Source organism: Telluria sp. RT2P19, from assembly GCF_059685725.1.
Genome location: NZ_JCASIL010000016.1, coordinates 56,688 through 114,358 on the forward strand (window position 1 = coordinate 56,688; position 57,671 = coordinate 114,358).

Below are 57,671 nucleotides of genomic sequence, written 5' to 3' on the forward strand. Positions count from 1 at the left end.
AACCTGGCTTCGCGCCTGCGCCGGAACGACGGTCAGTAACCGCAACCTGGGTTCGCGCCTGCGTGAAGAACGCGCAGTAACGTGGGGTGGACGGCTTGTCCGTCCACGCGTTCAAATGACGGCAGCGTCGCGACAGCGCTTGCCTGGATTTACGGCAGTGTCGCGACAGCGCCCGCCTGGATTGAACGCGTGGGCGGGAGACCCGCCCACCCCACATACAGGCTGACCTGGCTCTCTACTGTCACGTCCTCCGGCCCCAGCTTCTTCGCTGCCACTACGGTCGAACACGGCCACTACGCACGCGAACTGGGTTCGCGCCTGCGCCGGAAACGACGGTCGGTAACCGCAACCTGGCTTCGCGCCTGCGCCGGAACGACGGTCAGTAACCGCAACCTGGGTTCGCGCCTGCGTGAAGAACGCGCAGTAAGGTGGGGTGGACGGCTTGTCCGTCCACGCGTTCAAATGACGGCAGCGTCGCGACAGCGCTTGCCTGGATTTACGGCAGTGTCGCGACAACGCCTGCCTGGATTGAACGCGTGGGCGGGAGACCCGCCCACCCCACATACAGGCTGACCTGGCTCTCTACTGTCACGTCCTCCGGCCCCAGCTTCTTCGCTGCCACTACGGTCGAACACGGCCACTACGCACGCGAACTGGGTTCGCGCCTGCGCCGGAAACGACGGTCAGTAGCCGCAACCTGGGTTCGCGCCTGCGCCGGAACGACGGTCAGTAACCGCAACCTGGGTTCGCGCCTGCGTGAAGAACGCGCAGTAACGTGGGGTGGACGGCTTGTCCGTCCACGCGTTCAAATGACGGCAGCGTCGCGATAGCGCTTGCCTGGATTTACGGCAGTGTCGCGACAATGCCCACCGGGATTGAACGCGTGGGCGGGAGACCCGCCCACCCCACCCCACCCCACCCCACCCCAAGCACCTCACCCCAAGCACCTCACCCCAAGCACCTCACCCCAAGCACCCCACCCCAAGTACCCCACCCCACCCCACACACAGGTAACCTAGTACTCTACTGCCACATCCTTCGCCCCCAGCGTCAGTTCCAGCGCCTGCTTGAGCGTATCCGACGGCGCCACGCGCCAGTCGTCGCCCAGCTGCATGATGTGCGGAATCCCGTTGGTCACCAGGCGCAGGCTGACCGGCATCCCGTCCTGCACCCGGTAAGGCTGCAGCACCTCGGCGATCTTCGCCGGATCGACCGTCGTGGCCAGGTCCATCTCGAGCTTGTGTCCGTACTGGATGCGCGAGGCCGCGATGTCGAACACCTTCTCGGCCGTGATGCGCAGGCCGCCGTTGAAGCGGTCCTCGGACACCTTGCCGACCACCAGCAGGAATTCATCTTCCTTGAGCGCGTGCTTGTTGGCCTCGGCCACCTCGCTGTAGATGGTCACTTCGTGCACGGCGGTCTTGTCGTCCAGCGCCACGATCAGGATCTTGCCGCGCTGGGTCATCTGGGTGCGCACGCCGGTGATCACGCCGCACATCATGCGCGGGTCGCGCGACGGTTCCAGGTCTTTCAGCTTGGTCTTGGCGAAGCGCCGCACCTCTTGCGCGTACGAGTCGAACATATGGCCCGACAAGTAGTAGCCGAGCGCGGTCTTTTCTTCGGACAGCTTCTGGCGGTCGGTCCAGGGCGTGGCTTTCACGTAGTCGGGCGGCGCCACGAGATCCGAATCGTCGCCGCCGAACAGGCTGACCTGGTTGGCGGCGGCGGCCGCCTGGCCGGCCGCTTCCATCGCGAACGCCACCGACGCCAGCAGCACCGCGCGGTCGACGCCGAAGGCATCCATCGCGCCGGCGCGGATCAAGGATTCGATCGTGCGGCGGTTGATCTGCTTGCGGTCGACCCGCTTGCAGAAGTCGAACAGGTCCTTGAACCTGCCGCCCTCGGTGCGGGCGGCGATGATGGCCTCGATCGCGCCCTGGCCCGCCCCCTTCACGCCGCCCAGGCCGTAGCGGATATTGGTCACTTGCTTGCCGGTCTTCGACCTGGCCTCGCCTTCCGGCGTGAAGCGGAACTGCGATTCGTTGACGTCCGGCGGCAGGATCGTGAGCTTGCAGACTTCTTTCGCGTCCTCGACCAGGATCTTGATCTTCTCGGTGTCTTCCATCGCCAGCGACATATTGGCTGCCATGAACGCGGCGGTGTGGTGCACCTTCAAATACGCCGTGTGGTACGACAGCAGCGCATACGCGGCCGCGTGCGACTTGTTGAAGCCGTAGCCCGCGAACTTTTCCATCAAGTCGAAGATCTCGTCGGCCTTTTCGGTCGACAGGCCATCCTTGGCGGCGCCGGCGCGGAAGATCTCGCGGTGCTCGGCCATCTCTTCGGCCTTCTTCTTGCCCATCGCGCGGCGCAGCATGTCGGCGCCGCCAAGCGAGTAGCCGCCCACGATCTGCGCCATCTGCATGACCTGCTCCTGGTAGACCATGATGCCGTAGGTCTCGGACAGGATGGACTCGGTGCGCGGATCGGGATAGTCGAACTTCTCGCCGTGCTTGCGCTTGCAGAAGTCGGGAATCAGGTCCATCGGGCCCGGACGGTACAGGGCGACGAGCGCGATGATGTCCTCGAAGCGGTCGGGGCGCGCATCCTTGAGCATGCCCTGCATGCCGCGCGATTCGAGCTGGAAGATGGCGACCGTCTTGGCGTCGCTCAGCAACTTGTACGAGGCGCGGTCGTCCAGCGGCAGCTTGGCCAGGTCGAATTCGGATTCCGCCGGGTCGAGGTCCTTGATGTAGTTGACGGCGCGGTCGAGGATGGTGAGGGTGGTCAGGCCCAGGAAGTCGAACTTGACCAGGCCCACGGCCTCCACGTCGTCCTTGTCGTACTGCGACACCACGCCGGCGTCGCCACCCTGGGTGTACAGCGGGCAGAAATCGGTGAGCTTGCCCGGCGCGATCAGCACGCCCCCGGCGTGCATGCCGATGCCGCGCGTGATGCCCTCGACCTGCTGCGCGAGGTCGAGCAGCTGCTTGACCTCTTCTTCGTTCTCGAGGCGCTCCTTGAGCAGCGGTTCTTCTTCGATCGCCTCGGCGATCGAGACCGGCTTACCCGGCTTGAACGGGATCAGCTTGGAGATGCCGTCGCAGAAGTTGTAGCCGAAATCGAGCACGCGGCCGACGTCGCGGATCGCGCCCTTGGCCGCCATGGTGCCGAAGGTGGCGATCTGCGACACCGCGTCGCGGCCGTACAGGTCCTTCACGTGCTGGATCACCAGTTCGCGCTTTTCCTGGCAGAAGTCGATGTCGAAGTCGGGCATCGAGACGCGCTCGGGGTTCAGGAAACGCTCGAACAGCAGGTTGTACTTGAGCGGATCGAGGTCGGTGATCTTGAGGGCGTAGGCCACGAGCGAGCCCGCGCCCGAACCGCGGCCCGGGCCGATCGGCACGCCGTTGTTCTTGCCCCACTGGATGAACTCCGCCACGATCAGGAAGTAGCCCGGGAACTTCATGTTGATGATCGTCTTGTTCTCGAACTCGAGGCGCGCCTCGTAGCGCGGACGCTCCTGCTCGCGTTTGACGGGATCGGGATACAGCTGCACCAGGCGCTCCTCGAGGCCCTTCTTGGTCTCGGCGACCAGGAATTCGTCGATCGTCATGCCCGGAGTCGGGAAGTTCGGCAGCTGGGGCTTGCCCAGGGTGAGGGTGACGTTGCAGCGCTTGGCGATTTCGACCGAGTTGGCGAGCGCGCCCGGGAAGTCCTTGAACAATTCGGCCATCTCGGCCTGCGACTTGAAGCACATGTTCTCGTTGAAGCGGCGCACGCGCTTGGCGTTGGCCAGCATCTCGCCCTCGGCGATACAGACGCGCGCCTCGTGAGCGATGAATTCGCTCTTGTCCAGGAACTGCACCGGATGGGTCGCGACCACCGGCAGGCCCAGGCGGCCGGCCAGCGCCACCGAATGGCGCACCTGCTGCTCCTGGTTGGCCTGGCCGGCGCGCTGGATCTCGATATAGAAGTGGCCCGGGAAAATGCGCGCCCAGCGCTCGGCATTGGCCTCGGCCTTGGCGAGGTCGCCGTTCTCGATCGCCTGGCCGACGTCGCCGAAGTGGGCGCCCGAGAGCACGATCAGGGCGTTGGCCTGGGGTTCATCCGGATGCAGGGTCGAGACGGAGGTGGCCAGCGCTTCCAGCCACTCGGTGCGCAGTTCGGCGCGGCCCTTGTGCTGGTTGGTGAGCCAGGCGCGCGCCAGCAGGTCGCACAGCTGCAGGTAGCCGGTGTGGTTCTTGGCCAGGATCAGCAGGCGGTGCGGCTTGTCGCGGTTGTCGTCGTTGGTGATCCAGGCGTCGACCCCGACGATCGGCTTGATGCCCTTGCCGCGCGCCGCCTTGTAGAAGCGCACCAGGCAGAACGTGTTGGCCAGATCGGTCACGGCCAGTGCCGGCTGGCTGTCCTTGACGGCCGCCTTGACCAGGTCGTCAATGCGGACCAGGCCGTCGACGATGGAGTATTCGGAGTGGACGCGCAGGTGGGTGAAAGTCGGGGAAGTCATCCGGGTATTTTACCGCGAGCGGCAGGGTGCCGCGACGTCGGAATGACTGACGGTGGCCGGCTGCATGGCGGCCCGGCCCAGCGAAAACAGCAGAAATCGCAGCGATGCCCCCATTGGGGATCATCACGCGAACAGCACGGGACGACCTTACATAAAACAAGAACCCGCTGCAGGCAGCGGGTCTGGATTGCCAGCCGACCCGGCTGGCGATATACCGTTCAGCGCAATCAGGCGCGCTTGCGGCGGGTAAACGCCAGGCCAGCCATGGCCAGACCCAGCAGGGCGACGCTCGATGGTTCCGGCACTTCGGCAACGTTCAGGCCGTTGACGGTCATGGTCACGTTGTTGTCGATGTTCGCGGTACGAAAGCCAATGGTGTCGAACGAGGTCAGGTTCGATTTGCCGGTTGCCACGAGATCGGCGCCGGTGAGCGATGCGATTTCATCGGCTTCCGGATTTACCCACATGGCGATCGTGTCGTAGGACGTCGAATTGCCGCTCTTGTAGAGGTGAGCGAACAGCTTGTAGGTCTGGCCTTCCGAGATGTTGCTGTTTGGAACGTAAGGACCATCCGTGCCCACAGTGCGCGCAAACAAGTCGTTGGTGCAGTTATTGGCACCGGTACCGCAGTTGGTCTTTACACCGAAGTTCGGACCCTTGTATGCCTCATCGAGATTGCTGGAATTGCCGAACCACAGGCCCAGGAAGTCGTTGTTGCCGAGAGTGCCGGTAAAGCTGAAATCGAAGCCGACAACCACGCCGCCCTTCTGGCTTGCCGGCAACGTGTAGCTGTACGCGGTGTTGGAATCCGACGTGAAGGTCAGGCTCTGCACAGGTGCGGCTGCGGCGATGCCGGTGGTCAGGGCAAGGGCGGCGAAAACGATATTGCGGATCATATTGTTATTTCCTTAGAGGTAACATAATTTAATAAGCGAAAGCTATTAAGCAATATCAATGCCAGCACAGAAAAACAACGATGAATCAAGAACTTATTGACAATTATCAATCTTCTTTCGAGCTCAATGTAAAATTTCCCGACACGCAATCTTTACCATCAAGGTCTCCATATCATTCATGCAGCCAAGCCAAATCAATGCGCTTGCTGTCGCGAAAAGTCGACACTTCCAGACAGCGGCGCCTGCTGATTTATAATGTCGCCCTGTCTTTCCAACCGCCTTTGCAAGGCCCTTCGACCATGTCCTCCCAAAACCAGTACGTCAACATCGCCGCCTATAAATTCATCACGCTCGAGAACCTGGAAGCATTGCGCCCGCAATACCAGGATCTGTGCAACGAGCTCGGACTGAAAGGCACCGTGCTGCTGACGCCGGAAGGCATCAATATGTTCCTGTCGGGGACGCGCGAGCACATCGACCAGTACCTGGCCTGGGTGCGCAGCGACGCCCGCCTGGCGGACCTGGAGTGGAAAGAGAGCCTGTCGACCGAACAGTCGCACAAGCGCATGCTGGTCAAGATCAAGAAAGAGATCATCACCATGCGCATGCCGCTGATCAAGCCGGAGCTTGGCCGCGCGCCGGTGGTCGATGCGAAGACGCTCAAGCGCTGGCTCGACCAGGGCCATGACGACGACGGCGTCGAAGTCGTGATGATGGAAACCCGCAATGCCTTCGAAGTCGACGTCGGCACGTTCAACAACACGCTCGATTATCGTATCGACAAGTTCACCGAGTTCCCCGCCGTCGCGGCCGAGCACAAGGATGAGCTCAACGGCAAGACCGTGGTCACCTTCTGTACCGGCGGCATCCGTTGCGAAAAAGCCGCGATCCACATGAAAGAGATCGGCTACGACCGCGTGTTCCAGCTCGAAGGCGGCATCCTGAAGTATTTCGAGGAAGTCGGCGGCGACCATTACACGGGCGACTGCTTCGTGTTCGACTACCGCACCGCGCTCAACCCGAAACTGGAACCGACCGAGACCGTGCAGTGCTTCGCCTGCCGCGCGGTGGTGACGCCGCGCCAGCAGCTGGCGCCGGAATACGTGATGGGCGTGTCGTGCCCGCATTGCGCCGGCACGCAACCGGCCGCCGGCGAGCCCGGCCACGCACCTGGCCAGGCCATGGCCTGAACGAACGGGGGCGGCGCCGCCTCAGGCGCCGTCCCCCCCTTATGCGAAGGCGCCGGCGGGGTCGGCCACCCCGACCAGCTCGAGTTCATCCATCGCAGTGGGCGCGCCGCTCATGCGCGCAATCGCCAGGTCGATGGCGCCGGGATCGCGTGCCAGATCGCCGGTGATCAGGTTCTTGACGCCAGCCAGGTAGTTAATCGCAATCATGAGGGCCGCCTCGCCGCTGTAGGCGGCTTTTTCTTGCGACGTGTCGATACGGTCGGTAAAGGCAATGGCCACGCCAATCTTGGCGTTGAACGCGAACTGGTCGGCCCCCTGGGCACCTCCCGCCACCATCGTCACCATATTGTCGACCGTCATGGCGCCGGTATCCAGCGCCGTGATCCAGAAATCGCGTCCTGTCTGTTCCGGCGCGCGACCGAACAGGTTGTCGTAGATTTCGTGGACGAGTTCGCGGTGATCGGTGCCGGAATAGGTTGCCTTGTACTCCGCCGTTTCAGCGAAGGCGGCAGCGATCTGCTCGTAGCTCACCACCTGGTTCTCGAGGTTGTCGGCCCAGAACTTCAGGCCGTCGGGATCGGCCGGGCGGCTGAAATAGGCGACATACAGTTCCTGCACCTGGCTGACATAGTTCGCCATGACCCTCTCCATGTGAATTGGAGAGAAAAATATAGCGTTAAAAAAAGATCAACGTCGCGAGATACGGCCGGGTGCGCCGGGTTGGGCCGGCGAACGCCGGCCCGGAGGAATTACTGCCGGAAGTAGGCGGCAATCTCGCGGATCACCTGCGAATCCAGGTTGCCCGCCGCAGCGCGCAGGCGAATCACGCCGAGCAGGTAGCCGTAGCGGGCCTGGGCCAGGTCGCGCTGGCTGACGAACAGCGTCTGCTGGGCGTTGAGCAGGTCGAGGTTGATGCGTACCCCGCCTTTGATGCTCTGCTCGGTGGCGGTCATCAGGACTTTACCGGACTCGACTGCCTTGACCAGCGCCTCGACCTTGCGGCTGCTGCTCTCGACAATACTGTGCGCGCGGCGCAGCTCGACCAGGATCTCGTTGGTGCGCGCATCCAGTTCCGCTTGCGCGCGGCCGTAGTTGGCGGCCGCCTGGCGCGTAGCCGAGCTGATCGCACCGCCCGAATAGATCGGGACATTGAGCTGGATACCGAGCTGGCGGTTGGTCGATTCGGTGCCGAGCTGGTTCAGGGACTCGCTGTCCGCCTTGTTATAGGTGGCAAGAAAGTCCAGGCGTGGCGCATGGCCGGCGCGCTGGCGCTGGATTTCCAGGCGCTGGTTCTCGACCGCGAGGCGCGTGGTGGCCAGGGTGTTGTTGTTGGCCAGCGCCAGCTTTTCCCATTCATCGTACGACGCCACATCTTGCGGCAGCGGACGGAAATTGTCGCCCAGCTGGTCGAGGCGGCCCGGGTCCATGCCGATCACGCCCTGCAGCGTCTCGCGCGCGGCCTTGAGGTTGTCCTCGGCCTCGATCAGCTGGGCCTCGGCCAGGTCGTAGCGCGCCTGGGTCTCGAGCATGTCGGTGCGCGTGCCTTCGCCGCGGTCGAACAGGCGGGCGTTGACCTTCTGCTGTTCCTGGTACATATCGCGCTGCACCTTCGACAGCGCGACCTGGTCTTCGGCGAACAGCGCATCCATATAGGCCTGGGCCACGCGCACCGCGACTTCGTCGGTGCCCGCCTCGAGCGCCTGCGCGCTCTGGGCGTCCTGCACCTTGCCCTGGCGGTAGCGCACGAAGGCGTCCAGGTTCAGGATCGGCTGGCGCAGCTGTACGGTGGACGAGCGGCTGATGTAGCGCGGATGGTCGGTCGAGGGCGCAACCACGCCGGTCAGCTGATTCCTGGCAAGCTGGGTCCGGTCCGAGATATTGCGGTTCACCGAATGGCTGCCTGTCACGCTCGGCAGCAGGCCGGCGCGGCCCTGGATGGCGATCTCGCGGCCGGCTTCGCGCTCCTGGATGCGCATCCGGTAGACCGGATCGTTGCGCAGCGCCGCTTCATACGCCTGCTGCAGCGACAGCGCGTGGGCCGGCACGGCGAAGGCGAGGCCGATGGCGGCGCCGAGGGCGCCGCGCGCGAAGACGGCGCGCAGGCGGGTCATCGACGGGCCGCGCATCACTCGCCTCCCATTGCCGCCGGCATGCGGTCGAGGATCGGACGGAACAGGTAGTTCATCATGGTGCGTTCGCCAGTCTTGACGAACAGCTCCACCGGCATGCCCGGACGAGCGTCCATCTTGTGCTGAGCCATCATCTGGTGGCCCTTCGGCGTGACTTTCACCTTGACGACGTAGTATGGGTTGCCGGTGCGCTCGTCGACCTGGCGGTCGGCAGCGACCAAGGTCACCTCGCCTTCGATATGCGGCGTCTTGTTGGAATTGAATGCAGAGAAGATCAGCTCGACCTTCAGGCCCGGATGCACCTTGTCGATCAGGTTGACCGGCAACTGGCCTTCGACGACCAGCGGATCGCCTTCCGGCACGATGTCCATCAGCTTGAAGCCGGACGGGATCACGCCGCCGTTGGTAAACACCGCCAGGCCGACCACGGTGCCGGCGACTGGTGCGCGCACGTCGACGTTCGACAACTGGAACTGCTCGGCGGTCAGGCGCGCGTGCTGGGCATCGGCTTCGCGCTGCATCTCGTTCATCGAGCTGCGCACTTCCTTCTGGTAGTCTTGCGTTGCCTGGGTCTTGCGCAGGGTCAGCTCCAGCACCTGGCGCTGCGAGCGGCCGATATTGCCGATGTCTTCCGACACCGCGCCGCTCAGCTGGGCGTAAGTGCGCTCCAGTTCGAGCAGGCGGTTGCGTGCGACATAGCCTTCCTTGGCCAGGTCGCGCATGCCGTCCAGTTGCTCCTTGAGCAGCGACATCTGTTCTTTCTTGCTGTCGCGTGACTCTTGCAGGCCCTGGATCTGCATCTTGAGGCCGGCGATGCTTTCATCGACGCCGCTCACCTGGCTCTGCAGCGCATTCTGGCGCGACAGCAGCAAGCCGTTCTGCGAGCTGATCAGGTCAGCCACCGCGGGTTCGGCGCGGCGCTGTTCGATCTCGGCCGGGAACTTGATGGTCTTCGCACCGTCACGTTCAGCGGTCAGGCGCGCCACGTTGGCCAGCGCCGACAGGTATTGCACCTCGGTCAGCTGGACCGCCGACTTGGCGGTCACCGGATTCATGCGCGCCACCACCTGGCCTTCCTTGACCTGGTCGCCATCACGCACCAGCAGTTGCTGCACGGTGCCGCCGGTCAGGTGCTGGACCGCCTGGCGGTTCGACTGCGCCGCCACCGTGCCGCTCATCGGCACGCCCTTGTCGATCGGGGCGAGAAACGCCCACAGCAGAAAGCCGCCGAAGCCGAGCAGCACCAGCAGCCAGCCGATGCGGCTGAACCTGCTAGAGTCGGTATCGACATCGACCGGCTCGACGGTATGGGAGATGACTTCCGAAGCTTGTTCCTGTTTCTTTACGAGTTGCATGTTTTACTGTCCCTGTTCCGTGGTCGCGGAAGTGTTGCCGCCCTGCTCTGCGGGCGCCGGTGCCTGTGGCTGCGGTTTGGCCGGCGGCTGTGCCTTGGCCTGTGCCTGCTTGGCCAGTAATGCCTGGCCCTTGGCGGCGAGCGCCGCCTTCTGCGCCTCGATCTGCTTTTGGTTGGCTTCGTTGATGGCTTCCAGGACCTTCTTGGTCGGACCGAAGGCAGCTACCCCGCCGTCGCGCATCATGAGCAGCTTGGTGGTCGCGTTGAGCGCCGACTGGCGGTGGGTGATCAAGACGATGGTCTTGCCGCGCGAGCGCAGCTCGAGCACCGCTTTCACGAGCGCCGCCTCGCCGACTTCGTCCAGGTTCGAGTTCGGTTCGTCCAGCACCAGGAGCGCCGGATCGTCGTACATGGCGCGGGCCAGCGCCAGGCGCTGGCGCTGGCCGCCGGACAGGCCGGCGCCGCCGTCACCCAGCTTGGTGTCGTAGCCTTCCGGCAGGTGCAGGATCATGTCGTGCACGCCGGCACGCTGGGCGGCAACCACGACTTTTTCGGCATCGACTTCGCCAAAGCGTGCAATATTGTCGGACACGGTGCCGGCGAACAGCTCGATCGATTGCGGCAGGTAACCGATGTGCGGGCCAAGCTCGGCCTTGTTCCACTGGTAGATATCGGCGCCGTCCAGGCGTACCTTGCCCATCATCGCCGGCCATACGCCGATCAGCAGGCGCGCCAGGGTCGACTTGCCGGAGCCGCTCGGCCCGACCACGCCCAGCACGTCGCCCGGCTCGAGGGCGAAACTGACGTTGCGCACCACCGGCGCCTTGGCGCCCGGTGGCGAGGCGGTGACGGCTTCGACCGTCAGGGCGCCGCGTGGCTTCGGCAGCGACATGCCCGTTTCGCGCTTCGGATTCGCTTCCAGGAGGGCGACCAGGCGGGTATAGGCGCTGCGGGTGCTGCCAACGCTCTTCCAGGCGCCGATCACCTGCTGCACCGGCTGCATGGCGCGGCCGACCAGGATCGAGGCGGCGATCATCATGCCGGCCGACATCTTGTGTTCGATCACCAGCAGCGCGCCGAGACCCAGCACCAGCGACTGCAGCGACAGTTGCACGAACTTGGTGCCGGCATTGATCATGCCGGCCTTATTGCTGGCGCTGGCCTGCAGGCTTAGGAACTTGCTGTGCACCTTGAACCAGCGGCCCATCACGTTCGGCAGCATGCCCATCGACTCGATGACTTCGGCGTTACGCAGGTTATTGGTGGCCATGGTGTTGGCTTCCACCGACAGCGAGTTGGCCTCGGACAGCGGTTTGCGCGTGACTTTTTCATTGACCACGGCCAGCACGATCAGGATCAAGGTGCCGCCAAGGGCGAAGAAGCCCAGCGGCACCTGGAAGAAGAAGATGATCGCCAGGTAGATCGGGAACCATGGGGCGTCGAAAAAGGCGAACAGCGCATTGCCGGTCAAGAACTGACGGACATTGGTCAGGTCGGACATCGCCTGGCCCGCATTCGCGCCCGACGTCTTCAGGTTCTGCTGGAAAGCGGCCGTGTACACGCGCTTGTTCATCATCATGTCGAAGCGGTTACCGACGCGCACCAGCACGAAGGAACGGATCATCTCGAGCGACGCCAGCATCAGGTAGGCGCCGAGCAGCAGGACCGTCAGCATGGCCAGGGTCAGCTCGTTCTGGCTGGCCAGGACGCGGTCGTAGACCTGCATCATGTACAGCGACGGCGCCAGCGCCAGCATGTTCGTGATCGCGCTGAACACGCCGATCGTGATGAAGGTGCGCTTGAAGATCTGCAACGCCTCGGTGATTTCGTTCTTCGGCTTGGAGAAGTTATTTTTCATATCGGTGAGACTGGAAACGACATTCGGTGGCGTGTCGCGGTTCGCCGTCGAAGCATGGGGTTAGCAAGCTCGGCACGACATTATGAGGCATAACACTTGAAAAATGTGATGCAGATCACACAATCTGTCGTTTCCGTGCGAAAAAAAACCCCGCAACCGAAGTTGCGGGGTTTTCGTCGCTTACGGCCAGTGGCTGGCCGCGGCGCCTTCTCAAGCCATCATTACAGGGTGATGATGCCGTTTTCGAAGGTCAGGTCGTCGATGCTCACGCCGGTCAGGGTAACGGTGTGCACGTCGCCCGAATCCGAGCCATAGTTCTTCGACTCAATGGTGATGACAGCGTTGTTGCCGCTCTGAGTGAAGAATACTTCCAGTGCGTTGTCGTTGCCGGTGCTCAGTGCGCCTTTGTTCAGGGTGAAGCCCGAACCGACGAACAGGACGTCATCGCCCGAACGGCCGAAGTTGGTCACGGTCGAGTTCACGGTGCCAGCAACAAAGATGTCTGCATCGGTGGTGCCGAAGTTGCTTGCACCCAGGGTGATTGGGGTAGCGTATTCTTCAGCAGTGAACTCGGCGATTGCGTCGGCGGTTGCTTTTTGCAGGCCTTCCAGCTCCTTAGCAACTGCTTGTGCATCTTCCAGGGCTTCACGTGCGTCCGCCAGTGCGTCAATGGCAGCTTTCGCGCCTTCGGTGCCCAAAGTTGCAACGCGAACGTCCATGTCATCGCTGGTAGCGTTGGTCTGTGCAGTTTCGAAACGGGTTACCAGAGGATCATTGTCGGTCAGCAGAGTCTGCTGTGCTGGGGTTTTGGTTTCAGCAGCGATTGCAGCAGCCAAGCCTTCGATTTCAGCGACTTCTGCAGTTACCAGGCCCAGGGTGCCTTCTTCAGCACTGACTACGGCGTTAGCCAGTTTGGTGGTGTTACTAGCGTTGAAGGTGTTGATCTGAGCTTGGAAAGCTTCCAGGGCATCAGTTGCTTCTTCAGCTGCCAGTTCCAGTTCCTCGTAGTTGGCGTCGTCTTCATCGGCTGCTGCGAAGGCTGCGGCAGCGGTCACCGAGGTCGCGCTCAGGGCGCTCAGTTCATTGACGATTTCGTTATAGGTCGGCTTGGTAGCGTCTTTTGGCTTGGTTTCAATGAACTTGAACGAGGTTGCCAGCACAACGCCCGACTGATCCAGCAGTTCGACGCGCAGTTGTGCCAGAGCAGCGGCTTCTTGAGCAGCTTCGATTTCGTCGTAAGCAGCGTCCAGGTTGTTACCTGCGGCGACCAGAGCGCTCAGGCCCTGATAGTTGCTCGCGGTAACGCCAGTTGCGACTTTCCAGGTACCATCAGCAGACTGGGAAGCGATGGTCTTGCCAGTGCTATCGGTCACGGTGCTCAAGCCACTTTCTTCATCGAAAGTGATTTCTGCGCCAACGTTACGACCGTAGAAAGTGGTTGCAGCGCTCGAGTATGCTGCCTGCACATCGACTGCGTCGTCACGAGCGGTTTCCGCAGCGTCTTTTGCCGAGGTCGAAGCGGCGATAGCGTTAGCCAAACCCGTAACCTTGGCGACCGCATCTTGCGCGGCCTTCAAGACTTTGTTAGCTTCGACTTGGGTCTCAGCGTTCAGCTCTACCTGATCAGCGATCAGTGCAGCTTGCACGCCTTCGCTTGCGTCTGCGAAATCTTCATCTTCGATCAGCTCGATCAGGTCTTCTTTAGCTGCATCGACAGCAGCAGTCACGCTATCTTCGTCAGCTTCTTCCAGGTCGTTAGCTTCAGCGAATTCTTCGTAGAACGCTTTCTCAGCAGCTTGAGCAGCGCCCAGAGCGGCCAGGCCGTTTGCCAGGGTGAACGGCACGCCAGCTTTGATCACGGCAGCAACGTGCGCGTCCAGAGCAGTCTTTTCGACAGCAGCGGTGGCGTCAGCAGCGGTGGTGATGTCTGCCAGCAGTGCTTTAGCTGCGTCATTAGCTTCCTTGCCAGCGTAGCCAGCTTTTTCAGCGTCGGTGTCCAGTGCATTGGTGAAGGCGACGGCAACGGTAACTTTAGCGTTGAAAGCGTCTTTGTCGGTGCCTTGCGCGCCTTCCGAGATCAGACGGACGACGTTGTCGACGGTCATGTCTTTGTTGGTCAGTGCTTTGACCCAGAATGCCAGGCCATCGCTGTCAGGAGCGTGACCGAACAGGTTGTTATACACCTGGGTGACGATGCCAGCGAAGTTCGACTGGCTGTATTCCACTTGGTATTCCAGCGAAGTTGCGAACGCAGCCGAGATTTGAGCGATCTTCTCTTCAGCGGTACCAGCGCCGGTTTCCATGTAGTTGGCCCAGTGGGCGATGCCACTAGCGTCTGCAGGACGGTTGAAGTAAGCCACGTACAGCTGTTGAATTTGGGTGTCGTACTGGGTTGCCATTAAAAGCTCCTGTGTAGATCGAAATGATCAGGTTTTAAGTCGTTTGCAGTATCACGAGCGTGTCCTGCAGCTCCAACGCTCCGCATCATGACAGAACATATAGCGAGATAATGTGACAGCCATCACATCGAATCACCATATTTCTTTCAGGCATTTGGAAATTCGGTACGGCATTATCAAATAATCGCTGGCCTAGCGCAAGATTTGGCCCAATTCCCCAGCGAATCGGGACTTTCGTGACATTTGGAGATAATTAAACTTTGTTCCATAGTGGAAGAGCAGCTTACAAATTGAAACAAAAAAATGACCTAAAAAAGCCATACTACATTCTTATTTCCGGCTGGAATGATGGAACCGCCTTCGATGGAAGTGAGACCACATACGAGCGCGCCGCCCAAGTGTATTTACAAAAGAAAAAAACGGCGCTGGAAAATCAGCGCCGCATCGCATATTTATGTAAGAAAATGAGATCATTCGATTAGGGTGACATTGGCGTCCAATAGGTACCACCGTTGACCGTACGACGATCGTCGATACGACCATCGAAAATATAGGCCGCGCCGCCCTTCTTCTCATTAGTAAGCAAACCTTGGATGTTCAGGTGACCGGGACGTCCATCCGCAGCACCATATAATCCACCGTCTGCACTCACCGCCCCATCACCGCGAAAGCGATATTTTTCATCCCGACGCGACAGGTCGAATGACGTTGTGAAGCTGCGCTTGTCGAAGTCAACATCCAGCTTGCCATTCGACAGCGTTGCCGCCGAAGCCGAATACGTCGTGCCGTAGTCGGTATAGATATAGGCTTCGCTTTCGGCCAGCTTGAAGCCCATGGCACCGCGTTCCGGCACCACGTATTCCTGGCCGGAAGTCCGCAGGATCGCGAAGTTACCGTTCACGGCAATCAGCTGGTTCTTGGCCATTGCAAGCGTCAAGTTGAAATCCGGTGCCGGACCGGTCACGCGTTGCCAGCGTCCCCATTGGATGCCAGCGTGTCGCACCGGAGTAGGAGGCTCGCTCGGCATTACCACCGGTGGCTGCGGCTCGGATGGATGCGATGGCTCGGCTGGTTGCGTCGGCTCCATCGGTTGTGTGGGTGCTGTCGGCTGGGTCGGGCCCGCCCCCGGTCCAGGAACCGTAGGTGTCGATGGATCTGGCGTCGGACCCGGCAGCGGCTTCGACACCTGACTGTTGACGTTGTCGGCCACCTTCTCGCTCTTCTTGACGTCAACGTTCATTTCCACCTGGGTCGCCGTCCCGGTGCGCGATGGCGCCAGCGCCACCGGTGCGCCGGCCGGCACCACATGCGCCTCGGGTACCACGCTGGTGCCATTCATCAGCTGCGGCGCCGCGGCGCCCTGCTGGATCTGCAGCAGCTGCCCGCGCTGGGCCGCCGACAGCTCGCGGCTGCGCGCGCCTTCGCAGGGTCCGCCGCCGTCCGGACGGCAGGCGTCGCCGAAACCGCTTACCACGACGCCGCCCGACAGCACCGACACGCGCGACGTGGTGGCGTCGGTGAACACCGTGAAATCGGTGCCGCGCACGCCGATGGCCGCGACCGGGGTATTGAAACGGAAATTCTGGCGCGCGCGCTTGACCTCGTCGCCCGACTTGCTGCGCGCCACGCCGCTGATCAGCTCGAGCTTGACACGGGTGTTTTCCGGATTGGCGCGGTCGATATGGTAGGCGACGATGCGCGCCTTGGTATTCGGACGAAGGATGAACAGGCCATTGTCGGTCGTCTTGACATAGATGAAGCCGTCGGCGCCGGTCTGCAGCAGCTCGCCTTCCTGCACGGCGTCACCCTCCGCCGCCTTGCGGTCCACAACCTGTGCTGCGCCCGCAACAAAGATGACCTTGCCAGCTTCGGCCGCCTGTACGGCAGAAGCCATCAATGTCATACTCGCAAGAATAATTAACCGCCGCATATTACTTTCCCTCCATTTTCGCGATTATCCGCCGCACTCGAGCCCGCCGGACGTGACGACGATCACATTCTATACATTTCTCAAACGTGCCTCGGTATAATTTCCCTCTAGAATCTACGCCTTGCGCCAGGCCACCGATATACTCGGTATCCACTGACTAGCCGTTGCTATTTGACCACACCGAGCGTGCCCGCCTTTCCCTCTTCTTCGAGCCTGCGCCTCCCGCGCCTGCGCCGCGGCGCGGTGCAGGCGTGCATATCGCTGCTCGCCTTCCTGCTGTGCGTGTACGCGCAGTCTCAGGTCGGCAGGTCGGCTTTCGGCAACGAGTGGCTGCGCGATGTGTTCGTCGAGCTGCGCGCCACCGATGCGCCCGAGCCGCGCATTCTGGTCGTGGACATCGACGAGACCAGTACCGGACGCCTCGGGTCGTGGCCGTGGCCGCGCGCGCGCGTGGCCGATCTGGTCGAGACCCTGCTGAGCGATTACGCCGTGCGCGGCGTCGCCCTCGACATCGTGTTTCCCGATGCCGCCGACCCGGAAGGCGATGCGCGGCTGGCGGCATTGGCCGGCTTCGGCCCGGTGGTGCTGGCGCACGCCTTCGATTACCTGCGCGACCGCCCGGTCGCCCTGCGCCAGGGCGACCTCGCACGCGCGCCTGCGCAGTTGCCCGGTGCTCCGGCGGCGGCCCTGCCCGCCAGCGGCTTCATCGCCAACCACGCCGGCCTGACCAACGCGCGCCAGGTCGGCAATATCGGCTTCGTGCCCGATCCGGACGGCGTGCTGCGCCGCCTGCCGCTGTGGACTTCCTTCGAAGGAAAAAGCTGGCCGGCCTTGTCGCTGGCCCTGCTGGGCTGCTGCTCCGGCAAGCCGGCGCCGCTGGTGGATGGCGCATCGCAGACGCGCGTGGATTTCCAGCGCGACTGGAGCGCCTATACGGTGGTCACCGCCGCCGAGGTGCTGGAGCGCGCCTATCCGCGCGAAGACCTGGCCGGGCGCCTGGTGCTGATCGGGTCGTCGTCCCTGGGCCAGGGCGACCGCGTCGCGACCCCGCTCGGCAGCAACCGGCCCGGCCTGGGCGTGCAGGCCGCGATGCTGTCGCAGCTGCTTGACCTGCAAGAAGGCAAGGCGCCAGCGCGCTGGCCGGGCGCCCTGCTGGCCTTGCTGTTCGCGGCCGGCTCGGTGCTGTTCGCCATGTTCGCCTTCCCGCGCCTGTCGGCGCTGACCAGCGTCGGCCTGCTGGGGTTGATCTCCCTGGCCTGGACCGGGCTGGCATATTTCGCCAGCGCCCGCGATCCGGTGTTCTCGGTCAGCGGGCCGCTGGCCACCAACCTGTTCCTGCTGGCGTTCGCCGTCCCCTACCAGTGGCAGGTGTCGCAAACCCGTTCGCGCCACCTGCTCGACACCTTGCGCCAGTACGTCGCGCCGTCGGTGGTGCAGCAGCTGCTGCGCAGCGACATGGCCGATCCGCTCAAGCCGCGCCAGCTGGAAGTCACCACCCTGATCGCCGACATGGAAGGCTATACCGCCCAGGTCGAGGCGTTGCCGGTCGAGGAAGCCGCGCGCCTGACCCAGGAATTCCTCGATTGCCTGACGGGCCCGGTCATCGCCCACCAGGGCACGCTCGACAAGTACACCGGCGACGGCCTGGTCGCGTTCTGGGGCGCCCCGCTGCCCGAGGCGCACCACGCCGACCTGGCGCTGGACGCCGCGCAGGCGATCCTGGCGCGGGTCGACGCGCTGAGCGCAAGGCGCTGCGGCGCCGGCTACAAGCCGCTGCGGGTGCGCATCGGCATCGAGAGCGGGCCGGCGATGGCGGGCGACTTCGGCACCTCCTTCCGCAGCATCTATACCGCCGTGGGCGACAGCGTCAATACCGCCTCGCGCCTCGAGCAGGCCGCGCGCGACTATCCGCACAGCGCCATCATCGGCCCCGGCACCGTCGCGCTGGCCCGGCGCCACCGGTTCCTGGCGCTGGGCGAGCGCGTCCTGCGCGGCAAAGGCAAGCCGACACCCCTGTACACGTTCGCGCCGCCGGCCAACGCAGCGCCGGCCATGCGCAGCCTGGAGCGCCAGGCATGATATCCATGTTGTCATCAGTGAGCACACACCTGCGCCCGCATCTTGCGCCGCGTTTTTCCCTGCATCTTTCCCGGTTTGCGCTGGCGGCTTGCCTGGCAAGCCTCGCCTCCGCCGCCGCGGCACAGCCGAACCCGCCGCCAGCCAACGAAGTCCAGATCCTGTACGAGAACGCCCTGCAGGCGATCGCCGAAGGCCGCAAGAACGACGCCTCGGACACCCTGGTGCGCGTGATCGAGAAGGAGTCGCTGCACGCCGGCGCCTACCTCGAGGTGGCGCTGGTGCAGTGCAGCCTGGGGCACGTGGACGAAGCCGAGCGCCTGTTCGCCATCATCGAGACGCGCTTCGATCCGCCGCGCGCGATCCTGGAACTGATCGCCGAGGCGCGCGACACCGGCTGCGACCAGTGGCAGCCGCTGGCCGCGACTTCGGTCAGCGTGACGCGCGGCCTGGACATGAACGTCAACCAGGGCGCGCGCAACCCGAGCTATATCGTCGAGCAGAACGGCGGCCAGGTCGAGCTGCCGCTGCTGGACGAATTCCTGCCCCGGCACGACAACTACACCGCCCTCAACGTCGAGCACACGCGCGACCTGACGCCCAACGGCCTGACCGGCTTCGCCCAGTACTTCGGCCGCCGCAACGACTCGCTGCGCCAGTACGACAGCGACTCGGTGTACGGCGGGGTCGACAGCCAGTACCGCTTCGGCGCCTGGCCGGTGCGCGCCACCGGCATGGTCGGCTTCACCGCCCTGGGCGGCAAGCTGTACCAGCGCCAGGTGCAGCTGCTGGCGCGCACCGGGGTGCCGCTGCCGCTGCCCAGCCGCATGCAGTTGCACGTCACGGGCGGCATCACCCGCAATGATTATTCGACGCTCACCAATTTCGATTCGAATACCTATGACGTGCTGGGCCAGCTGAGCTGGCGCGGCGACAAGTTCCTCGCCAGCCTGAACCAGGGCTGGCAGGCCGACCATGCGCTGCGCGAGCGCCCGGGCGGCGACCGCCACGGCTACAGCACCACCCTGCTGCTGCGGCGCCCCCTGTGGGGCGAGCTGAGCGGAGAACTGTCATACAGCTACCAGAGCTGGCGCAGCGGCGAAGCCTATGCGCCGGGGCTGATCAATACCGTGCGCGACCAGAACACGCGGGCCGCCCGCGCCGTGCTGTCCTGGCCGATAGCAAGGAATCAATGGCTCCGCCTTGAGACACGTCTAGTGCGCAACCGCGAAAACATCTCGATCTTCCAATACGATAACCGTCAGATCCAGCTCAGCTGGCAATGGCAGGACCGCTGACCATGTCCCTGTTTTCACCCCCGGCGCGCACCCTGGGCGCCGCCACCGAGACCCACGACAACGGCTTCAACGCCGTGCGCCTGGCCTGCGCGCTGGCGGTCGTGGTGTATCACGCCTATCAGATGGCCCCGGTCGCGGCTGGGCTCGACCCTCTCACGTCCAGGCTGCGGCCGATCACCGATGTCGGCGCGCTGGCGGTCGGCATTTTCTTCTTGATCAGCGGCATGTTCGTCAGCCAGAGCTGGCTGCGCGATCCGCACCTGGGCCGTTTCGCCCTGCGCCGCGTAGCGCGCATCGTTCCCGGCCTGTTCGTCGCCACGCTGCTGTGCACCGTGGTTGCGGTGGTATTCTTTTCCGCGCGCGGCCCGGCCGGCCTGGTCGATCCCGCGCCGTGGCGCTATATCTTTGGCAACTCGGTCCTGCACTGGCTTCAATACAATATCCCTCCTGAAGAACTGAGCATTTCCTGGGTCTTCGGCGGACGCAACCTGAACGGCGTGCTGTGGACCTTGTACTGGGAAGGCCGCATGTACGTGGTGCTGGCCCTGGTCGGCGTGGCCGCGGTGATGCCGATGCGCCAGTGGCTGCGCGGCGCCGCCGTCTTCCTGCTGCTGGCGGCCAACCTGTTCCCCGACGTGCTGAGCGGTTACCTGTGGGAGGTACGCCTGTGGTCGCTGTTCCTGACCGGCGTGCTGCTGCAGACGCTGGCGCCGCAGCTGCGCATCGGCCCCGTGCACGTCGCCTGCGCGCTCGCGCTGGTGGGCCTCAACTGGACCCGTTCGGTGGCCATGACCCAGCATCCGCTGACCTGGTTCGGCATCGCCCTGCTGGTGGCTACCCTGGCGCTGTGGATCGGCAGCGCCCGCCCGCGCGGCCTGGGCCACGTGCAGCGCCACGATTATTCGTACGCCGTCTATATCTATCACTGGCCGGTGCTGATGATGCTGGGGGAGCTGGTCCCGGGCGCCACGCCGCACCTGATACTCGTCCTGTGCCTGCTGGTGCTGGCGCCGCTGTCGCTGCTGTCCTGGCACTGGATCGAGGCGCCGGCGATGCGCGCCGCGCGGCGCTGGCTGCGCCGCCGCGCCGCGGCGACCGATGCCGTCGTTCCTGCGAAGGCGGAAATCTACAACAGCACTACCACCAACGCTACGTAGGGTGGACGGCTCCGCCGTGCATGTGTTCAAACCACACCGGCTCCGCGGCAAAGCCGATACTGCTTGAACGCGTGGGCGGCAGGCCGCCCGCGCCACACGGCCCCGCGTGCCGAATTGCCGCACCCCGCAGGTAAACCACGCGCAACCGGGCCCGAGCATATACAATCATGCCCGTATGACTTTCGTTAAACAGATGGGCTCGTTGTAATGGGCTGGAACGCACTGCTGTTCGTGCTGGCCGCCGTGGCTGTCACCGTCGGCTGCCTGGTCCCCAACCGCTGGCTTCCGCCCCTCCCGAACGACAAGGTGTTGCACTTTGTCAGTTTTGCCGTCCTGACCGGACTGGCGCTGCCGTTCGCGCATGACACGTCCTCGGCCCTGCTATGGTTGGCGGGCCTGCTGCTGGCGGGCTGGCTCATCGAATGCCTGCAGTCCCTGCTGCCCGACCGGCGCTTCTGCTGGCGCGACATGGCCGCCAATGCCGGCGGCATCGCCTTCGCGACGCTCGCGACCTGCCTGGTCGCCCCGATTTTTTGAGGCATGAATTGAACCGAGATCCCGTGATCGGCACCATGACGCCATCGCCCGATGAGTCCCTGGCCCCCAAGAAGCTCGAGGCGCAGGTCCACCTGCGCAAGATTCCGCTGCTCGCCGACCTCAGCGACGAGGAACTCGCCCCCATCAAGCAGGAGTTGCGCTTCCGTCACTATGCCAAACGGGAGATTGTCCTGCAAAAAGGCGGCCATGGAGACGGCCTGCTGTTCCTTCTGTCCGGCCAGCTGCAGGTGATCGACATTACCGAAGACGGCCGCGCGATCGGCCTGCGCATGCTGGCGCCGGGCGACTTCTTCGGCGAAATCGCGCTGATCAACAATTCGACCCGCTCGGCTTCGGTGGTGGCGCTGACCGCGGTGGTGGTGGCATTCTTGCCGGCCAGCTCCGCGATGCACCTGTTCTCGCACTCGCCGTCGGTGGCGAAACAAATGCTGCGCCACCTGGCGCAGAAGATCCAGCGCGACTCCGAGTTCCGCGCGCTGCTCAGCATTAACAATACCGCCAAGCGCATCTATACGTACCTGGCGATGCAGGAACGGCGCCAGGCCGGCCCCGACGCGCCGGTCGTGCTGGAGAACCTGCCGACCCACCAGGATATTGCCAATATGATCAATACCAGCCGCGAGACCGTGACCCGCGCGCTGGCGGCCCTGGCCCAGCAGGGCATCGTGCAGAAGGATGCCAACCGCCTCGTCATCGTCAAGCCGGAAGCCCTGGACCGGCTGGTGCAGGGCGAGTAAACCACGGACGAAGTAGCACCCGGCGCTACCGCCGGGGGTGGCGCAGGCGCTGACACGTCGTTACAATTGAACAATATGTGAGCTGGACCGTGGGGTATAATTCCGCGCCTGACCCTCCTGCTTTACAAAGACAAACCACCGTGACGACAACCTTGCCGCCCCTATTCCGGGCGCTTTCCAACGCCACCGCCCCATGATTTCGCCCCTGATGCTGCGTGGCCTGTGGGCCTACCGCGGTTTCGTGCTGGGCAGCGTCAAACGCGAATTCCAGTCGAAATACGCCAATGCCATGCTGGGCGCCCTGTGGTCGGTGCTCAGCCCGCTCGCCATGATCCTGGTGTACACCGTGATCTTTTCCGAGGTCATGCGCACCCGCCTGCCCGGCGCCGAATCCGGCTTCGCCTATTCGATCTACCTGTGCGCCGGCATCCTGACCTGGGGCCTGTTCGCCGAGATCGTCGCGCGCGGCCAGACCATGTTCATCGACCAGGCCAACGTGATCAAGAAGATCAGCTTCCCGCGCATCTGCCTGCCGGTGATCGTGGTGCTCGGCTCCCTGGTCAACTTCGCCATCATCTTCGGCCTGTTCCTCGTGTTCCTGGTGGCCACCGGCAATTTCCCGGGCCTGGTGTTTGCCGCCATGCTGCCGGTGCTCGTGGTGCAGGTGCTGCTGGCGATCGGCCTGGCCATGATCGTCGGCGTACTCAATGTCTTCTTCCGCGATGTCGGCCAGTTCGTGACGATCGCGATGCAATTCTGGTTCTGGCTGACGCCGATCGTGTATCCGGCCTCGATCCTGCCCGAGGAAATCCGCGCCGCCCTGGCCTGGAACCCGATGATTCCGCTGATCCAGGCCTACCAGTCGATCCTGGTCCATGGCGTGGAACCCGACTGGGCCCCGATCGGCATGGTGGCGCTGCTGGCGCTCTTGCTGTGCGCCTTCGGCATGCGCCTGTTCCGCAAGCGCGCCGGTGAAATGGTGGATGAACTCTGATGGGCACGATTACCGTTTCCAACCTGGGCAAGGCCTACAAGACCTATCCGACCCGGCTGTCGCGCCTGGCCGAATGGATGCTGCCCGGCGGCCCGCGTCACTCGCTCAAATGGGTGCTGCGCGACGTCAGCTTCACGGTGTCGCCGGGCGAAGCCGTGGGCCTGATCGGCATCAACGGCGCGGGCAAGAGCACCCTGCTCAAGCTCATTACCGGCACTACCCAGCCGACGGTCGGCAATGTCTGGATGGATGGCAGCGTGGCCGCCCTGCTCGAACTGGGCATGGGCTTCCATCCCGACTTCACCGGCCGCCAGAACGCCTATATGTCGGGCCAGTTGCTGGGCATGACGGTCCAGGAGCTCGATGCGCTGATGCCGCAGATCGAGGCCTTCGCCGACATCGGCGACTACATGGACCAGCCGGTGCGGGTGTACTCGAGCGGCATGCAGATGCGGGTCGCGTTCTCGGTCGCCACCGCGCGCCGGCCGGATATATTGATCGTCGACGAGGCGCTGTCGGTGGGCGACGCTTATTTCCAGCACAAGAGCTTCGACCGCATCCGCCAGTTCCAGAAACAAGGCACCACCCTGCTGCTGGTTTCGCACGACAAGCAGGCGATCCAGTCGGTATGCGACCGCGCCATCCTGCTCGACGGCGGGCGCCTGGCGCGCGAAGGCAAGCCCGAAGAGATCATGGACTACTACAACGCCATGATCGCCGAGCGCGAGAACGATACCGTGCGCCAGGCCGAAATCGAAGGCAAGGTGCAGACCGTGTCCGGCACCGGCGAAGCCACCGTGCACGATATCGCCCTGCTCGACGAGCAAGGTGAACGGGTCGAGGTGGTCGACGTCGGCAGCCCGGTCACCCTCGAGGTGCGGGTCAAGGTGCATGCGCCGATTCCGCGCATGGTGCTGGGCTATATGATCAAGGACCGCCTGGGCCAGCCGATGTACGGCACCAATACCCACCTCAAGCAGCTGCCGCTCGACGACGTGGCCCCCGGCGAAGAGGTGGTCTACCGCTTCGCCTTCCCGATGAACCTGGGGCCCGGCAGCTACTCGGTGGCCACCGCCATCGTCAGCACCGACACCCACCTGGTCAACAACTACGAATGGCGCGACCTGGCCCTGGTATTCACCGTGATGAATATGCGCCGGCCCCATTTCGAAGGTTCGGCCTGGCTCGACCCGGCCATCGATATCCAACGCACATGACATTCGTTTCCTACTCCCAGAATGCCGAGGACGTGCTGCTGTGGCGCGCGCTCGGCCACGTCCCCAATGGCTTCTACATCGACGTCGGCGCCAGCGATCCGGTCGAGCATTCGGTCACCAAGGCATTGTATGAACGCGGCTGGCGCGGCATCAGCATCGAGCCGCTGCCGTCGTTCCACGCGCAGTTCGAGCAGCAGCGTCCCGGCGACGTCAACCTGGCGATCGCCGCCGGCGCCGAGAACGGCGAACTGACCCTGTACGACGTGCCCGACGTGCGCGGCTGGGCCTCGCCCGACCAGGCGGTGGCCGAGATGCACCGCGCCGAGGGACATACCATCGCCGAACTGAAGGTGCCGGTGCGCACCCTGGCCTCGGTGTGCGAAGAGCACGTGCGCGGCGAGATCCACTTCTTGAAGATCGACGTCGAAGGCTTCGAGGGCGACGTCCTGCGCGGCATGGACTTCGCACGCTGGCGCCCGTGGGTGCTGGTGATCGAAGCGACGCTGCCCAACAGCCGCGAGACCAACCACGCCAGCTGGGAAGACCTGGTCACCGGCCAGCGCTACCGGTTTGCCTGGTTCGATGGCCTGAACCGCTGGTACGTGGCCGAGGAACACCCCGAGCTGATGCAGCATTTCGGCATCCAGCCGAACGTGTTCGACGCCTATATCTCGTACCACCTGGACCGGGCCTGGGCCAATGGCGAAGCGCAGGCGAAGGCGCTGGTGGCGTCCGAGGAACGCTTGCGCACGCTGTCGGCGCAGGCTGCCGAACAGGCCGCGGCCCAGGATGCGGCGCTGCGGGCGTCCGAACAACGCCTCGGCGCGCTGGCGCGCCATGCCGAAGCCGAGGCCAAGGACGCCGAGGAGCGCCGGGTGCGGCTCGAGATTGCGCTGCGTACCGAACAGGACACCCTGGCGCGCGAAATCCGCCGCGCCGAAGAAGAAAAACACCGCGCCGACGAACAGATCGCGCTGCTGCAGGAACAGCTGGCCCATGTGCACGAAAGCGCGCGCCAGTTGTCGGACTGGGCGCGCGGCGTCGACGAGCGCCTCAAGGCCACCCTGGCCAGCACCTCGTGGAAGGTCACCCGTCCGCTGCGCGCCGCCGGCTCGCTGGTGATCGCGCTGCGCCGCCCGAACCTGGCGCGCCGCATCGTCAACCGCGTCACCGCCAACGAGCGCGTGCGGCGCCTGGTGATCCCGGTGCTGCGCCGCCATCCGGCGATCAACGAGCGCGTCACCGCCTCGATCGCCTCGATCAAGCTCGATCCGCCGCAGCAGGCGGTGTTCGGCGTCGAGGTTCCCGAAGAACTCAAGGGCTTGCCGCAGTCGGCCCGCACCGTGCTGGCCGACCTGCAACGCGCCCGCGGCCACCAGCAGTCGGATAGTTAAGCCATGCGCATCGTCATCGATTTCCTCAACGGTCCCGTGTCGAAGGACACCCTCGCGCAGATGCGCGACCTGGCCCGCCTGGCCGCCGGCCACGAACTGTGGCTGGCCACGCCGGCCAGCGAAGCGCAAGCCAGCGACCGCCTGCGCCTGGCCTTCGACGGCCTGGTGCCGCGTTCGCGCGTGCGTCCCTTCACCCTGCCGGCCGACCCGGCCCTGGCCGCGCTGCTGCGCGATGGCGCGCTGGCCAGCCTGGCCCCGAGCGTGGTGGTCACGAGCGGCGCCGCGCCCTCCAGGCTGCCGACCGTGGTCGCCGGCCAGGAAGACGTCGTCCAGCTGTGGACCCGGGTCCAGGCCACCGCCGCCGAGCGCGTGGCGCCTGTGGCGCCAGGCAAGCGTCCGCGCCTGGCCTATATTTCGCCGCTGCCGCCGCAAAAGTCGGGCATCGCCGACTACAGCGCCGAACTGGTGCCGGAACTGGCGGCCTGGTATGACATCGAACTGGTGGTCGACCAGGACCCGGTGACCGACCCGCGCCTGGCCGCCTACCCGCAGCGCAGCGTGGAGTGGTTCCGCGCCCATGCCCACGAATTCGGGCGCGTGGTCTACCACTTCGGCAATTCGCCGGTGCACGGCCATATGTTCGACCTGCTGCGCGCGGTGCCGGGCATCGTGGTGCTGCACGATTTCTACCTGTCGAACGTGCTCGACTACCTGGAACACGACCGCGTGCTGCCGCAGGGCTTCCTGCGCGCGCTATACCAGTCGCACGGCTACACGGGCCTGCTGGGCCACCGCCAGGCCGGGCGCAACCGCGCGGTCTGGAAGTATCCGAGCAACCGCGGCGTGCTCGATCACGCCACCGGCGTCATCGTCCACTCCGAATTCCCCAAGCAGCTGGCGGCTCAGTGGTATGGCGAGGGCGCCGGCGCCGACTGGCGCACCGTGCCGCTATTGCGCGGCAAGCCTGCCGGCAGCGCCACCCCGGCCGCGCGCGCCGCGGCGCGCCAGCGCCTCAAGTTGCGCGACAGCGACTACATCGTCTGTACCTTCGGCATGCTGGGCCCGACCAAGCTCAATGACGAATTGCTGGACGCCTTCCTGGCCTCGCCGCTCGCGCTCGACCCGAACTGCCACCTGGTGTTCGTGGGCCAGAACGACAGCAGCCGCTATGGCGCCGACCTGAGCAAGAAAATCAAGAACAGCGCCTGCCCCGAGCGCATCAGGATCACCGGCTTCGCCGACGCCGCCACCTACGCCGACTACGTGATCGCCTGCGACACCGCGGTGCAGCTGCGCGGCGCCTCGCGCGGCGAAACCTCGGCCGCGGTGCTCGACTGCCTGCTGTACGGCGCGCCGACGATCGTCAATGCGCACGGCTCGACCGCCTCGATCGACAGCGACCTGGTGGTGATGCTGCCGGACCAGTTCGAGACCGCCGAACTGGCCGCCGCGCTGGCAAGCCTGCATGGCGACCCGGCCAGGCGCGCCGCCCTTGGCGCGCGCGCGCTGGCGTACATGGAAACCGAACACGCCCCGGCCCACGCCGGCCGCCTGTGCATGGAAGCGATCGAGCACTTCGCCGTCGAGGGCCCGCATGCCGGCTACCGCCCGCTGGTGGCGGCGGCCGCCCGGCGCTGCGCCGAGGAAGCGCTGCCAGCGCTGGCCGAGGCGATCGCCTTCAACCAGCCGGTGGCGCCCACGCGCCAGTTGCTGGTGGACGTCTCGGCCCTGGTCCAGACCGACCTCAAGACCGGCATCCAGCGCGTGGTGCGCAGCATCCTGCTGTCGCTGATCGCCACCCCGCCGGCCGGCTTCAAGGTCGAGCCGGTGTTCACCACTGGCGGCAACCGTCCCTATCACTACGCGCGCCGCTTCGGCCTGGGCCTGGTGGGCGAAGACATGGTGATGCTCGAGGATGCGCCGGTCGACCTGCGCCCGGGCGACGTGTTCTTCGGCCTCGACCTGTACCTCTCCGGCGTGCACCAGAACGAGCGCCTGCTCCAGACGATGCGCGACCGCGGCGTCGAGATCTATTTCTGCATGTACGACATCCTGCCGATGCTGCGCCCGGAAGTGTTCCCGTTCGGGACCGACCAGGGCTTCGGCGACTTCCTGCGCACCGTGCACAAGGTGTCGGACGGCGTGCTGTGCATCTCGCGCGCCGTGGCCGACGAACTGTCCACCTGGTTCGAAGGGCAAGGCCTGCAGCGCGAGCTGCCCCTGCATGTGGGCTGGTTCCACCTGGGCGCCGACATCAACGCCAGCGCGCCGAGCACCGGCCTGCCGCCGGACGCGCCGGTCGTGCTGGGCGCCCTGGGCCAGCGCCCGAGCTTCCTGATGGTGGGCACGGTCGAACCGCGCAAGGGCCACGCCCAGACCCTGGCCGCCTTCGAGCTGCTGTGGGAACGCGGGGTCGACGTCAACCTGGTCGTGGTCGGCAAGCAGGGCTGGATGGTCGAGACGGTGGCCGAGCGCATGAAGAACCACCCCGAACTGGGCAAGCGCCTGTTCTGGCTGGCCGGCATCTCGGACGAAATGCTGCTCAAGCTGTACGCCGGGGCCTCGGCCCTGCTGTTCCCGTCCGAAGGCGAAGGCTTCGGCCTGCCGCTGATCGAGGCGGCCCAGCACGGCACGCCGATCATCGCGCGCGGCCTGCCCGTGTTCCGCGAAGTGGCCGGCGTCCACGCCCATTATTTCGACGGCCTGGCGCCGCAAGACCTGGCCGCATCGGTCGACGCCTGGCTGGGCCTGCAGCGCGCCGGCCAAGCCCCGGCCTCGACCGGCATGCCGTGGCTGACCTGGGACCAGAGCGCGCAGCAAGTCGTCGGCAACATCGTGCGCCAGCGCTGGTACCGCACCCTGCCCGGCCACGCCGTCGAACCAACACTAACCTCGGGAGAGCGCGATGCATGAGCAGCGCGTCAATAGCGGGGGCAACGCGCGCCCGCTGGTGATTGACCTGGACGGGACCCTGATCCATTCCGACCTGCTGTGGGAATCGATCGTCCTGTTCCTGAAAAAGCACTTCCTGCGCGCCTGGCAGCTGCCGCTCTGGCTGTTCCTGGGCAAAGCCGGCTTCAAGGAAAAAATCGCCAGCCAGGTCGAACTCGATCCGGCCGCCCTGCCCTACGACAAGGCGGTGCTGGCGCTGATCGCGGCCGCCCGCGCCGAGGGCCGCAGCGTGATCCTGGCCACCGGCGCCCAGCGCCGCTTCGCCGAACAGATCGCGGCCCACCTGGGCCTGTTCGACCAGGTGCTGGCCACCGACGGCATCAACTTCACTTCCCACAACAAGGCGCGCGAGCTGTGCCGGCTGTTCGGCGAGCGCGGCTACGACTACGTGGGCAACTCGCGCGCCGACCTGCCGGTGTGGCTGGCCTGCGAGGGCGCGGTGTCGGTTACCCATAAGCCTTTCCGGCTGTCCGACGGCCGCGCCACCAGCCATTCGGGCAGCGTGCGCGGCGGCGCCCTCACGGCGCTCATCAAGGCCATGCGTCCGCGCCAGTGGCTCAAGAACATGCTGGTATTCGTGCCGATGCTGGCCGGCCACGAGTTCAACCTGTGGACGCTGCAGGCGTCGCTGGTCGCCTTCGCCGCCTTCTCGCTGTGCGCCTCGAGCGCCTACCTGCTCAACGACGCGCTCGACGCCCAGGACGACCGTGTCCATCCGACCAAGCACAAGCGGCCGATCGCCTCCGGCGCGCTGCCGCTGCCGCTGGCGCTGATGGCCAGCCCGCTGCTGGCCTTCACGGCGATCGCCCTGTGCGCCTGGTTCAGCCCCCTGCTGCTACTGGTGGTGGCGGTGTACTTCGTCAGCACGGTGGCCTATTCGCTCGTGCTCAAGCGTCTGCTGATGGTCGACATCGTCACCCTGGCGATCCTGTACACCCTGCGCGTGCTGGGCGGCAGCGCCGCGACCCTGATCGCGCCGTCGTTCTGGCTGCTGGCGTTCTCCTTCTTTATCTTCCTGAGCCTGGCCCTGCTCAAGCGCCACAGCGAGCTGTTCAACCTGCAGCGCGACGGCAAGGAAAAGACGCGCGGCCGCGGCTATACCACCGCCGACCGGATGCCGATCGCCATCATGGGCGTCAACACCGCCTTCGTGTCGGTGCTGGTGTTCATGCTGTACTTTAATTCGATGAACGTGCTCGAACAGTACCGCACGCCCGAGTTTCTGGGCGGCATCCTGCCGTTGCTGGTGTTCTGGCTGGGCCGCCTGTGGGTGCTGGCCTTCCGCGGCGAAGTCAACGAAGACCCGGTGCTGTATGTCAGCAAGGATAAAGTCAGCCTGGTCGTGATCGTGCTGTGCCTGCTGCTGGCGGCGCTGGCCTCCATCTGATCCCATGAACGCCCAGACCCTGTTCCTGTTTGCGCGCTGGCGCTTCCCGCTGCTGATGGCCCTGTTCATGGCCGTGCTGGTAGCGGAGTGGGCGCCCGCCTACCGCGGCGACCTGGTCGAATACACACTCGATACCGTCGCCATCGCCAGCCATGGCACGCCGGACATCCGCCTGGAAGACATCGAGCGCACCCGGATGCTGCTGGGCGAGGCCTACCGCTACCCGTTCGACGAGCTCGAGCGCGGCATGCGCGCCGGCGAGCAGGACCTGTATGCGGCCTTCGCACGCGGCAAGGACGGGGACGTCTATCCGGTCCACTTCTTCGGCTACTCGCTGCTGGCGGCGGCGCCGTTCGCGGTGTTCGACGCGCTGGGACTGGGGCCGTTCAAGGCCTTCCTGGTGGTGAACCTGGCGGCGGTGTTCGTGCTCGGCCTGGCGCTGCGCCATTTCCTGGGCCGCGAGACGCGCGCCTGGGCCGGCCTCGGGCTGTTCATGCTGTGCGGCGGCGCCCTCTACTGGCAGTGGACCAGCCCGGAGTGCCTGAGCGCGGCGCTGCTGCTGGCGGGCCTGCTGTACTTCGCCGGCGACGCTCCGCTGCGCGGCGCCATACTGGCCGGCGTGGCGAGCTGGCAGAATCCGACCATCCTGTTCTTCTTCGGTTTCGCGCCGCTGCTCAAGCTGTGCCTGGATTGGCGCGGCGGCCTCGGTCTTGCGGCCAACCTGCGCGCGCTGCTCAACCGCCGCGCCATCGCCGGCCTGGCGGCGGGCATGGCGGTATTCGCCGTGCCGGTGCTGTTCAACCTTTATGAATACGGCGTGCCGAACATCATCGCGCGCAAGTTTTCCGATCCGACGCTGGTCGGCGGCGAGCGCCTGTTCTCGTTCTTCTTCGACCTCAACCAGGGCATGGCGATCGGCCTGCCCGGCCTGCTGGCGGCGGTGCTGCTGTGGGGCGCCGCGACCAGCGCGCGCGCGCGCTGGATCCTGGCAGGCGCCGTGCTGTTCCTGCTGGCCCTGGCCGTGCCGGCGCTGGCGGTGCTGAACTGGAATTCGGACGCCGCCGGCATGATGCGCTACGCCTTCTGGTCGTCGATGCCGCTGCTGTTCGTGCTGCTGGCCGTGCTGCGCGGACGCAGCTGGCCGCCGGCGCTGATCGCGGGCGTGGCGGCGCTGCAGGCGCTGGCGATGGTGCATGCCGACAGCTACCGCTACACCGAATTCAGCCCGCTCGCCAACCGGATGATGGCGCGGGCGCCGGGCCTGTACCACCCGGAGCCAGAGATCTTCGCCGAGCGCGCCGGCAACCACGACAACTACATCAGTCCCGACAAGGTCTACACCTATCGCATGCACGGCGCGCTGGTGAAAACCCTGGTCAACGCGTCGAACCCCGGCGCCGACGCCCTCGTGTGCGGCGCCGGCGCCGTGATCGCGCCGGCGCCGGTCAATGCAACCGTCGACAGCACGCGCGGCTGGCGCTATATCGACGGCCCGGTCGCCTGTGTGGCGGGCGAGCTGGTCCAGCGCAGCTTTCAGTTCGACGATTTCCGCCACCGCCGCCAGGTCGCGCTGGCCGAAGGCTGGAGCGCGCTCGAGGCCAACGGCCCGGGCTGGAACGGCGCCTGGTCGGACGGCCCGCGCTCGCGCGTGGTGCTGCAGGGCGGCGCCTTGCGCGCGCAGCAGATCCTGATCAGCGGCAGCTATCTGCAAGACCAGGGCCGCACCCGCGTGCGCGTCAATGGCGTCGACCTCGGCTGGCACCAGCTGGACCGCGAAGGTCCGCTGGCGCTGCCGCCCGCGGCCAGTGCGGGTCCCGAACTCGTGGTCGAACTCGAACACGAATCGCCCCGTTCGCCCGGCGCCGCCGACCCGCGCCAGCTCGCTTTCTTCCTGCGCGAAATCAATCTGCGCGCCATGCCGGCTTCCAAGACATGAACCATCCAATAAATTCCTTAGTGGACACCCCCGGCGCCGTCGCCATCCCTGCCACCGCCACGATCGCGACGATCGCCGTGGTGATCCCGAGCTACCGCGTCACGCGCCACATCCTGGGCGTGATCGGCGGCATCGGGCCCGAGGTCACGCGCATCTATGTGGTCGACGACAAGTGCCCTGACGCCAGCGGCGCCTTCGTGCGCGCCAATTGCAGCGACCCGCGCGTGACAGTGCTCGAACATGCCGAGAACCAGGGCGTGGGCGGGGCCGTGATGACCGGCTACCGCGCCGCGATTCGCGACGGCGCGCAGGTGATCGTCAAGATCGACGGCGACGGCCAGATGGACGCCGCCCTGCTGCCCGACTTCGTCGCGCCGATCCTGGCCGGCGAAGCCGACTACACCAAGGGCAACCGCTTCTTCGACCTGGAGCAGATCCGCCAGATGCCCGCCATGCGCCTGTTCGGCAATGCGGTGCTGTCCCTGATGACCAAGGTATCGTCGGGCTACTGGAACCTGTTCGATCCCACCAATGGCTATACGGCGATCCACGCCGATTGCGCGCGCCACCTGCCGTTCGACAAGATCAGCCGGCGCTACTTCTTCGAGACCGACATGCTGTTCCGTCTCAATACGCTGGGCGCGGTGGTGGCCGACGTGCCGATGGACGCCAAGTATGGCGACGAGGTCAGCAACCTCAAGATCTCGAAGGTGGTCACCGAGTTCGCCGCCAAGCACGTGCGCAACCTGGCCAAGCGCCTGTTCTACAACTACTACCTGCGCAATATGTCGCTGGCTTCGCTGGAGCTGCCGCTGGGCCTGGGGCTGCTGGGCTTCGGCACCGTGTATGGCCTGACGCGCTGGATCGGCTCGGCCGAGAGCGACGTCGCCACCCCGGCCGGCAGCGTGATGCTGGCGGCGCTGCCGGTCATCATGGGAGTGCAACTGATCCTGGCCTTCCTGGCCTACGACATCGCCTCGGTGCCGACCCGGCCGTTGCACAAGAAGACGCTGTTCCGGCGCGCCGCACCATGATGGCCACCCTGCGTTCGCGCCAGTTCATGGTGTTCGTCGCCGGCGGCACCATGTGCGCGCTGATCGACGTCGGCCTGATGCACCTGCTGCTGTCGCTGGGCGTGCACTATTCGCTCGCCGCCAGCGCCGGCTTCGGCACCGGGCTCCTGGTGAACTACGCCTTCCACACCCGCGTGACGTTCAATGCCAGCGCCAGCGCCGGCAATTTCGCGCGCTTCCTGTGCGTGATCGCCATCAATTACTCGATGATGCTGGCCTGCGTGGCGCTGTTCGCCACGTTCCTCGACAATCCGCTGTTCGGAAAGCTGTTCTCGTTGCCGATCACGGCAGTCAACGGCTATATCCTCAGCAAACACTGGATCTACAAGTGATGCGCTTCGCTCCCGTCCAGCACGACCCGGCCACCATCGCGCGCTACGGCGCCCTGTTCGCGGCCTGCTTCCCCGGCGTCAACAAGTTCACGCCGGCCTATCTCGACTGGCTGTACCTGGCCAACCCGGACGGCCAGGCGGTCGGCTACGACGCCTGGGATGGCGACAACCTGGCCGCCCACTACGTCTGCATCCCGGCGCGCGCCTGGGTCGAGGGCCGCGAAGTCACCGTGCTGCTGTCGCTGAACACCGCCACCCATCCGGACTACCAGGGCAAGGGCCTGTTTACCAAGCTGGCCGCGATGACCTTCGAGGCCGGCGCCGCCGCCGGCTACGACGGCGTGTACGGCGTGGCCAACGCCAACAGCACCCCCGGCTTCGTGCGCAAGCTGGGCTTCCAGCTGGTGCGCCCGCTGGAAGCGCGGGTCGGCCTGGGCCGCCTGCGCCACGGCGCGCGCCCGGCGCCGCAAGCGCTGTCGTTCGAGCGCAGCTGGAGCGAGGCGGCGCTGGCCTGGCGCTGCGCCAATCCGCACAATCCGGTAGCGCGGCGCGATGGCGCGGCGCGGCGCCAGCTGTACGCCGCCGCCATGGGCAGCCGCCTGCCGGCCTACGCCGAGCTGGGCCCGGCGGCGTCCGCCGCGCCGGTCGATGGCGAACGGCGCGCGCTGTCGCCCCTGCGCCTGTTCATCGGCCTGGCGCCCGACAGCAGCGCCAACTACTGGAACTACGCCAGTATCCCGATGAAGCTGCGGCCGTCGCCGCTGAACCTGATCTACCGCTCGTTCAGCGAGCGCGTGAGCGCGCTCGACCCCAGCCGCATCCAGTTCAGCTTCCTCGACTTCGATGCCTACTGAACCGATCCAGGCGGTCGCGCTGTTTTTGTTCGCGCACCAGGATGACGAATTCGGCGTGCTGCAGCGCATCGCCCACTACCGCGCGCGCGGCGTGCGCGTCGCCTGCGCCTACCTGACCGATGGCCGCACCGCGCGCGCCACGGTCGCCCAGCGCAACGCCGAATCGCGCGCGGTCCTGCACCGCGTCGGCGTGATGGATGCCGACATCGCCTTCGCCGGCGAACAGCTCGGCATCGGCGACGCGCAACTGCCGCTGCGCCTGGACCAGGCCTACGCCTGGATCGGTCGCTGGCTCGACGAGCATATTGCGATCGAAGCCCTGCACGTGACGGCCTGGGAGGGCGGCCACCACGACCACGACGCGCTGCACGCGCTGGCCGTGCGCCAGGCCGAGCAGCGTGGCCTGCTGGCGCGCACCTGGCAGTATTCGCTGTACCAGGCCGCTGGCTTGCCCGGCCCCTTGTTCCGGGTGCTGGCGCCGCTGCCGGCGAACGGGCCGATCGAGGTCCTCGCCATCCCCTGGGCCGAGCGCCTGCGCAACCTGCGCTGCTGCCTGATGTATCCATCGCAGCTGACCACCTGGGTCGGGCTGTTCCCGCCGGTGGCCTGGCATTACCTGGTACGCGGCGTCGAATCGGTGCAGCCGGTGGCGCCGGCGCGCACCCTGGAGCGTCCGCATGCGGGACCGCTGTACTACGAAAAACGCAAGTTCTTTACCTGGGAACGCATGCAGGACGCCCTGGCGCGCTGGCGTGCCGGCCCGCACTGACCCTTCATTTTCCTGGCACGCATTGGCCCCATTGGCCTCATTGGCCGCATTGACACCAACTGGACCGACATGACCGCATTCGACCGACAAGAACATGCCACCCTGGGCGCCGGACCAGGCATGCGCAGCGGCGCCCGGCTCGCCGTGGGCGCGCTGTTCGCCGCGATCACCGCCTACCTGATCCTGCGCACCTGGGGCACGCAGCCGCAGATCATGGCCGACGAATGGTCCTACAGCCGCATGGCGCGCCTGCAGGAGCTGGGCGAATCGATCGTGCCGTCCTGGCTCTACCTGTGGCTGGCGCGCGGCAGCAATGCCTGCGGCGCGCGCTTCTACGACTGCATCCACCTGGCCAACGTGCTGTTCATGGTGGCGGCGGCGCCCTTCGTGTATGGCATCGCGCGCCAGGTCACCGGCCGCGGCGTGGCGCTGGCCATCGCGGTCGCCGCCACCCTGGCCCCGCTGAACCTGTACACCACCTACTTCATGCCCGAGACCGCGTATTACTTCGGTTTCTGCGTGCTCAGCTGGGTCGCGCTGGCGAAGATCCAGTGGCACTGGCTGCGCTGGAGCCTGGCGCTGGGCGTGGTGCTGGGGCTGATGTCCCTGATCAAGGTGCACGCCCTGTTCCTGGTGCCGCCGCTGGTGCTGTTCATGCTGTATGCGCGCTGGGCCGCCGGCGGCTCCTGGCTGCTGCCGGCCGTGGGATCGGTGGCCGTCACCCTGGCCTCGGGCGCCGCCGTCAAGTTCGGCCTCGGCTGGCTGCTGGCCGGTCCGGCCGGCCTGCAACTGCTGGGCGGCTTCTACCAGGCCAATGCCAATTCGGCGGGCGCGCGCACGCTGGCCGACACGGTCGGCCCGGTGCTGGTGAGCGGCCAGGGCCACCTGATGGTGCTGGCGACGCTGGTGCCGCTGCCGCTGGCGGTGCTGCTGTATGCGGTGCTGCGCAAGCCGGTGCGTGCCCAGGCCGGGACCGCGCAGGCTGGCGCCGCGCTGCTGCATGCCTGGACCCTGCTGGTCATCGGCGCGACGGTCTGCGTCACGATTCTGTTCACTGCCTCGCTGGTCAATCCCGGCGCGCCGGCCGATGAAGGACTGCGCCTGCACATGCGCTACTACAGCTTCGCACTGCCGCTCTTGTGGCTGGTCGCGGCGGCGACCCTGGGCCGGCCGGATACCACGCCGCGTCCGGCGCTGCGCTGGGCCATCGCGGCCGTCATCGCATTGTTGATGGTGCTGGCGCTGGTCAAGCTGCCGGGCTACTCGTACAACCCGGTGGACGGCCCGGACATCTTCAAGTTCAAGCCGGACGGCTGGCAGGGCCGCGCCATCCTCGCCATCGGCCTGGCCACCCTGCTCGCCTGGGCGCTGGGCAAGGCGCTGGCGGCGCACCTGTTCCTGTACCTGGCCCTGCCCCTGCTGATCGTGGGCGGCCTGTCGTCCTCGCACTACATCACGGCGAAGTACAACCACGAGATCACGGCCGCCGACCGCGCCGGCGCCGCCGTGCTGGCCCATGTGCCGGCGGCCGAGCGCAAGTACCTGACGGTGGCCGGCTTCAATGCGATCGAGATGATCCGCGCGCAGTTCCACATCGACGACAAGGACACCGAGCTGCTGCTGCTCGAGGACAACGCGCCGATCGCCGAAGACGAATTGCCGGCCCACCACAAGTGGCTGCTGGTAATGCGCAACCATGCCATGCCGCCCCAGTACAAGCCGGTCGTGGCCACCGACGAATTCTCGCTGTATCGCCTGAGCGTGCCGGAGAGCCGCATCGGCCAGATCGACTTCAGCAAGCCGCTGGGCGGCATCGTCGCCAGCGCCGAGGGGCTGTCGAATCCGGAATCGTTCGGCGCCTGGTCGAACGGCAAGCAGGTGGTGTTGCACCTCAATACCGTATTGCCGCAGAAAGTGCGCTTCAAGATCCGCGCGTCCAGCTACGCCGGCAATGCCGAGCTGCCGTTCGTGCTGCGCGTCGGCGACGCCAGCGCCAGCTTCCGGGTACCCCATCATCCGATGAAGAACGTGCTGGTCACGCTCGACACCGACGGCGCCCAGCGCAGCATCGTGATCGAGGTGCCGCAGCCGATCTCACCCAAGGAAGTCGACGGTTCGCAAGACACCCGCCAGCTGGGCATCGCGCTGGGCGAGATCGTCATCGCATCCCCGCTGCCCTGACCTTGTTTTGAGCCGTGCGCGGGCGCCTGTGTGCGCTCACGTACGGAATCACTGCACGCGCTCCGGCTACAGTAGAGGCACACAGGCTGGCATGCTGCCCGCCCGCACCGCCAAGGATGCACCATGGTACTCGGACCGACAAAAAACGATTCACTCAAGAAGGAACTTGACGTGCAAGGCGGCGGCCAGAGCCGCGGCGTGCCGGCGGACGGCGACGTCGAAGGCAATGCGGTCCACCCGATGGGCGCGCCCGAGGACAATCCCGGCATCCACCACTGGCAATCGAGCTATATCGAGTCCGAAGGGTTGGAAGAGCGCGGCAATATCTTCTTCGCCGCGGTCGAGATGACCCGCATGCCGATGCTGATCACCGATCCGCGCCAGCACGACAATCCGATCGTGTTCGCCAACGGTGCGTTCACGGACCTGACCGGCTACCGCGAGGACGAGCTGCTGGGCCGCAACTGCCGCCTCCTGCAAGGCCCCGACACCGACCGCGCCACGGTGGCCGAACTGCGCCAGGCGGTGGAACAGCAGCGTGCGGTGGCGGTGGACCTGTTGAACTACAAGGCCGACGGCACACCGTTCTGGAACGCGCTGTTCTTCGGTCCCATCTTCGATCAGGACGGCAAGATCCTGTATTTCTTCGCCTCGCAGATGGACATCACCGAGCGCCGCAACAACCAGGAATCGTACCTGCAGGCGCAAAAGATGGAAGCCATCGGCCAGCTGTCGGCCGGCATGGCCCACGATTTCAACAACCTGCTGCAAATTATCAACGGCAACCTGGAAGTCGCCCTGCTGGGCACCGGCGGCCAGCACAAGGCGACCGAGCCGATCCGGCGTGCCCAGCGCGCGACCATGCAGGCCGGCAAACTGACCCAGCAACTACTGACCTTTGCGCGCAAGCAGCGCCTGGAACCGAAGCGCCTGAGCCTGAACAGCCTGGTGGTCGACTTCTCCGACATGCTGGTGCGCAGCCTGGGCGACAAGGTCGACCTGCGGCTCGACCTGAAACCCGGCCTGCCGGCCTGTACGATCGACCCGACCTACCTCGAGATGGCGCTGCTGAACGTGGTGCTCAATGCGCGCGACGCGATGCCGGGCGGCGGCGCGGTCACGGTCGGCACCGCCGTGCTGGGCGACGAACGGCGCCGCCGGCTGGGCCTGAGCCCGGGCGACTATGTCTGCATCTACGTGAAGGACGAGGGCGAGGGCATGACGCCCGAGGTCAAGCGCCGCGCCACGGAGCCGTTCTTCACCACCAAGGGGCCGGGCACCGGCCTGGGCCTGGCGATGGTGCACGGCTTCGTGCAGCAGTCGCACGGCAAGCTCGACATCGAGAGCGCGCCCGGCGAAGGCACCCGGGTGCGGATGGTGTTCCGGGTGGCCGAGCAGGCCGCCAGCGACGACACCTCGCTGGCCGAGCACCGCGGCGGCACCCAGGACGAGCCGCAGCAGCGGCGCTGCCGTATTCTGGTGGTCGAGGACAACGACGACGTGCGCGAGCTGGCCGAGAGCATGCTCGAGATGGCCGGCTACGAGGTCGTGGCTGCGGAAAGCGGCGAACGCGCGCTGGGCTTGCTGGAAAGCGGCGAGAAGGCCGACCTGCTGTTCACCGACGTCATCATGCCGGGTGGCATGAATGGGCTGGAACTGATCGAGCGCGTACATGCGAAACGCCCTGGGTTGCCGGTGCTGGTCACTACCGGCTACATGGACGAGCTGCCGGGACGCGGCAAGCCCAGCGGCACGCTCGATGTATTGTCCAAGCCTTACCAGCACCAGGACTTGCTGGACCGGGTCGGGGCGGCGCTCAAGCGGGCTGCGTGAAGGCGCAGCCGGCGCCTGCTTCGCGGCTCGGACGGCTCGAAGAACCAGCCGTCCCAGAACACGACGATTCAATTCCAGAAGACGCGACGCCAGCGTGACATGCCAGCCATTGCGTGAATCGCCGGTGGTGGGCATTGATGTGGTGCGCCATTGAAGTTCGCCACGTCCTGCTCCAACGCGTCGCGCCTTCAGAATACACGGCATTTTTGCTGAGCGAACGATCAGCAGTGCGCCAATTGCGAAATGCCAGCCGGCTCTGCCGGTGCTAAGCGTATGATGGGTTGATTGACCGCGCCGGTGCGGCCATCCGTCTGAACCGCCATCTCAACCAGGAATCCGACCATGCACGCTCCGAGCGCGTTGTTTATCCTGTTGTGTAGCCTTGTCCTGCCCGCGCATGCGGCGTGGGTAGCCACCACCCCGCAGGCAGAGCAGGCGGTCAAGATTCCGAAAATCGCGGCGGCCCTGGAAGCGGCCGTGCGCTTCGATCAAGCGATTCTGCGCAAGGACGTGGCGGTGTTCGAGAGCATGTTCGACGACGAGGCCGTGGTGAATAACCCCTACAACAAGATTGCCCGCAAGCGCGATGCGGTCGCCAACCTGAAAACGGGCTTGATCGATTACGCCAGCCTGGATCGCGCCGTCGAATATGCGGCGCGCAAGGGCGAGCACGAAGTCGTGCTGATGGGGGAAGAAAGCCTCAAGCCCCAGGGCCATGCCAAGATGGCCGGCAAGCAACTGCGCCGGCGTACGACGGAAATCTGGAGCGATGCGTCGGGCACATGGAAATTGCTGCTGCGACAGGCGACGATCTACGTGGCGGAGTAGCGTTGCGCCTTTGATGCGCCATGCTTGATCTGGACCGGTCCCTGTCTGTCATGACAGCCGATAGCTTCCCCAGTTGGCAACGTGCTCCGCTGGCGGCTCAACCGGCCTGGGACCACCATGTTTGCCTGCTTGCCCCACGTGAGCGGCGAGCCGGTCGATACTGCACTCAAACGACATAGAGGATCTCGAAGTGCGTTTTACCGACCGGCGTTGAACGGTGGTACCTACGATGTATCGAAAAGTCTTCTGGTTACCCGGTACTCGGCAGAAGGTTATGCCGTTGCCTCGAGCTACAGCCTCAACGATGGCGTTTGTGAGGAATACGCTCGGTAGAGCCCTCGCGCAAGGTCTTCCTGGGTCCAAGGGGGCTGTCACGCCCCCCTAGGCTCCCCCAGGCTGCAGCAAACTTGTTCTTGCAGGTGGCGAATACAAACCCTGTTGCAGGGCGTTTGTGGGAAACATTTGTTTGCAAGAACAGTGGGCCATCATCGGGCGCCAACGCGGTCAGTTGCGCGAAGCCGCGGACACTTAACGACCCAGCGCCTTCTGTTCCTCGGCAAACTTCTCACCGATATACAGGTCGCCCTCATACGTCAGGTGATTCGTGTCGCGGTACATCAATGAGCGGTCGATCATGCCCTTGCACTGCTCGTCGTCGCACAGGTATTTAGCCGGCGAAAACGTCGTCACGGTCGGGAATTCCTTCAACACCGAAGCGACGATCTCGTTATGCTCCTTCACGGCGTCGTCATGGTCCCCGGCCTTCATGGCGCACTCGCGGTTGGTCGTCGAGCTGGCCACGCCGGCGCGCAGGATGCAGGCGCGTGGATCGAAGTCCAGGATCGGGACATCATAGAAATACATGACTTCCTTGCCCGCATCGAGGAAGGTTTTCAGGGTCGTACGGAATTGCTCGACGAGCCGCTTGCCGTCGTCGGTTCCGTTGGTATGCCTGAGGATCGTCGAAAAGATGACTTTCTTGATGCTGGGGGTCGTCAGGGCCAGTTCCAGCATCTTCGGCGTCGCCGCCTGGTAATGGTCGGTCAGGCTCGCCGTGACGCCGATGAGCGGGATGGCGGTGCCGAGGAAGACCAGGTTCTCGCCACGCGCGTCATAGTATTTCGTGAGGCCGGCGACGACGTGATAGGCGTGGCTGTCCCCGACCAGCGCGACCGTCGGCGGGCTGCCGATCTTCGACTTCAGGCAGTATTCGTAGATCGTCTCGAAGCCGTATTCCCTTTTGCAGGCGGCGGCATTCTCGCGGTCTTCCACGATGACCAGCGACTTCTGGAGATTTGCGTTATCGACGATGCGCGCCCGCTGCGGCAGGCCTTCGTTCCTGTAGATCCAGCCGCCGAAGGCGCCGACCGCCACCACCAGCAGCGCCAGGACGACCGCCACCTTCGTGCCATGATGGCGCTGCCGGCGTATCGGCTGCTCGATCACCCCATAGGTCAGCCAGGCCAGCAGCACCGCCGCTGCGACCGCCACGACGCGGATCTCCAGCGCCGGCGTGCCCGACTCGACGATCTGGGCGAAGGACAGCAGCGGCCAGTGCCACAGGTAGAGCGGATAACTGATCAGGCCGACCCAGACGAGCAAACGGTTGGACAGGATGACCCGGTTCACCCATGCCCACGGGCCGGCGCCGATCAGGCAGGCGGCGCCGACGGTGGGCATCAGCGCCCACCAGCCGGGAAAGCCCTGCCCGCCCCGCACCAGCAGGCAGGCGGCGGCGATCAGGGCGATGCCGGCGAAGGACAGCGCGTGACGCCAGGCCGCGCCGTTTGCCGCGGCCACGGGGTGCGCGGCGCTGCGCAGGGCCAGGCAGGCCAGCAGCGCGCCGATCAACAGTTCCCACGCGCGGCTGGCGATCGAGTAGAAGGTCGCGCTCGGGTACTGTTCGATGCCGCCGACGTTGATGCCGAATGACACCACCAGCAGGACCATGGTCAGCCACAACACGCTCGCACGGAACTTGAAGGCCAGGGCGAGCAGGATCGGCCAGAAGATATAGAACTGCTCCTCGATGCCCAGCGACCACAGGTGCAACAGCGGCTTGGTTTCGGCAGCGGTGTCGAAGTAACCCACCTCGTACCACAGGAAGACATTCGACAGGAAGGCGGATCCGCCGACCACGTGCTTGCCGAGCAGCTTGAATTCATCGGGGAACAGCGCGATCCAGCCGAATGCCAGTGTTGCCGTCATCACCAGGATCAGGGCCGGGAAGATGCGCCTCGCGCGACGCGCGTAGAAGTTCGCGTAGCTGAACGATTTGTTGCCGAATTCCCCGATCAGGATGGTCGAGATCAGGTAGCCGGAGATAACGAAGAAGATGTCGACACCGACGAAGCCGCCGGCGATCAGGCTGGGAAAGGCGTGGAACAGGACGACGACGAGCACCGCGATGCCGCGCATGCCGTCGATATCCGGGCGATAGGTCAGATGTTGGGCGGCGGCGACCGCCTGGCGTTCGGTATGCAAAACAACTCCTGCGGATCAGTGTTGGGAGAAAATTCTCGAAGCCAACTACAAAACCCAAAAGGAAACATTATTGCATGTAAATATTTTAATCCTGCCAAAAGCAAGGCGCTGTGCGCGTTAATTCAGTTCTTTCCGACGGCACTTTGCGCACTGGATGATTGCGACCAGCAATTGCGCTGGCGTACGCAAAGCGCCGTCACCAGGAAGCGCTGCCAGCCCGAATAGTTCACCAGGTAGCGACTGGCGATGCCATTGAAGCGCTTGATCCAGGTCTTGAAGCGAGCATGCCAGCCGTTGACGTTATTCAGGTGGATCGCGCCCCGGGCCTTGACCCCGGCGCGCAGATTGACGGCCTCGTGCGCGATCCCGGCATGGTCGGCAAAGGCCCGGTAAGCGGCCGCCGAATCGCTGATCAACACCGCGTCCGGCGCCAGCACCGGCCGCAGGCAGGCGATGAGTTTCACGGCGCTGACCGGCCCGCGGCCAGTGTGAAAATCCAGTGTCTGCCGGCCCCGGTCGCGTGCAACGAGCAGGCACTCGTGTTTGCGGCTGATGCCGCGCCGCCTGGCTGCGCCGCCGCGCCGCCGCGCGGGACGCGTCAGGTGGCGCGAGCCCTTCTGCGATTCGAGCAGATAGGTTTCGTCCGCCTCGACCATGCCTTCAAGGCGATCTGGACGCTTGCGCGCCGCCCCCGGCACGAAACGGTGGCGCCAGCGGAAACTGGTGCTGCGGTGCACGCCGACGAGCTCGGCAGCTGCGCGGACCGTGCGCGAATCGAGCACGCATTGCAGGTACGGTAGCCAGGCGGCTTTCTTGCGCAGGCGCGCCAGCGGCGTGTTCGTCAGCGCGTTGAAGCTGCGCCGGCAAGCCAGGCAGCGCCAGCGCTGCAGGCCGCTGGCCGCACCGCAACGATGGACACGGGGACACTGGCAATGCGGGCAGCATGGCGTGCCCGCCGCCTGGGCGATGAGGTGCAGGCACTCGCCAGGATGGACAATCGCCGCGATCCAGGCGCACAGCCTGGCTACCTCGTCGGTATGCAGGTGCAGGGAGGTCAGCGCGGCAAATACTTCTTCGAAGACCAAGCCTTGCATCATTGCCACCTGATGAGTTAACTCGACAGTGGCTGAGACCGGCGCGAATGGGAAAGGTTCGCATAATTAACGCGAACAGCGCCAAAAGCAACGCTGCCCTGCCGTGCTGCCGGCGCGTAATACCCCATGGCACGGGAGGGGCGGACGCTCATGGGCGGCGTTTCGTCCATGCACCGCGTCGTCCACATCGCTGTAGACCACCGGGATGACGGGCAGGCCGAGGAAGGTCGACGTCGGCAGGCCCGTTGGATCACGACGATCGCCCTCGGCGACCTGCGGTTCGGGCCCGGGACGGCACTTCAGATTGCTGAAGTAAGCACGCCGTCCCCGCGAACGCGGGGACGGCGTGCTTACGCTTAAGGGTCATCCTCGCTTAGGGGTCATCCTCGCTTGGAGGTCATTCTCGTTAACGAGGCATCTACGCTGACGAGGTGCTTGCGCTCTGCCGATCAGGCCTGCGGTTTCGGCCCACCACCGAGCAGGAAAGCCAGCTTCTGCTTGCCCGGCTTGGACGGTGAGCTCGGCGCCAGGTCGGCATCCTTGCGTGGGCTGCTGGTCGGCTCGTAGGGCTTGAGGAACCACGGATCGATTTTTTCGCGACGGGCGCCCGGACCCAGTCCGGACCGCGGTGCGCGTGGTGCGCCGTCGCCGCGGCGGGCGCCGCGTTCGCCATCGCGCGACGCGTAGTCACGGCCGCCATCACGGCCACCCTCGCGCGCGCCGAAGTCGCGACTGCCTTCGCGGCCACCTTCACGACCGAACTCGCGGCCGCCTTCGCGCCCGCGGCTACCCGGCGCCACGAAACCTTCGAGCGTGCCGCGCGTGATGGACTGCTTGATCAGCTTCTCGATGTCGAGCAGCAGGCGCTCGTCCTTGTCCGAGTACACCGACAACGCATCGCCCGAGGCGCCGGCGCGGCCGGTGCGGCCGATGCGGTGCACGTAGTCTTCGGCGTTGTACGGCAGGTCGTAGTTGATCACCGCCGGCAGGTCCGAGATGTCGAGGCCGCGCGCGGCGACGTCGGTCGCCACCAGCACTTCGACCGTGCCGTTCTTGAAGGCGTCGAGCGCCGCCATGCGTTCCTGCTGGGTCTTGTCGCCGTGGATCGCCGAGGCCTTGATGCCGCGCTTCTCGAGGTGGCTCGACAGGCGCGAGGCGCCGATCTTGGTGTTCGAGAAGATGATCACCTGCTTCATGTCGCGCGAGCGGATCAGGTGTTCGACCACGTCGCGCTTGGCCTCTTCGTCGACCTTGTAGACGACTTGCGTGACTTTTTCGGCGGTCGCGTTGCTGCGTGCGACCTCGATCGTCAGCGGGTTGTTCAGGAAGGTATTGGCCAGCTTCTTGATCTCGGGCGAGAAGGTGGCCGAGAACATCAGGTTCTGGCGCTGTTTCGGCAGCAGGTTGATGATGCGTTGCAGGTCGGGCAGGAAGCCCATGTCGAGCATGCGGTCGGCCTCGTCCATGACCAGCATCTGCACCTGGCCCAGGCTGACGTTCTTTTGTTCGATGTGGTCCAGCAGGCGGCCCGGGGTCGCGATCACGATCTCGACGCCGCGGCGCAGGATCTCGGTCTGCGGCTTCATGTCCATGCCGCCGAACACGACGGTCGCGCGCAGCGGCGTGTGGCGAGCGTAGGCCTTGACGTTGTCGGCCACCTGCACCGCCAGTTCGCGGGTCGGCACCAGCACCAGGGCGCGCACCGGATGGCGCGCCGGCGACATGCTGGCGTTCGCGTGCGGCATCAGGAGTTGCAGGATCGGCAGCGAGAAACCGGCGGTCTTGCCGGTGCCGGTCTGGGCCGCGCCCATGACGTCGCGGCCCTGCAGCACCACCGGGATCGCCTGGGCCTGGATCGGGGTCGGGTGGACGTAGCCCTGGTCCGAGAGCGCGCGCAGGATTTCCGGCGCCAGGCCGAAATCGGCGAAGCGTACCGTGGGCGCCACGGCGACGGCCGGCGCCGTGGCTGCGGCTGGCGCGGCAGGTACGGCGTTCGGCACGGCGGCGTCGTTGTTGTTCGCGATATTGCTCGGAGAATCAGACATAGTTTTTAATTGCATTCATTCGTTCAGCTCTACGATCGGGCATGTTCTCCCCGTCGCGGGTCGACGGACGCGCAGCGAAGGGCGGAACGGGAACCGGGCTCCGGCGCGCATGGCAGGCAGGGGACCGGGGAATTAAGCTGGCGGGCGGGACATCCCGGCGACAAGCCGGCCGGCAAACCGTATAAAGCGGACGTAGAGACACTTTTAGCGGGTGACACGATACCCGAAATCGCCACCCATGTATATGCCGGCCTGTTTTCAGACAGTTTACCAAAAGAAAGCGCATCCCTGCCGCAACGCAGCATGTTCGGGTTTGGCGGGCGATTGGCTCACCGCGTCCAGCCGCGCTGCTGGGCCGCACGCTCGGCCACCGGATCGAGCACGGCGCCGGCGATGCGGGCGTCGATCGCCTCGCGCACGGCGGGCGGCGGCTGGCTGCCGTCGACCCAGGCGGCGCCGGCAGCGTCCTGGGCCAGCACCGGGATCGTCCAGCGCCCGCCCTTCAGGCAAGCCAGCCCTGCGGTAGTGTCGACCACGAAGCTGCGGCAATAGCCGCCAGCCTTGGCCGCGAAGGTGACGCCGATGCGCACCCCGCCGGCGGACGGCCCGGGACTGGCCAGCTGGCCGTCCAGCGCCGCCACCAGCGGGCCGCGCGCCACCAGGGCGCCTTTGTCTTGGTCGAGGGTGGCCAGGCCCGGCGCTTGCGCCAGGCTGTGCCAGCCGAAGGCGCCCAGGCCGGCCCCCGCCAGCAGCGCCGCGCCGACCGCCACCCAGTGGCGGCGGCACCAGTTGCTGTAGGCGACCTGTGGCGGCGGCACCGTGCGGCCGGGCCGCAGGCTGTTGAGCTGCACGACCTTGGCGCCGCAGGGGGATGCGCTGGCATGGGCATGGCCGTTACCGTCGTGGCCGTTGGCCGAGACGCCGATGCGGCTGATGCGGCCATTGCGGGTATTGCGAGTATTGCCCTCGAGCTGCAGTTCGGCCCGGTGATGGGCAATGCGCGCGGCCAGCACCGGATCGGCGCGCATCGCCCGTTCGACCGCCATGCGCGCCGGTTCGGCGAGTTCGCCGTTGATATACCCGATGAGAAGATCGTCCGAGAATGTCATGGCGGCCCCTGAAATCGTGGCTAGGAAGTGATCAAGCCATGTTCATCCAGCACGTCATGCAGCAATTCGAGCCGGATCACGGGGTTGTCAAGCATTAACATATGATGCTTTTGCTGGTTCGGCAGCGGCAGCAGCTCGCACCAGCGGTTGGCGACCCAGCCGCAGTCGTCGAGCCGGAACGGCGGCTGCACCGGCCAGCGGTGCTGGGGTACGTCGTGCAGTGAGTTCAACACCCGGTCGAGCGCGTCGGACGCGCCCTGGAGCTCGGAGGGGATGCCGACCGTGCGGTCATCTTCGACCAGTTGCGCCTCGGCCATCCACAAGCCATTGACGCGCTGCTCGGCCGTGACGACCGAAAAGCGCGCGCCGCCGCGGCACAGCACCTGCAGCAGGCCCGGCGACTCGGTGGTGGTCTCGGTGACCGACGCAATCGTGCCAGCGGCAACAAAACGCTCCTGCTCGGCATCGGGCTTGCGTACCTCGTGGCCATGCGTCAACAGCACCACGCCGAACGGCGTGCCTTCGAGGATGCAGCGGCTGACCATGTCGAGATAGCGCACCTCGAACACCTGCAGCGGCAACACCCCGTCCGGAAACAGCACCGTACTGAGCGGGAACAGTGGCATGGAAATCGTCGACATGGGTCCCATGATGACAGAATCGGCACCATCGCGGGTGTACGATTGCGGTCGACCCAGGGCTTTTTCATTCGTCCGGCGCCCTCAGCGGCAGGTAGCGCACCCACTGGCGCGCATTGTCCAGGCGCCAGCGCAGCCGGCCCCAGCCGGGGCCAGGCGCGTCGACCACCCTCACCCGCACCATCTTGCCCACCACCGGCGGACAGGCATAGGTGTAGATGCCGGTTTCGCCGAACGGCAGGCGCAGCTCGCGGCCGGGCGCGATCTTGAGCGGGCCGAACACCACCGGAACGCGGCTATCGTTCCTCAGCAGCAGCACGTCCCGCACGCCACGGGTCAGGCGAATCTCGGACGGCAGCGCCAGCTGGCCCTGGGCCGTGGACGGAAAGGCCAGCAGCAGCACATGGCTCGCGCCCCGCAATGGCGCCAGCATGGCCAGCAGGAGCGCCAGTACGCACAGGGCGGCCACGACGCTCGGCGGCCAATGGCGTTTCAGCGACGGCAAGCGCAAGGCACCCATCCCGCCCTGGACTGCCTGGCGCAACATTTCAGATTAGAATATTTCATTCGACAAAGAGCATCCACCGTGCCCGGCTGACAAGATTTATTAACAAAGGCGCAAAGTCGCGTGCGCCCTGTCAATCCAAGGGTGCGTATCCTACGTAGTCCCGTCAATCCGATCAACCCCGCCGCCTCGGCTGCCACGCACAAGGAACATGCAGCAGACCGCCAACCACACCCCAGCCCCGCCGCCGGCGCCCGTCGCCGGCCACGCGCCTCTCCTGATGGCGCTGCTGGTGTTCGTGCTGACCCTGCTGGTCACCTTCGCCGCCTGGTCGAGCGCCCAGCGCAATGCCGAGACGCAGCTGCATGAAGCCTTCGATTACCGCACCCGCGACATGGGCTACGCCATCGGGCGCCGCCTGCTGGTCTATGAGCAGGTGCTGCGCGGCGCGCGCGGCTACCTGCGCGGCTCGGTCGACCTGAGCCGGGCCGAATTCGCCGAGTACTACCGGGTGCTGCGCCTGGACCAGTCCTTTCCCGGCCTCGAGGCGCTGGCGATCGCCACCCTGATCCCGCCCGGCGCCGTCGCCGCGCACGAGGCGAAGGTACGCGCCGAGGGCTTTCCCGATTACCGCGTCCATCCGGCCGCCCCGGCCAACCCGGGCGATGCGGGCACGCCGCGCACGGCCATCTCGCACATCGAACCGTTCAATGCGCGCAACCTGCGCGCCTTCGGCTACGACATGTACGGCGAGCCGGTGCGGCGCGCGGCCATGGCGGCGGCGCGCGACAGCGGCCAGGCCGCGCTCAGCGGCAAGGTGGTGCTGGTGCAGGAAGGCGGCGACAGCCTCGACGCCGGCTTCCTGATGTACCTGCCGGTGTACCGCAGCGGCCTGGCCCTCGAGAACGTCGAGGAACGCCGCGCGGCGCTGGTGGGCTGGATCTATTCGCCATTTCGCATGAAGGACCTGATGCGCGGCGTGGGCGGCATCGCGGCGCCCCAGCTCGACGTCGAGATCTACGACGGCGACCACATGACGCAGGCCGCGCTGCTGTACCGCTCGCCCGGCGCCGACCGCGCCGGGACACGGCGCTTTTCCACCACCACCCGCATGGCCATCGCCGGCCGCATCTGGACCGTCAGGATGGCGTCCAGCACCAGCCTCGAAGCCACGCTCGACCACAGCCGGCCGCAGATGGTGGCCGCCACCGGCGTCGTGCTGGGCGCCCTGGTCAGCCTCGTGGTGTGGCTGCTGGCCGGTTCGCGCCGCCGCGCGCTGCAGCTGGCGCGGGCGATGACGCTCGAACTGCGCGAATCGCACGACCGCATCGCGGCCGACGGGCGCCGCACCAGGGTAATCCTCGAGACCGCCCATGACGGCTTCGTCGCCATCGACCGCGAGGGCCGCATCACCGACTGGAATGCGCAGGCCACGCGCATCTTCGGCCTCGATGCGGCGGCGGCGATCGGCAGCCCGGCCGAGCTGCTGCTGCCCGAAGAGCGGCGCGCCGCCTTCCGCACCACGTTCGACGCCTTCACGCGCGGCGCCGCCGGCCCCGTGGCCGGACAGCCGACCGAGACCGACGTGCTGCACGCGAGCGGACGGCGGGTGCCGGTGGAGCTGGCGGTGGCCCTGCTGCCCGCGAGCGACGGCGCCGGCGCCACCGTGTTCGTGCGCGACATCACGCCGCGGCGCGAAGCCGAGGCCCGCGAACAGCAGCGCCAGCAACGCCTGGTCGAGGCGCGCCAGGCGCTGGCGCGGGCCCAGAAGCTGGAGGCGGTCGGCAAGCTCACCGGCGGCGTGGCGCACGATTTCAACAACATCCTGCACATCATCAGCGCCAATGTGCAGCTGATGTTGCGCGCCGAAGGGCCTCCCAGCCGCAAGCGCCTGCACAACGTGCTCGATGCGGTGGACCGCGGCGCCAAGCTGGCCGGCCAGCTGCTCGCGTTTGCCCGCCGCCAGCCGCTGCATCCGAGCGTGGTCGACGTGGCCCAGCTGCTCGAGCGCAGCGACAGCCTGCTGCAGCGCGCCGCTGGCGACGACATCGTGCTCGAGCGTAGCGCCCCGCCACAGCTGTGGCCTACCCTGGTCGACCCGAACCAGCTCGAACACGTGCTGCTGAACCTGGTAATCAACGCGCGCGACGCGATGGAAGGCAGCGGGCGCATCGCGCTCAAGCTGGCCAACCTCACCGTTTCCCCCGACGCCGCCCAGCTCGAAGGCGAGCCCGCGCCCGGCGACTATGTCGTCATCACGATCGCCGACGACGGCCACGGCATGCCGCCGGAAGTGATGGAGCACGCCTTCGAACCGTTCTTTACCACCAAGCCCGAAGGCAAGGGCACCGGGCTCGGGCTGTCGATGGCGCACGGCTTCGTGCGCCAGAGCGGCGGCCAGATCCGCCTGGACAGCACGCCCGGCGCCGGCACCACGGTCACCATCTACCTGCCGCGGCACAGGGCGCCGGTGGTGCCGGCCCTGGTCGAACCCGATATCGGCGCGCATCCCTGACAGACTGCACCCCGACCTGCGCGCCGCCGTCCGGCGCAGACTGCTAGATTGGCGCGTACGACGCTTCCTGGAGCAGACCGTGACCATCGAGCACGACCGCACTGCCGCAATGGCGGACCAGTCCATTCCCGTACATCGCGCCGTGCCCGGCACCGGCGGCATCGACAACGCGCTGGCCCTGCTCGCCGAAGGCTACCGTTTCATTCCGCGCCGCTGCGAGCGGCTCGGCAGCGACATCTTCACGACCCGCATCATGCTGCGCCAGGCGGTCTGCATGCGTGGCGCCGAGGCCGCGCGCCTGTTCTACACGCCCGACCGCTTCACACGGCGGCGCGCCATTCCACCGACGGTCCTGATGCTGCTGCAGGACTTCGGCAGCACCGAGACGCTCGACGGCGCCGCGCACCGGCACCGCAAGGCGCTCATGATGTCGCTGCTCACGCCGGATTACCAGGCGCGCCTGGTCGCCTGTCTCGCGCAAGCCTGGCGCGCGCGCTTCGCCGCCTGGCCCGCGCGGCACGACGTGGTGCTGCTGCGCGAGGCCGAGGCTGCGCTGGCCGATGCCGCCTGCCGCTGGGCCGGCGTGCCGCTGGCGTCGGGTGAACTTAAACGGCGCACCGAGGAACTGGCGGCGATGGTCGATGCCGCCGGCAGCTTCGGGCCGCGCAACCTGCGCGCGCAACTGCTGCGCCAGCGTTGCGAGCGCTGGGCGCGGTCGCTGATCGACGCGGTGCGTGGCGGCCGCCACCAGATCGATCCCGGCAGTGCGCTGGCCGTGATCGCGCAGCACCGCGACCACGCTGGCCGCCTGCTGGAGACGAAGGTCGCGGCGGTCGAGTTGATCAACCTGCTGCGGCCGACGGTGGCGGTGGCGCGCTTCATCGTGTTCGGCGCGCTGGCGATGCACCAGTTTCCCGAATGGCGCGAGCGCCTGGCCACGGGAGACGATGCGGTGCTGACGATGTTCGCGCAAGAGGTGCGGCGCTACTACCCGTTCTTCCCTGCCGTGGGTGGCCGCGCGACCGGCGACTTCGAATGGAAGGGATTGCGGTTCGCGCAAGGCGACTGGGTGCTGCTCGACCTGTACGGCACCAATCACCATCCCGAACTGTGGCCGGCCCCTCGGCGTTTCGATCCCGAGCGCTTCGCCGCCTGGCGCGACGACGGCCACAGCCTGGTGGCGCAAGGCGCGGGCGACTACCTGAACGGACACCGCTGCCCGGGCGAGCCGGCCACGGTGGAACTGGTGAAATCGGCGCTGCATCTGCTGGCCAGCGAGGCGCGCTACCGCGTGCCGCGCCAGCAACTGCATATCAGCCTGTCGCGCATGCCAACCCAGCCGGCCAGCGGAATGGCGCTGGACACGCGCGGGTTTAATTGACGCGCGTGCGGTAACTGCCCGAAATGCGATTACGCCCATGCGCCTTGGCGTCGTACATCGCCAGGTCGGCGCAGTGCAGCAATGCTTCGGCGGCCGCGGCGGCATTGCCGTCGCCCGCGCCGCAGTCCGGATACAGCGCGTAACCCAGGCTGCCCGAGACGCGCAGGATACGCTCGCCGTCGTCGAAGGGTTCTTCGAGCCGCGCCAGGATGGTGGCCGCCACCCGCTCGGCGTCCTGCGGTTGCTGGCAGCGCGGCAGCAGCACCGCGAATTCGTCGCCGCCGACCCGCGCCAGCGTGTCCGATTCGCGCAGCGCCGCGCGCACCCGCTGCGCCACCATGCGCAGCAGGCGGTCGCCCACCGCGTGGCCGTGGGTGTCGTTGACCGGCTTGAAATTGTCCAGGTCAAAATAGACCAGGCCGACCTTGTGGCCCTCGCGATCGGCGCTCAGGATCGCCTGGCGCATGCGGTCGTGCAGCAGCACGCGGTTCGGCAAGCCGGTGAGCGCATCCTCGTGCGCCATGCGCCGCATGCGCTGCTCCTCCTGCTTGCGCGTGTCGATGTTCGAGAAGGTGCCGACCATGCGCAGCGGCTCGCCGCGCTCGCTCCGTTCGGTGACGGTGCCGCGCGCCTCGATCCAGCGCCAGCCGCCGTCGCGCGTGCGCAGCCGGTGTTCCATCGCGTAGTCGGCAGTGTGGCCGTCGACGTGGGCGCGCAGGGCCGCGCGCACCGCCGGCAGTTCGTCAGGATGCACCAGGCCGGCCAGGCTGTCGGCGCCCAACCAGGACACGACCGTGTGCTCGCTGTCCAGGATGCGCTGGGCGTTCGGCGACAGCGTCACCAGGCCGGTGCGCACGTCGCTGTCCCACACGCCGTCCCCGGCCGCGTTCAGCGCCATCTTCCAGCGCGCCTCGGCCGCGGCCAGCGCCTTCAGTGCACGCCGGCGGCGCTCGGCCGCGCCGATTGCGGCCCAGCCCAGCATGGCCAGTCCGAGCGACACGACCAGGCCCGCGCTGCGCATCACTTCGCGCTGCTGGGCGAAGCGCGCCTCGGCGTCGCGCACCGCCTGCCCGACCGTGACCACCAGGCCATATTCGGGCAGCTTGTGCCAGGCATAGAAGCGCTCGATGCCGTCCAGGCGGCTCGCCTTGCGGAAGGCGCCGCTGGCGCCCCCGCCCAGCAACTGCGGGGCGCCGGGAACCGTCGTACCCATGTGGCGGTTGCCATCCACGCGCGAGCTGCGCGCGATCACGGTCGCATCCAGCCGCATCAGGCTGACGGCGGCATCCGGACCGAGATCGATGCTGTCGTAGAAGCGCAGGAAGTAGTCCGGCTGGACGGCCGCCGCGATCACGCCGGCCAGGCCGCCGTCGGGAGTGCGGATCGGGCGCGTGAACTGGACCATCCACTGCCGCGAGAGACGGTTGCGCTCCGGGCGGCTGACGAAAAGACGGTCGCCGCCGTGCTCGCGGTGGATGGCGAACTGGCGCAGGTCGCCCAGGGACAATCCCTGCGGCGCCGCGGCCCCCCCCACCGCGGCGTCGGTGTACAGCAGCCGGCCTTCGGCATCGGTGACAGTGATGTGCATCGGCACCCGCAGGTGGCGCGCATGCTCGTTCACGCTGCGGGCGAAATCGGCCGGGTCGCGCTGCCAGGTACCGCGCAGCTGGATCAGCGACAGGTCGACCAGTGCTACCGTCGCCTTGACCTCTTCGGAGAAGGCGCGCGACAGGTTCTGCACATTGGCCTTGCCGCCGCTTGCGGCCAGCGCGGCGAAGCGCGCCTGCTCCACCGCCACCCCGCCCCAGACGAGGGCCAGCATCAGTGCCAGATAGAGCGCGAACTGGCGCAACACGCGCCGGTGGAAATAGCCGCCGAACCTGGCCGCGAAGGGATTGGACGATGTGGAATAAGGCATGGAAGACGATGGCCGGCACGCGCCAGGCGACAATCGGGCAGCAGGAGAAAAGCATGGTCGGGCGTTCAACGATCGATGCCGCTGCCGAACAGATGCGCCCACCGTTGCATCGAGCATTATACCCATTTTGCAAATATTAGTTGCAAAAATGAACTAAAAGTTGCACTTTACTATGAAGTGCATTTGCCTCATTGGAGCGACGACAGGCTGTTGCACCTATGCTCGCGCGCTGGGTGCTAGAGTGGCGGCATGAAACTGTTCTATAACGTGGCCGGGGTACTGGCTGTCCTGCTGGGCATCCTCGGCATCTTCCTGCCCCTGCTGCCGACCACGCCCTTCCTGTTGCTGGCCTCGGCCTGCTTCGCGCGCGGCTCCGAACGCCTGCACCGCTGGCTGCTCCGGCATCCCGTGTTCGGGAAATACCTCGCCAACTTCGAGGCCGGGCACGGCATTCCACTGAAAGGCAAGATCGTCGCCACCGTCATGCTGTGGGGCTCGATGGCCTGGTCGACCCGGCATTTCAATAGCGTCGCGATCCTGCTCATGATGATCGTGATCGGCGCCTGCGTGAGCACCTATATGTGGTGGTACCTGCCGACCTTGAAACTGCCGCCGAAGACCGGCGCGGTCGAGCAACCGCGCACCGAACGCTGATAAACGGCACACCGTCGCGGTTTTTTGTACTATCATTAGTTACATGAAACGCGACAGCAAACTTTCTTCCGTCCTCCACGTGCTGCTGCACCTGGCCCACAGCGACCGCCCGATGACCTCGGAGCAGATGGCCGCCATGCTCGACACCAATCCGGTACTGGTGCGGCGCGTGCTGGCGGGCCTGCGCGAGCGCGGCTATATCAGTTCGGAGCGCGGCCATGGCGGCGGCTGGTCGATCACCTGCGACCTGGCCCGGGTCACCCTGCGCGACGTCTACGACGCGGTCGGCGCCCCCACGGTGTTCGCGATGGGCAACCGCAACGAGCACAGCGCCTGCCTGGTCGAGCAGGTGGTCAACGCCTCGCTGGCGGACGCTTTCCAGGAAGCCGAGGCGCTGCTGGTGAAACGCCTTGGCGACGTGACGCTGGCCGACCTGTCGCGCGATTTCAATCGCAGCTACGACAACCATCCACACCGAAGGCCCGACCATGAACACCAACCCGACTGAATTCGACGCCATCGTCATCGGCGGCAGCTATGCCGGGCTGTCGGCCGCCCTGCAACTGGCGCGCGCGCGGCGCAAGATACTGGTGGTGGACGCCGGCCAGCGCCGCAACCGCTTTGCCAGCGATTCGCACGGGTTCCTGACGCGCGACGGCCAGCCGGCGGCCGCCATCGCAGGCCAGGGCCGCGTCAACGTCGCCGCCTATCCGAACGTGGCTTGGCATGACGGGCTGGCGCAGGACGCCCGGCCTGATGCCGACGGCTTCGTGGTCGAACTCGGTGACCGAAGCAGCGTGCGCGGCAAACGCCTGGTGCTGGCCACCGGCGTGCGCGACGAGCTGCCGCCGATCGACGGCCTGGCCGAGCGCTGGGGCCAGAGCGTATTCCATTGTCCGTATTGCCATGGCTATGAATTGAACGAAGGCCGGATCGGCGTGCTGGCCAGCGGCCCGCTGTCCGTCCACCAGGCGCAAATGCTGCCGCACTGGGGCCAGGTAACCTTGTTCACCAATGGCGTATGCCCGCTCGACGCGGCGCAACGGGCCGATCTGGCGCAGCGCGGCGTGCAGGTCGACGAAACGCCGGTCGCGCGCCTGGCCGACCATGCCACGGTGGTCCTGGCCGACGGCCGGCACGAAGCGATGGCCGGACTGTTCACCTTCGGCCGCCTGCACATGGCCAGTCCGATCGCGCAGCGACTCGGTTGCGCCTTCGAGGACGGCCCCATGGGCCCCTATATCCGCACCGACGAGGGCCGCCAGACCTCGGTGCCGGGCGTCTTCGCCGGCGGCGACGCCATGCGCGCGGCCAGCTCGGTCGCGCTCGCCGTGGCGGATGGCGCGATGGCCGGCGTCGGCGCGCACCGCTCGCTGCTGTTCGGCCTGGCGCCAGCCCGGCACTAGGCGGTTCGACAGCCGGCAGCGCCATCGATCGAATCGAGTACCTGGGCGGTGGCGTCGCCCGCCGCGGGCGCGTCAAGAATGGCGTCACAGTGCATGTCGTTCTCGTGGTTCAACGGGGCATGGTCGCCCGGCTGGCGGCGTTCCCGCCTCGCACGACACGTGGTGCACACCGGGTTCTGGCTGCGCGACGCCCAGGGCGGTGTTGCCGGATAATGGGGTTCGTCATCCCGCCAGTACACTTCATGGAACTCATCTTCCTGGGCACGTCGTCCGGCACGCCGACCCGGCAACGCAATATGTCCGGCCTGGCGCTGCGCCTGCGCGGCGCGCGCTCGTGGGTGCTGGTCGATTGCGCCGAAGGCACGCAGCACCGCATCCTGCGCACCCCGTTATCGGTGATGAGCCTGCGCGCCGTGTTCATCACCCATATGCATGGCGACCACTGCTACGGCCTGCCCGGCCTCTTGGCCAGCGCCGGCCTGCTGGGCCGCAGCGAACCCTTGACGATCGTCGGTCCGCCGCCGCTGCGCGCCATGATGGAATGCATCATGCAGGCCAGCGAATTGAACTTGCCCTACCCGCTGGCCTGGTGCACGCCGGACGCCCTGGCGCAGGGGCCTTTGCTGCCCGAGTTCGCGGTGGACGCCGCAGCCCTGTCCCACCGCATACCGTCCTGGGCCTATGGGTTCACGGAGGCCGCGATCGAGCGCCGGCTCGATACGGATAAACTGCGGGCGGATGGCGTTCCCTCGTCGGCACTATGGGGCGAGATCCAGCAGGGCCGCGACGTGGTGTTGCCCGATGGGCGCGCCGTCAGGGCGCATGACTATCTGCTGCCGCCGCGCCGTGCGCGCCGCATCGTGGTGGCGGGCGACAACGACCGCCCCGACCTGCTGTCCACCAGCGCGCATGGCGCCGACGTGCTGGTGCACGAGGCAACCTATACCGAGGAGGTCCTGCAGAAGATCGGTCCCGGTCCCCGGCACAGTTCGGCCATGCGGATCGGCCTTTTTGCACAGCAGGCCGGGGTGCGCAACCTGGTGCTGACCCACTTCAGCCCACGCTACCAGGAAGGCGGGCCGCTGCCGCTGTCGCTGCTCGAGGACGAGGCGCGCGCCCAGTACAGCGGCCAGCTGCTGCTGGCGCGCGACCTCGATCACTACGTGCTGGACCGCACCGGCGAGCTGCGGCGCGCCGTCGAATAGACGCTACTCGCGCTTGTCGGTCCGGGCGCCGACGCCGGACGCGAAAGCCCGCGCGCCACCGCAGGGCGCCACGCGGCGGCTCCTGTTTCGAACTGGCCGGGCCCGACCGGCGCCGGCGCCAGCGCCGCGGGCGGCAGCGATCGACGCAATGCGCCGATCCGGCCGCCACATTGGCATAACCATATAGTCATGAAAATTCGTGCCTATCTCCTGCTCATGAGCGGCGCCATCGTGCTGCCGATCGCCATCTTCGCCGCCGTGGCGCTGGAAACCCTGCTGCGCTCCGAGCGCGACGCGGCCCTGCACGCCATGAAGGAAGCCGCCGACGCCACCGCCCTGCTGGTGGACAACGAACTGGGCAGCGCCGAGGCCGCCCTGCGCGTGCTGGCGCTGTCGCCGCACCTGGCCAATGGCGACATGCGCAGTTTCTACCGCCATGCACGCACCGCCGACCGCGGCGACCGCGGTCGCACCATCCTGTTCCTGGCAGCGGCCAGCAGCTGATCAACACCGTGGTGCCGCTCGGCGCCAGGCTGCCCCCGCCGCCCGACTACGTGCGCGTCCGCACCCGCCAGGTCATCGAGAGCGGCCGGACCGTGGTCTCGGGCCTGATCAAGGGCGCGGTGCAGCAGATCCCCGTCACCACCATCAACATCCCGGTGCCGATCGACGAGGGCCGCCGTTATGTGCTCGGCTCGGTATTCTCGCCGGATTACTTTTCCAGGGTGATCGCCAGGCGCGCCGTGCCGGGCAGCTGGAAGCTGTCCGTGATCGACCGCGAAGGCCATGTCATCGCACGCGGGCGAACCGGCGCGGCTGGGCAGCGCCGCCAACCCGCGCCTGATGCAGGCCACCGCCGGCCGCCAGCATGGCCT

At 66.2% G+C, this 57,671-nt stretch carries 41 protein-coding genes; 26 read left to right on the forward strand and 15 right to left on the reverse strand.

The features are described 5' to 3' along the window. Window positions 1-1,015: 1,015 nt before the first annotated feature. A complete protein-coding gene (gene dnaE / locus AC56KW_RS19010) occupies window positions 1,016-4,510 on the reverse strand; it encodes a DNA polymerase III subunit alpha (RefSeq protein WP_497172232.1) in 3,495 nt (1,164 codons plus the stop codon). A gap of 227 nt (window positions 4,511-4,737) precedes the next feature. After that, entirely contained in the window at window positions 4,738-5,406 is a 669-nt protein-coding gene (locus tag AC56KW_RS19015; RefSeq protein ID WP_497172233.1) for a PEP-CTERM sorting domain-containing protein, read from the reverse strand. A 299-nt stretch (window positions 5,407-5,705) separates the two neighbouring features. Between AC56KW_RS19015 and AC56KW_RS19020 the strand changes: the two genes are divergently transcribed. Continuing rightward, window positions 5,706-6,596 (forward strand): sulfurtransferase, encoded by an 891-nt coding sequence (locus AC56KW_RS19020; protein WP_497172234.1) that lies wholly within the window; start codon window positions 5,706-5,708, stop codon window positions 6,594-6,596. A 39-nt stretch (window positions 6,597-6,635) separates the two neighbouring features. Here the strand turns inward: AC56KW_RS19020 and AC56KW_RS19025 are convergent, their stop codons facing one another. The 6 genes from AC56KW_RS19025 to AC56KW_RS19050 form a co-directional block, all read right to left on the reverse strand. Further along, window positions 6,636-7,235, reverse strand: a complete 600-nt coding sequence (locus tag AC56KW_RS19025) for a DUF4214 domain-containing protein (protein ID WP_497172235.1) — start codon at window positions 7,233-7,235, stop codon at window positions 6,636-6,638. Between the two features lie 110 nt (window positions 7,236-7,345). Then, complete coding sequence (locus tag AC56KW_RS19030) at window positions 7,346-8,722, reverse strand: TolC family outer membrane protein (protein WP_497172236.1); 1,377 nt, start codon at window positions 8,720-8,722, stop codon at window positions 7,346-7,348. Continuing rightward, the gene (locus AC56KW_RS19035; RefSeq protein WP_497172237.1) at window positions 8,722-10,080 is read right to left on the reverse strand and encodes an HlyD family type I secretion periplasmic adaptor subunit; all 1,359 of its coding nucleotides are present in this window, start codon (window positions 10,078-10,080) and stop codon (window positions 8,722-8,724) included. Before AC56KW_RS19035 ends, AC56KW_RS19030 begins: the two co-directional genes overlap by 1 nt. A 3-nt stretch (window positions 10,081-10,083) precedes the next feature. Next, entirely contained in the window at window positions 10,084-11,937 is a 1,854-nt protein-coding gene (locus AC56KW_RS19040; RefSeq protein WP_497172238.1) for a type I secretion system permease/ATPase, read from the reverse strand. 221 nt (window positions 11,938-12,158) lie between these two features. Continuing rightward, entirely contained in the window at window positions 12,159-14,336 is a 2,178-nt protein-coding gene (locus tag AC56KW_RS19045) for a DUF4214 domain-containing protein (RefSeq protein WP_497172239.1), read from the reverse strand. Window positions 14,337-14,814: 478 nt separating this feature from the next. Beyond that, window positions 14,815-16,230, reverse strand: a complete 1,416-nt coding sequence (locus tag AC56KW_RS19050) for a FecR family protein (RefSeq protein ID WP_497172240.1) — start codon at window positions 16,228-16,230, stop codon at window positions 14,815-14,817. A 222-nt stretch (window positions 16,231-16,452) separates the two neighbouring features. On the opposite strand from AC56KW_RS19050, the gene AC56KW_RS19055 reads away from it, so the two are divergent. The 18 genes from AC56KW_RS19055 (at window position 16,453) to AC56KW_RS19140 (ending at window position 39,842) form a co-directional block, all read left to right on the forward strand. Continuing rightward, window positions 16,453-18,345: a CHASE2 domain-containing protein gene (locus tag AC56KW_RS19055; protein ID WP_497172241.1), complete on the forward strand. Its 1,893-nt coding sequence runs from the start codon at window positions 16,453-16,455 to the stop codon at window positions 18,343-18,345. A gap of 5 nt (window positions 18,346-18,350) precedes the next feature. Continuing rightward, entirely contained in the window at window positions 18,351-19,640 is a 1,290-nt protein-coding gene (locus AC56KW_RS19060; RefSeq protein ID WP_497172242.1) for a tetratricopeptide repeat protein, read from the forward strand. Between the two features lie 2 nt (window positions 19,641-19,642). After that, a complete protein-coding gene (locus tag AC56KW_RS19065; RefSeq protein WP_497172243.1) occupies window positions 19,643-20,797 on the forward strand; it encodes an acyltransferase family protein in 1,155 nt (384 codons plus the stop codon). A gap of 207 nt (window positions 20,798-21,004) precedes the next feature. Beyond that, entirely contained in the window at window positions 21,005-21,334 is a 330-nt protein-coding gene (locus tag AC56KW_RS19070) for a VanZ family protein (protein ID WP_497172244.1), read from the forward strand. Window positions 21,335-21,342: 8 nt separating this feature from the next. After that, the gene (locus AC56KW_RS19075; protein ID WP_497172245.1) at window positions 21,343-22,092 is read left to right on the forward strand and encodes a Crp/Fnr family transcriptional regulator; all 750 of its coding nucleotides are present in this window, start codon (window positions 21,343-21,345) and stop codon (window positions 22,090-22,092) included. A 193-nt stretch (window positions 22,093-22,285) separates the two neighbouring features. Continuing rightward, a complete protein-coding gene (locus AC56KW_RS19080; RefSeq protein ID WP_497172246.1) occupies window positions 22,286-23,086 on the forward strand; it encodes an ABC transporter permease in 801 nt (266 codons plus the stop codon). Continuing rightward, on the forward strand, window positions 23,086-24,303 hold the full coding sequence (locus AC56KW_RS19085; protein ID WP_497172247.1) for an ABC transporter ATP-binding protein: 1,218 nt from the start codon (window positions 23,086-23,088) through the stop codon (window positions 24,301-24,303). Before AC56KW_RS19080 ends, AC56KW_RS19085 begins: the two co-directional genes overlap by 1 nt. Continuing rightward, window positions 24,300-25,697: an FkbM family methyltransferase gene (locus tag AC56KW_RS19090; protein ID WP_497172248.1), complete on the forward strand. Its 1,398-nt coding sequence runs from the start codon at window positions 24,300-24,302 to the stop codon at window positions 25,695-25,697. Before AC56KW_RS19085 ends, AC56KW_RS19090 begins: the two co-directional genes overlap by 4 nt. Window positions 25,698-25,700: 3 nt before the next feature. Then, window positions 25,701-28,610, forward strand: coding sequence for a glycosyltransferase (locus AC56KW_RS19095; protein ID WP_497172249.1), 2,910 nt, complete (start codon window positions 25,701-25,703; stop codon window positions 28,608-28,610). After that, on the forward strand, window positions 28,603-30,036 hold the full coding sequence (locus tag AC56KW_RS19100) for a UbiA family prenyltransferase (protein ID WP_497172250.1): 1,434 nt from the start codon (window positions 28,603-28,605) through the stop codon (window positions 30,034-30,036). Before AC56KW_RS19095 ends, AC56KW_RS19100 begins: the two co-directional genes overlap by 8 nt. 4 nt (window positions 30,037-30,040) lie before the next feature. Then, complete coding sequence (locus tag AC56KW_RS19105; protein ID WP_497172251.1) at window positions 30,041-31,972, forward strand: hypothetical protein; 1,932 nt, start codon at window positions 30,041-30,043, stop codon at window positions 31,970-31,972. A 20-nt stretch (window positions 31,973-31,992) separates the two neighbouring features. Next, window positions 31,993-33,006 (forward strand): glycosyltransferase family 2 protein, encoded by a 1,014-nt coding sequence (locus AC56KW_RS19110; RefSeq protein ID WP_497172252.1) that lies wholly within the window; start codon window positions 31,993-31,995, stop codon window positions 33,004-33,006. Further along, complete coding sequence (locus AC56KW_RS19115) at window positions 33,003-33,377, forward strand: GtrA family protein (protein ID WP_497172253.1); 375 nt, start codon at window positions 33,003-33,005, stop codon at window positions 33,375-33,377. The genes AC56KW_RS19110 and AC56KW_RS19115 overlap by 4 nt, the downstream gene beginning before the upstream one ends. After that, window positions 33,377-34,231 (forward strand): GNAT family N-acetyltransferase, encoded by an 855-nt coding sequence (locus AC56KW_RS19120; protein ID WP_497172254.1) that lies wholly within the window; start codon window positions 33,377-33,379, stop codon window positions 34,229-34,231. The genes AC56KW_RS19115 and AC56KW_RS19120 overlap by 1 nt, the downstream gene beginning before the upstream one ends. Next, window positions 34,221-35,000 carry a PIG-L deacetylase family protein gene (locus tag AC56KW_RS19125; RefSeq protein ID WP_497172255.1) on the forward strand — a complete coding sequence of 260 codons (780 nt, stop codon included), beginning with the start codon at window positions 34,221-34,223 and terminating at the stop codon, window positions 34,998-35,000. The genes AC56KW_RS19120 and AC56KW_RS19125 overlap by 11 nt, the downstream gene beginning before the upstream one ends. 69 nt (window positions 35,001-35,069) lie before the next feature. Then, window positions 35,070-37,181, forward strand: a complete 2,112-nt coding sequence (locus AC56KW_RS19130) for an ArnT family glycosyltransferase (protein WP_497172256.1) — start codon at window positions 35,070-35,072, stop codon at window positions 37,179-37,181. Between the two features lie 123 nt (window positions 37,182-37,304). Beyond that, window positions 37,305-39,014: a response regulator gene (locus AC56KW_RS19135; protein ID WP_497172257.1), complete on the forward strand. Its 1,710-nt coding sequence runs from the start codon at window positions 37,305-37,307 to the stop codon at window positions 39,012-39,014. A 342-nt stretch (window positions 39,015-39,356) separates the two neighbouring features. Beyond that, complete coding sequence (locus tag AC56KW_RS19140; protein ID WP_497172258.1) at window positions 39,357-39,842, forward strand: nuclear transport factor 2 family protein; 486 nt, start codon at window positions 39,357-39,359, stop codon at window positions 39,840-39,842. 528 nt (window positions 39,843-40,370) lie between these two features. Here AC56KW_RS19140 and AC56KW_RS19145 read toward each other — a convergent pair. From AC56KW_RS19145 to AC56KW_RS19170, 6 genes are all read right to left on the reverse strand, one after another. Then, window positions 40,371-42,326 (reverse strand): acyltransferase family protein, encoded by a 1,956-nt coding sequence (locus tag AC56KW_RS19145; protein WP_497172259.1) that lies wholly within the window; start codon window positions 42,324-42,326, stop codon window positions 40,371-40,373. Window positions 42,327-42,448: 122 nt separating this feature from the next. Continuing rightward, complete coding sequence (locus AC56KW_RS19150; RefSeq protein WP_497172260.1) at window positions 42,449-43,423, reverse strand: IS1595 family transposase; 975 nt, start codon at window positions 43,421-43,423, stop codon at window positions 42,449-42,451. A 446-nt stretch (window positions 43,424-43,869) separates the two neighbouring features. Then, on the reverse strand, window positions 43,870-45,465 hold the full coding sequence (locus AC56KW_RS19155; RefSeq protein ID WP_497172261.1) for a DEAD/DEAH box helicase: 1,596 nt from the start codon (window positions 45,463-45,465) through the stop codon (window positions 43,870-43,872). A gap of 329 nt (window positions 45,466-45,794) precedes the next feature. Next, on the reverse strand, window positions 45,795-46,574 hold the full coding sequence (locus AC56KW_RS19160; RefSeq protein ID WP_497172262.1) for a hypothetical protein: 780 nt from the start codon (window positions 46,572-46,574) through the stop codon (window positions 45,795-45,797). Window positions 46,575-46,594: 20 nt separating this feature from the next. Beyond that, window positions 46,595-47,215 carry an LON peptidase substrate-binding domain-containing protein gene (locus tag AC56KW_RS19165; RefSeq protein ID WP_497172263.1) on the reverse strand — a complete coding sequence of 207 codons (621 nt, stop codon included), beginning with the start codon at window positions 47,213-47,215 and terminating at the stop codon, window positions 46,595-46,597. A gap of 64 nt (window positions 47,216-47,279) precedes the next feature. After that, on the reverse strand, window positions 47,280-47,759 hold the full coding sequence (locus AC56KW_RS19170; RefSeq protein WP_497172264.1) for a hypothetical protein: 480 nt from the start codon (window positions 47,757-47,759) through the stop codon (window positions 47,280-47,282). A gap of 169 nt (window positions 47,760-47,928) precedes the next feature. Between AC56KW_RS19170 and AC56KW_RS19175 the strand changes: the two genes are divergently transcribed. Next, window positions 47,929-50,232, forward strand: a complete 2,304-nt coding sequence (locus AC56KW_RS19175) for a CHASE domain-containing protein (protein ID WP_497172265.1) — start codon at window positions 47,929-47,931, stop codon at window positions 50,230-50,232. A gap of 79 nt (window positions 50,233-50,311) precedes the next feature. Continuing rightward, window positions 50,312-51,613: a cytochrome P450 gene (locus tag AC56KW_RS19180; protein WP_497172266.1), complete on the forward strand. Its 1,302-nt coding sequence runs from the start codon at window positions 50,312-50,314 to the stop codon at window positions 51,611-51,613. On the opposite strand, the gene AC56KW_RS19185 is transcribed toward AC56KW_RS19180, so the two are convergent. Further along, window positions 51,606-53,531, reverse strand: coding sequence for a sensor domain-containing diguanylate cyclase (locus AC56KW_RS19185; RefSeq protein WP_497172267.1), 1,926 nt, complete (start codon window positions 53,529-53,531; stop codon window positions 51,606-51,608). The genes AC56KW_RS19180 and AC56KW_RS19185 overlap by 8 nt on opposite strands. Window positions 53,532-53,780: 249 nt before the next feature. Here AC56KW_RS19185 and AC56KW_RS19190 point away from each other — a divergent pair, with 249 nt between their 5' ends. The 5 genes from AC56KW_RS19190 (at window position 53,781) to AC56KW_RS19210 (ending at window position 57,300) form a co-directional block, all read left to right on the forward strand. Beyond that, on the forward strand, window positions 53,781-54,185 hold the full coding sequence (locus tag AC56KW_RS19190) for a YbaN family protein (protein WP_497172268.1): 405 nt from the start codon (window positions 53,781-53,783) through the stop codon (window positions 54,183-54,185). A 43-nt stretch (window positions 54,186-54,228) separates the two neighbouring features. Further along, window positions 54,229-54,693: an Rrf2 family transcriptional regulator gene (locus AC56KW_RS19195; RefSeq protein ID WP_497172269.1), complete on the forward strand. Its 465-nt coding sequence runs from the start codon at window positions 54,229-54,231 to the stop codon at window positions 54,691-54,693. Beyond that, complete coding sequence (locus AC56KW_RS19200; protein WP_497172270.1) at window positions 54,674-55,591, forward strand: NAD(P)/FAD-dependent oxidoreductase; 918 nt, start codon at window positions 54,674-54,676, stop codon at window positions 55,589-55,591. The genes AC56KW_RS19195 and AC56KW_RS19200 overlap by 20 nt, the downstream gene beginning before the upstream one ends. 242 nt (window positions 55,592-55,833) lie before the next feature. Continuing rightward, complete coding sequence (locus AC56KW_RS19205) at window positions 55,834-56,796, forward strand: MBL fold metallo-hydrolase (RefSeq protein WP_497172271.1); 963 nt, start codon at window positions 55,834-55,836, stop codon at window positions 56,794-56,796. Window positions 56,797-56,985: 189 nt separating this feature from the next. Next, the gene (locus tag AC56KW_RS19210; RefSeq protein WP_497172272.1) at window positions 56,986-57,300 is read left to right on the forward strand and encodes a hypothetical protein; all 315 of its coding nucleotides are present in this window, start codon (window positions 56,986-56,988) and stop codon (window positions 57,298-57,300) included. The last annotated feature ends 371 nt before the right edge of the window (window positions 57,301-57,671 follow it).

Bases quoted from the DNA above. Each gene is read 5' to 3' on its own strand.
- dnaE (WP_497172232.1), bottom strand. From the start codon at position 4,510: ATGACTTCCCCGACTTTCACCCACCTGCGCGTCCACTCCGAATACTCC.
- AC56KW_RS19015 (WP_497172233.1), bottom strand. From the start codon at position 5,406: ATGATCCGCAATATCGTTTTCGCCGCCCTTGCCCTGACCACCGGCATC.
- AC56KW_RS19020 (WP_497172234.1), top strand. From the start codon at position 5,706: ATGTCCTCCCAAAACCAGTACGTCAACATCGCCGCCTATAAATTCATC.
- AC56KW_RS19025 (WP_497172235.1), bottom strand. From the start codon at position 7,235: ATGGCGAACTATGTCAGCCAGGTGCAGGAACTGTATGTCGCCTATTTC.
- AC56KW_RS19030 (WP_497172236.1), bottom strand. From the start codon at position 8,722: ATGCGCGGCCCGTCGATGACCCGCCTGCGCGCCGTCTTCGCGCGCGGC.
- AC56KW_RS19035 (WP_497172237.1), bottom strand. From the start codon at position 10,080: ATGCAACTCGTAAAGAAACAGGAACAAGCTTCGGAAGTCATCTCCCAT.
- AC56KW_RS19040 (WP_497172238.1), bottom strand. From the start codon at position 11,937: ATGAAAAATAACTTCTCCAAGCCGAAGAACGAAATCACCGAGGCGTTG.
- AC56KW_RS19045 (WP_497172239.1), bottom strand. From the start codon at position 14,336: ATGGCAACCCAGTACGACACCCAAATTCAACAGCTGTACGTGGCTTAC.
- AC56KW_RS19050 (WP_497172240.1), bottom strand. From the start codon at position 16,230: ATGGCTTCTGCCGTACAGGCGGCCGAAGCTGGCAAGGTCATCTTTGTT.
- AC56KW_RS19060 (WP_497172242.1), top strand. From the start codon at position 18,351: ATGTTGTCATCAGTGAGCACACACCTGCGCCCGCATCTTGCGCCGCGT.
- AC56KW_RS19065 (WP_497172243.1), top strand. From the start codon at position 19,643: ATGTCCCTGTTTTCACCCCCGGCGCGCACCCTGGGCGCCGCCACCGAG.
- AC56KW_RS19070 (WP_497172244.1), top strand. From the start codon at position 21,005: ATGGGCTGGAACGCACTGCTGTTCGTGCTGGCCGCCGTGGCTGTCACC.
- AC56KW_RS19080 (WP_497172246.1), top strand. From the start codon at position 22,286: ATGATTTCGCCCCTGATGCTGCGTGGCCTGTGGGCCTACCGCGGTTTC.
- AC56KW_RS19085 (WP_497172247.1), top strand. From the start codon at position 23,086: ATGGGCACGATTACCGTTTCCAACCTGGGCAAGGCCTACAAGACCTAT.
- AC56KW_RS19090 (WP_497172248.1), top strand. From the start codon at position 24,300: ATGACATTCGTTTCCTACTCCCAGAATGCCGAGGACGTGCTGCTGTGG.
- AC56KW_RS19095 (WP_497172249.1), top strand. From the start codon at position 25,701: ATGCGCATCGTCATCGATTTCCTCAACGGTCCCGTGTCGAAGGACACC.
- AC56KW_RS19100 (WP_497172250.1), top strand. From the start codon at position 28,603: ATGCATGAGCAGCGCGTCAATAGCGGGGGCAACGCGCGCCCGCTGGTG.
- AC56KW_RS19105 (WP_497172251.1), top strand. From the start codon at position 30,041: ATGAACGCCCAGACCCTGTTCCTGTTTGCGCGCTGGCGCTTCCCGCTG.
- AC56KW_RS19115 (WP_497172253.1), top strand. From the start codon at position 33,003: ATGATGGCCACCCTGCGTTCGCGCCAGTTCATGGTGTTCGTCGCCGGC.
- AC56KW_RS19120 (WP_497172254.1), top strand. From the start codon at position 33,377: ATGCGCTTCGCTCCCGTCCAGCACGACCCGGCCACCATCGCGCGCTAC.
- AC56KW_RS19125 (WP_497172255.1), top strand. From the start codon at position 34,221: ATGCCTACTGAACCGATCCAGGCGGTCGCGCTGTTTTTGTTCGCGCAC.
- AC56KW_RS19130 (WP_497172256.1), top strand. From the start codon at position 35,070: ATGACCGCATTCGACCGACAAGAACATGCCACCCTGGGCGCCGGACCA.
- AC56KW_RS19135 (WP_497172257.1), top strand. From the start codon at position 37,305: ATGGTACTCGGACCGACAAAAAACGATTCACTCAAGAAGGAACTTGAC.
- AC56KW_RS19140 (WP_497172258.1), top strand. From the start codon at position 39,357: ATGCACGCTCCGAGCGCGTTGTTTATCCTGTTGTGTAGCCTTGTCCTG.
- AC56KW_RS19150 (WP_497172260.1), bottom strand. From the start codon at position 43,423: ATGATGCAAGGCTTGGTCTTCGAAGAAGTATTTGCCGCGCTGACCTCC.
- AC56KW_RS19155 (WP_497172261.1), bottom strand. From the start codon at position 45,465: ATGTCTGATTCTCCGAGCAATATCGCGAACAACAACGACGCCGCCGTG.
- AC56KW_RS19160 (WP_497172262.1), bottom strand. From the start codon at position 46,574: ATGACATTCTCGGACGATCTTCTCATCGGGTATATCAACGGCGAACTC.
- AC56KW_RS19165 (WP_497172263.1), bottom strand. From the start codon at position 47,215: ATGTCGACGATTTCCATGCCACTGTTCCCGCTCAGTACGGTGCTGTTT.
- AC56KW_RS19170 (WP_497172264.1), bottom strand. From the start codon at position 47,759: ATGTTGCGCCAGGCAGTCCAGGGCGGGATGGGTGCCTTGCGCTTGCCG.
- AC56KW_RS19175 (WP_497172265.1), top strand. From the start codon at position 47,929: ATGCAGCAGACCGCCAACCACACCCCAGCCCCGCCGCCGGCGCCCGTC.
- AC56KW_RS19185 (WP_497172267.1), bottom strand. From the start codon at position 53,531: ATGCCTTATTCCACATCGTCCAATCCCTTCGCGGCCAGGTTCGGCGGC.
- AC56KW_RS19190 (WP_497172268.1), top strand. From the start codon at position 53,781: ATGAAACTGTTCTATAACGTGGCCGGGGTACTGGCTGTCCTGCTGGGC.
- AC56KW_RS19195 (WP_497172269.1), top strand. From the start codon at position 54,229: ATGAAACGCGACAGCAAACTTTCTTCCGTCCTCCACGTGCTGCTGCAC.
- AC56KW_RS19200 (WP_497172270.1), top strand. From the start codon at position 54,674: ATGAACACCAACCCGACTGAATTCGACGCCATCGTCATCGGCGGCAGC.
- AC56KW_RS19205 (WP_497172271.1), top strand. From the start codon at position 55,834: ATGGAACTCATCTTCCTGGGCACGTCGTCCGGCACGCCGACCCGGCAA.
- AC56KW_RS19210 (WP_497172272.1), top strand. From the start codon at position 56,986: ATGAAAATTCGTGCCTATCTCCTGCTCATGAGCGGCGCCATCGTGCTG.